Here is a 54340-nt window from a genome sequence, read left to right as displayed (position 1 = left end):
TTAATTTTATCAAACCCTTTCTACATAAGCTTTACGTCAAGTGTTTCTTGAAAGTCTAGATGAATTGCCCCTACAGTATGTAGTTTTGCGTAAGTCCTATTTATATAAAAAGCAGTGGTTTTATATAAAACCACTGCTTTTTAATAGTGACTATCCGAAGTTGATAGTCATTTCACCTTATGAGCTTGGTTGCTGATCGGGAAACATACATTTATCAGAGTCACAACCACTAGGGCCAGCCTCTGACATTTCGCCGGAATCGTAGCGGCTTAAGACTGCACAGAAATCATCTGTTTTGCGCCGTGTTTTCACTTCTTGAGTCAAGCGATCGTAGGTTGATTTATCTATTGGTTCAAATGGTAAACGTGGGAATGATTGCAAGTCATCAAAACGGGCTAAAAGAGCGGCTGAAATATATCCTTGATCATTTTGGATAGTTTCATAGATACGCTCTGCCAAAGGTTCGATTTCATCAGAGCGAAGTTCTAAAGTAGCTGATGTGTTGTGAGTCACATACCAACGTTGAACCTGGAGGACAAAATCAAATTGGGCTAAAACTGGAAACTTAGAAACATCGATTTCATCGGCACCTGGTAAATCAGCCCAAGTTACAGAAACAGGGATTTCTACTAACCACTCACTCACCCGTGAATCAAAGGGGTCGTTAAGCAAATTCCCCTGTTCATCTTTGTCTGATTGAGAGGGAATGACATTGTAACCATAGTCAATACAAGCTAAGGCTACTGGGTCATTTTTGCCGAAGGTGATGCGGCGAATAAATCTTTGGGCTTTCGGGGGATGCCATCCTGAACTAGCATTAGTTAATAAAGCCTTGGTGCCACTGGGTTGGACTGTGGTACAGCGATTTGGACGTTTGAGATTGTGGCGATCGCAATAATCCCAAACCACCCGATGTACAATATCTCTCCAGGAACTTAGATATTTTTCTTCCTCACGTTTGAAAGCTAATCCTTGTGCAGTCGCAGGTCTTCCTTTTTCCCACCAGCGCAGCCAATCAACACCAAAAGCATGAACGAAGAAATCAAATAAACCTGTAAAAGAAACTCCGACAATCGGGTCTAATTCACGGCTATATTGATAGCGTGGTTCTAAGAATTTGTGATTTAAAAGTGCTGCTACAGATAGCGCCCCAGCAGTGAAAGCCTCTTCCTGTTCTTTGTAGTTATGTGGGTCAATTTGATTGAGGTGAACCTCAGACAAATTGCAGTGGAAGTTACTCCCGATGATTTCCATATTTGTTACCCTAGAAGCTTTTTATCCCCTAGTTCTACTGCTTGATTATTCGCAGTAGCTCCGCGTACCTTTTGCAGATGTGACTTCAGATAATAAAAGTTTTTTTCACATCTACCCCCGCACTCTTGGAGAGATTATATTCTAGACACAAATTTCTGATGTCATCTAGTTCCACTCTCTACGCTGTACGGTGTCAAAGACTTTTTAATTCCTTTGATTACCACGGGATTAGCATCTCAGCTTTCCCCGTTTTTGCGAGGTTTTTAACGTGAGGCAAAATCACTTACCACACGGATTTAGCCCATAGCGAGCTAAACGATGTTCTAGCTCATTAGCATCAAGATTTGAATAGCGTTCCTGTAACCACTGTTTTGCTGTTCCTTGTTCATAAGCTTGTAAAAACTCAACTTTCAAAGCTTGTGTTGGTAGCAAATCAATGTTCGATCGCGCCACAGCTTCACCAGCCCATTGAATCGCTCCCTCGCCACTATAATATTGTTTGCGGACAGCATCAATACATTCTTCTAATGTTGGCTTGCGGTGAAAAACTCTCGTATGATTTGCCATCCTAAGTGCATCACGCTCTGGATCGATTCGCCAGTTGCCATTTTCATCCTGCTGCCATAAGTTATCTTTGGCATCGGCGAACAAACTATCTTCGCTAGAACCTTGCCTCATGCCAGCGCTATTATGTGTCAGATAGCCATCACAATAGAAACAATGAGCTTCTTCGACTTCAATATCGTAAGTGTGGACATGATCATAACTGCCCAATCCTTTAACACTAACTGGAATATCTAGCGAGATATCAGCTTCAACGATATAGCGTTCATAATTGGCATCAACAGTGCGAGAACCTTGGAATCCCATATCTCGCATTTCGCTATAGGTATAAGCCTCCCGCATGATTGCACCGGGGAGGGTGAAACCATACATTTTCAATCCTTTTTTCACACACCCTTTAACTGAATGTGGTGCAATAAGTGCGTTGTAACGCTCTTTGAGGGCTGGTATTGTGAGGCTGTACTTAACTTGCCATGTTTCCTGTTGTGGATGGGTAATGCTAATTCTGCCAGCGATCGCCAAACTGGATAAAACTGCACTAACTTGTCTAATAAATGACCGATAGACTGAGGTAACTAAGTGAGGAGGTCGGTTATTCACAGCACCATCACTGTCCATTAATCCAGCTAGATAAGCCGCCCTGATATCTACTGAACCCTGCAAAATAAAACTAGGAATTGCTAGGGAAATATTAGGCTGCTTGATATAGCGGTAGAAGTACTCAGCTAGTCGAATAGATGAGCAGATTGATTTGGCAGTGTTTTCACCCTTGATGATGCCATGAGTAGCAGTCAATCCAAATAAAGCTAAAGCAGCATCTATTTTGGCTTTAACTCTAGCTGTGAGTTCCGTATCTAAACTATTCATTGCCCATTCAACACGACTATAGGGCTTATCATACTTATTGCGACCGAGAGCAATATAGCCGTCACCGTGGGTTAACCCAATTAGCCAAGCAATCTCAGCTGTCAATTCGGGAATTACAAACGACTTAGCTGTACGACTGTTTGAGGGTCGAGATTCAGTAAAATCAGCAGGTAGATGGGTAACTGTACCAGGTAGAACTTGTGTGTTGTGCAGTAGGCGATCGCCCTCAACTAGACTTGCAATGGACTTCCAGGTAATTTCCCCCTGAGCATTTGCAAGAACTGCTTGTCTGTGGTTTAAAGTTGCTCTAGGGTAAGTCGCATTAGTTTCAATTTCATAGACATCCTGAAATCCTTGGTCAAATTTATCAACAACTCGCCGAAATCCTAAAGGAGTTTGTACTAAGTCACCCACTTGGACATCGCAAATGGGAATAAGACCTTTAGAAGTATGAACTAAGGCATCTTCAGGTAGACAGCGGCGAATATTACCAGCAACAATTGTGACAGCAGCTTGATCGATTAACAAACAGCATTCAATTGAATTTAATTGTCGTCCTACAGCTTTATTGAGAATAGATGCACAACGCTGATAAAGTCCGGGTAATTTAACCGGATTAGCAACTCCTCCAAAGCCGTTAAGAGTTTCTCCTGCTTTGCGTACATCGCTGATATCAACTAATACTTCAACTGCTGTTGAAAAGTGTTCATTAGTGGAGAGTTCCAACAGGGCTTGATATGATTCAACCCAACCTTCACGGCTATCTCCAACGTGAATAGTGACGCTGTTGCCTTCTATATGAGTTTCAGTATATTCACGCCGATCTTGTTGAGGAGCGCTACCAATTTCACCTTGTACAGTGACATTCAAATGATTACGGATGGGGGGCAACTTGTTAATAAATTGTGGTTCTAGGACGGCTCCAGTACCACAGCCCATCATTGCCAAATCCATCATTAATCCGAAGGCACTCCAGTCTTCTAAATTGGTAGAGGTGCAATTATAAGCGCCGGAAAAGTTCTTTGGTTTGCTTATCCAGTCTGTACCACCAACCCATAGCCAGCGTCCACTTGGCATAGCTTTCAAGTTGCGCTGCATCCGATCGAGTATGGCAGCTTCTTGTTGAGTTAGCTTCCCCAGCTTGATTAAGCCGAGTAGAGTGCGATCGCACACCTCATCCCATGTTTCCCTTAGTCCCGCCTTTGTACGGCGGCTATAGGTTCTAAAAAATACGGGATTAGCAGCCGGTGCAGTTTCGGGAAACTTTGCACTCTGGCGTTTTCTTTCGAGTTCTCGAACCATATATTAGGTGTCTTGCGTTCTTGTTGCGTGCGGACAGATTATGACTATACGCCAAGTAGTTTTAGTATTAAAGATTGTCAAATTGTCCACTTTACGCTAGGGATAGACCGTACTATTTGCAACAAAAATTTATGATGTATAATGTCCGTCACCCTTGGATAGAATCTCAATATTAAGTCTTAATTAGCACCAAGAATTACCCAAAAACCTCACCCTGTCCCAATACGGTTCGGTTAAGGCAAGAGACGCGATAAATCGCCGTCAAGACAAAGGACTGATTATTGTAAAGACGGCGATTTATCGCGTCTTTGTGATTAGCGGCGTGTCATCAAAAAACCTTATCCGAACCGTATTGCACCCTGTCCTAACGAACATCCTTCTCCTTACCAAGGAGAGGGACAGGTTTTGCGTAGCAGAACCAGGGTGAGGTTTCTTTGGCCTTATGTGTACACGGTAGTCTAAAAGGGGAGAGGTCAGAAAAAGTTGAAGATCGCATTATGATCGAATTATTCAGAGAATCGGTAAATTCATCATGTTAGAGTACGATCCATTAGCTTGCTTGCCCTCTTCTGAGGAACTGCCAGACTCTGACGATACTCCTCTGGATAATGAATTACAAGATTTGATTCCCGGTTTACTCAAGGCTATATTGGCTATGGCTTGGGCAGATCGGATGGATTGGTTTTTTGGCGTTGATATGGGTATTTATTATCACCCAGATTTACCGCCGATAGTACCAGATGGGTTTTTGAGTCTGGGCGTTGAGCGATTTTATGATGAAAACCTCCGCCCCAGTTATGTGCTTTGGGAAGAGAGGAAAGTCCCAATATTAACGCTGGAAGTGGTATCTAGAAAATATCGCGGTGAATACTCAACTAAGAAGCAAGAGTATGCAAAACTAGGGATTTTATATTATGTCGTCTATAACCCGACTCGTCGCCGCAAAGCCCGATTAGAAGTTTACAAATTGGTTAATAATCTCTATCAATTACAAGATGAAAATCCCGTTTGGCTACCAGAGATTGGTTTAGGAATTGGTATGGAACGGGGAACTTATTTAGGCATTCCGCGCGAGTGGTTATATTGGTATAATCAGCAAGGGGAAAGGCTTTTAACACCAGAAGAACAGGCAAAACTTGCCCAACAAGAAGCCCAGCAAGCCCAACAACGCGCCCAATTATTAGCAGAAAGGTTGCGATCGCTCGGTGTAGATCCTGATTCTCTATAGATGCTTGAGTATTTATAACCACAGCTTAAGTTGTATTAACCACAGCTTCACTATCTATAACCACAGCTTAAGTTATATTAACCACAACTTCAAGTTTACTTATAACAACATCAGCGTTTGTAACCACAGCTTAAGTTGTATGAACCACAACTTCAAGTTTACTTCTAAAAAGTTGAGGGTTCTTAATGTATTATGTTAAAATTTGTCAGCCGATACAGCAAAGTAGTGGATATATGCTCGTGCGATCGCTCTCAAGTAAAATAGCGATTTTCAAAGGATTAGTTTTAGTTGATAGCCTTGAAAATCACTGGTGCTAAAACTACACCTTTTGCCTCTAACGCAGCCGCAACCCGTAAAATTAACGCTTCATTATATGGTGCTGCGATCAATTGCACACCTAAAGGTAAGGCATTTGGGCGCTGAATTGGTACTGATAAAACAGGTAAACCGATAAAAGATAATGGTTGAGTAAATAGTCCTAAATGAGGACGGACAAGAATTTCTTCGCCATCCAAAATCATCGTTTGTTGACCAATTAGCGGCGCGGAAATTGGTGTTGTTGGGGCAAGAATTACATCCACATTTTGAAAAACTTCCCGAATGCGATCGCGGTACCATCTTCTAAACCGTTGTGCTTGGAGATACCAGCTACTAGGAATTAACGCCCCAGCCAAAAAGCGATCGCGTGTCGCTGGATCAAAATCTTGAGGACGACTTTGCAATTTATCCAAATGCAGATTTGCACCCTCGCTAGCTGTAATCACAAAAGCTGCTGCACGGGCGCGGTGTGCTTCTGGTATGGTTACGTATTCAGTGACTTCTATTGCATCAGCTACTTTTTGGACTGCTGCTAAAGCTTCCAGTTCTGCGCCTTTGGTGAAATAATCAGCTGCGATCGCAATTCTAATATCAGAAATATCTTGTTTAAGTTGTGATAAAACCAATTCAGGCGGACGCTTTGTACAAATTGGATCGCGATCGTCTTCTCCTTGAAGGACATCAAACACCGTGGCGATATCCTGCACTGAACGCGCAAAAGATCCAATATGGTCAAAACTGCTAGAAAATAAAGCTACCCCAGCACGAGATAAGCGTCCATAAGTTGGCTTGAAACCAAAAACACCACACAACGCCGCCGGAACGCGAATAGAACCATTAGTATCAGAACCCAGCGTCAGGGGTACTAACCCAGCAGCAACAGCCGCCGCCGAACCACCCGATGAACCACCAGCAACTCGCTGTAAATCATGGGGGTTGTGAGTAGCACCGTAATGGGAGTTTTCCGTCACAAACCCGTATGCGTACTCATCCATATTCAAAGCGCCAACTAGCACAGCACCCGCTTGTTTCAGCTTCGCCACTGCTGTTGCATCTTGTTTAACAGCTGGATTTTCTGCATTAATTTTTGATCCCGCCAGAGTCGTTAAACCAGCGATATCGAAGAGATTTTTCACCGCAAAAGGCACACCAGCCAGCGTTCCCGGATTATTACCTTGGGCAATTTCGGTGTCAATGCGGGCTGCATCTGTTAAAGCTGTTTCAGCAGTCACAGCCGTAAAACAGTTGAGTTGATTATCCCACGCGGCGATTCGGGCGATCGCAGCCTGAGTAACTTCCACCGCGCTAACTTTACCTTCACGCACAGCAGCAGCTATTGATACAGCATCATTCATGGTTGAAAAACTGGTGCAACTTCAATATCCTCTGGTAGGGGAAACTCATTTACAAGATTAGTGATCGCCCTAATTCTCTCAAAATTTGCCACCACACCATCACGATACTCATCTCTTAACTCCAAATCCAACAACAACCCCATTTGGTCAACATACTCACCCACATCAAACTCTTCTCTTCTCATCTCTCTTCCTTTGATCTCCGCGAACGCGGTTCGTTATTCTAAATTTATAGCGGTTTTCGGCCTTTATGAGGCACATAGTTACCCGCAATGTTGATGATTTTAAACTGACACCAGTTACAATTATGAATCCTTACAGTCTTGAGTGAATTATAACCACCCAACCCGAAGCTTAAAGATTGACGAGATAAAACGGATAACTCAATCTCAACTTGGTTGAGCCAAAATACTATAAAATGGCGATCGCACTGTGCCAGTTGCGTAAGTCCTGTAGGGGAAGGGATTTGAGGGGGCAAAAGAGAGTGGAAAATCCAATAAGAATTCATGCTCAACTGTAGGCAAGCGAGCAGGGGGACAGGTTTTGCGTAGTATAAAAACAAAAACCTCACCCTGTCCTAACAGACATCCCTCTCCGAACTCACGGAGAGGGACAGGTTTTGCGTAGCAGAACCAGGGTGAGGTTTATTTGAGCTATTGGATAAACCGTAAATTGTGGAGAGACTTGTGTGTACAGCGTAGGCACGCATTGGCATGGATTGAGTAAAGTTATGTCTTTTCTAATCCCTCTCGGATTTTGGCCTTTTCCTGCCAAACAAACTAGTCATACTTAATCCAGTAACCAACAACCCCAATAGTCCTAGTCCGTTCAAAATCGGGTAGATTCCCCCTAAACCGAAGATTTCACCACGATGAATTGAAAGCAGTAGACTACGCGGAACTCCAAGATTAGCTGACCACTCACCTACCAGCGTAACCGCAATCCCAGTTAACAATGTTAAAGCAAGCGGTAAAGCTAAAATAATTGCTAGAGTCCGGTGGTACTTGCGAAATGAACGCATTATTCAAATTCTCCAGTGGAAACTATCGCATGCAACTTGATGAGGTACAGAACTATTTATTTCAAAGTCAGATTTAAAGCTTGTTTTTTTACTGTCTTTTGACTCCTGGTGATATGTTAATTAACCTTTAGAAACAGTGGCGATATTTGTGTCAAGTGTTTGTAACCCCTTAAGAGCTTTCGCTTTATCTTTTGCTTTCAGCGCACCCTTCACCTGGGTTGCAGCATCTTCGATCGCATTATAGGTTTTTGAAGATTTAGTTTTGACACCATCCTCAACCTTAGACCAAGAATTTTCAAACTTATCAAATTCCTGTTGAGCTTTGTCAAACTTTCCGGCTGACACCGCAGTTTTTGTATTTGAAACTACACTGACCAAAGTACCAAAACCTCCCTGCGTAGCACCAGGAGTTTTGGATACTGTTGTTGCCGCAGTAGTTTCAGTTGCAGCAGGAGTCTGGGTAGCAGATTCTTGAGCGCTGTTGCATCCTACCAATGTCAGTAAGCCAATTGCAGTAACGGGGATGATGTAGATTAAGCGTTTCATCACAAATACCTCTGGAATAATTATAAAATCACCAAGTACTGACGGTATCAGCTACTATATCAGCAAACCTGTCCTTTAAAATTGCTGGAGAGGTTTTCCTTCGTGCAAATGCTGCAATCGGCTTATAAGTAATACCAATTCTATGTGAGGCTGCGCTTTATTCACGTAGGGGCAATTCATGAATCATTGGTGTCAACTTCAGAAAAAATCTGCTTTGAGAAGACGTTTTGCCCTCATCCCCTAACCCCGAATCCCAACTTGGGATTCGGGGAACTAGATAATTTGCTCCCCTCTCCCAAAATTGGGAGAGGGGCTGGGAGTGAGGGTCAAACCTTAGTTGGGGGTTTATGCCGCATCATTTTTAATTGCTAATAAAGTGTTATTTATTGCTTTCCTTCTGTTTAAAAAGTCTTGAATTCGGTTGAGAAATTCTTCTAATTCTGAAACTAAGTTGATAGTACCTCTACGCTCTTGACAGTAAGCCAATTGTTCTAATTTGTCAGCTACTAGGTACATAGTTGTGGCTCCAATGTTGGCACTAGCACCTTTAAAGTGATGAGTTTCTCGCACAATTTGCCCAAAGTCATGAGATGCGATCGCTGTTTTAATTATCTCTAAACGGGGTTTCATATCTTCAACGCATATTTGCAATAGATTTAATTCAAATTCTTGATCATTTCCCGATATTCGATGCAAGTGTTCCCAATCAATTGCGAGGTCAGGGGAAACTGTCTGTTCAAACACAACTGCCTCTTGCTTTGAGAGAATCACGCCTGTCCAATGCTCTAGAGTTGTAGCCAATTTTTCTTTAAACACTGGCTTACTCAAATAGTCGTCCATTCCGGCATTGAGACACAATTGTTCGTCTTCTTTCATCGCATTAGCCGTCATCGCAATCACCACAGGACGACGACGCAAGACAAAAGCATCCTCTTGCCAACGATGAATTTCTTTTGTGGTTTCCAAACCGTCGAGAATTGGCATTTGGCAATCCATTAAAATCAAATCGTAAGGAATTTTTTCTAATAGCTGTAAAACTTCCTTTCCATTCGCAACGACATCGGCTTTGTAGCCCAAACTCTGGAGTTGCTTCAAGGCTACTTTCTGATTCACTAAATTATCTTCTGCTAGCAGAATTCTTAACTTGAATTGAGTAGAAGGGTTAGGGTAAACGGAAGTAAGAATGCTTGAATCTCTACTCTGGATTTCTTCAGTAGACTCTAGCCTCCAGTCTCTAGCCTCTTGTTCTGATTCCGGCTGAGTTTGTAAAGTAGTTATGAGCGTATTCAGGAGTCGTGATGCCTTAATGGGTTTGACCAAATAAGCAGCAATTCCGATTTTCAGCGCCTGCTGCACTTCATCCCGGTGATTACTAGAGGTGAGCATAATCAAAGGTATCTCAGCAATTGCCGAATTGGCTTTAATTTGTTGGCCTATTGTCATCCCATTTATTTTGGGTATTTGCATATTAACTAAGACGACATGATATGATTTACCCTGCTCACCAGTTTCTTGAATAACTTTCAGGGCAGCAGCAACACTCTTAGCGTAATCTACCTGCATTCCCCAATGAGTCGCTTGATGGGAGATAATTTTGTAATTAGTAGTGTTATGATCCACCACTAACAAGCGGCGATTGTGCAAAAGTCCGCGATCGCCCTTGGCGTTGGTATTTGCGTAGCGTGTCGCAGACAAGCCATCGGATTTTGGCAAAACAGGCTCAACTTGCTTCGGAAAAAGCACCTCAAACCAAAAATTAGATCCTTTCCCCATCTGACTTTCTATCCCAATCACTCCTCCCATCAAGGTTATAAGTTGTTTACAGATGGCTAATCCCAAACCGGTACCACCATATTTGCGAGTCGTAGAAGCATCCACTTGGGTAAATGGCATAAAGAGTTTGCGTTGGTCTTCAGGACTAATGCCAAGACCCGTATCTGCGATCGCAAAATGGATGGTGGCTGTAGTAGAGGAAAGCGTACGCAATTCGGCTTGCACTAATACTTGGCCAGCGCTGGTGAACTTGATCGCGTTGCTGATTAAGTTCATCAGAATTTGCCGCAGCCTACCAGAATCTCCTTTGAGGTAAATGGGAACGTTGTGTTCAATCAGTGCGGCAATTTCTAATCCCTTGTTATAGGCTGAAGGAGCCAATAATTCCACCACTTCTTCTACACAAGTGGATAGGTCAAAATCTAGAGTTTCGAGAGCCATCTCTCCAGCCTCAAGTTTGGAAAGATCCAAAATCTCGTTGATTAAACTTAAAAGGGCATCTCCACTACTACGAATTGTTTCAATAAAATCTCGCTGTTCTGCATCTAAGGGAGTATCTAACATTAAACCGGTCATTCCCAATACAGCATTCATCGGAGTGCGAATTTCATGACTCATATTCGCCAAAAAGGCACTTTTCATCTGAGAAGCCATTTCGGCTTGGCGATAGGCAATTTCAAGTTCTTGTCGCTGACGAGTTTGTACTGCTAATAGTTCGGCTTGGGCTAAGGCAATACCCACTTGGTCGGCTATTTCGCGCAAAAGATGAGTTTCAAAGCTAGACCATTGGTGGAAATTATAAGACTGATGAACTACGAGTAAACCGCGAAGTTCTTCTTTCACCAGAATGGGCACAACCAAATTGAATTTGACCCCAAACTGTTGCATTAATTCCAGATGGCTTTGTTCAAGTTCCGGCAAGTCCAAATTAGCTAGCCCCAAAATCCGTCCTTGACGGTACTGCTGTAGATAGTACTGTTGGAGATATTCGGCTTGAAAGTAGGGGAGGGTGATATTTTCCTCTTTAATTGCTGGTAAGCCAGAAACTACAGCTTCAACAACGGTGGTTACAGATTCATCGGGTAAAAACTGATAGATCAAAACTCGGTCGGCTTGGAGAATCTTTTGCATCTCCTGGACAGTGATTTGGAGAATTTCTTCGATTTGCAAAGACTGGCGAATCTTCAGGGTGATTTCGGTAAATAGTTGCGATCGCAAGTTTTGGCGTTGTATTTCTTCTTCACCCTGTTTACGCTGGATAAACTGCCCCACTTGCTCACCGATAGAATTCATCGTTTTGATCAAATCTTGGTCAGGTGGCTGGATTTCCTGGTTGAAGCAGGTAATCACACCGAGGATTTTGTTACCGATGCGGATCGGAAAACCGAAGGCTGCGTGTAGTTGTACTTGATCGCTGATTTGGAAGCGGGAGAAACTGAGTTCTTTAACGACATCAGCAATCCAAACAGGTTCACAACTCGCCCAAACACCACCAGGTAGTCCAATTCCTGGGGGAAACGTGGTTTGCCGATTCAGTGTTTCAAACTCTTGCACCTCAAAGGATGCTTTATGCCATGTATCGAGGAAACGCAGCACATTTGCTTCCTGATCTACCATCCAAATTTCACCCAAATCCCATCCCAAACTCTCGCAGATTCCTTGCAGGATTTGGTGAGTGGCTTCGCCCGTCGTAGCGGAATCTGCTAAAACTTGGGTTACAGCATATTGTACACTCAGAAGCCGTTCAGATCGTTTGCGTAAGCGCAGCTCGTCGGAAATATCCGTGATGTCAATGCCGGTCCTAACAATGTATTCCACCGCTCCTTCATAGTCTGTTAAGGTGGTATCTGACCAGGCAATCAGTCGGCGACTGCCATCCTTCATTAGCCAATAGTTTTCGTACTTCAGCAAGCCTCTACCAACTTTCAATTGCTCAAAAACTGCTTTGACAGGCTCCACCTCTTCAGGAATTATAAATAAGTTCCAGAAATACCTACCCCTCACCTCATCGAAGGAGTAACCTGTTGTTTGCTCACAAGCTTGATTGAAGCGAACGATTTGCCCTTGAGAATCGAGAACTATTACCAACGCGCTGGCTGTATTCAGGACTGCTGAGATAAAGTTGCGTTCTTGGTTTAAGGTTTCTTCTGTTCTTTTGCGCTCACTCACCTCACGATAGATCAAGTAGTAGACTACAGCAAGAACGATAAAACTTAGACAGATAGCGATCGCAAGTGTCAGAATTGTGTTGCGAGTCCGAACCCTTCCTGCTTGTAACAGTTGCTGAAGCCGCTCCATTTCTTCGTTTTTGATCTCATTGATGATCTTGTCGATATCATCCATGAGATTTTGTTTATCATTTCTCAGTAATACTTGCAACGCCGATTCTAATCCCTTGTTCTGGCGCAACTTGATAGTCTGTTTTAGTTCAGTAACTTTAGCCGTTACCAGAGATTCAAGCGTTGCGATCTGCTGTCGTTGGTTCGGTTGATCTGCTGTTAAACTCTTCAGCTTGGCAATTTCTTGATCGACGTTATTAAGTGCTGTTTGATAAGGTTTTAAATAAATTTTTTCTCCACTAACAATGTAACTATTTTGTCCAGTTTGGGCATTCTTGATCTGGAACACTAGTTGGTCTAGACTTCTGATTTTTTGGTATGTTTTTTTGGCTATACTACGATTATTAGTAGATTTTATTATATTTTGATAAGAAACCCCGCCAATCAGAACTAAAATTACCGCCGCCAAACCAAAACCTGCCGCAATCTTTTGGAAAAACTGCTTGCGTACCTTCTGCGCCTGTTTGCCTTTCTTGGTAACAAGTACCAAACTTGTTAAATTTCGGCGCAATTCCAGTTGCTTCATGACTTGACGACCCAAAGCTCGTAATCCCTCCACTTGTTCTGGACTAAGTTCTCGTGGTACGTAGTCAATTACACATAGGGTTCCGAGGGCGTATCCCTCAGGGTTATTCAGAGGTACACCAGCATAAAACCGAATATTTGGATCAGATGTTACCAGTAGGTTTGTAGCGAACCGTTCGTCATCTGTTGTATCAGGCACAATCAAAACATCAGGCTGTAAAATAGCATGGGCACAGAATGCCAAATCTCGATGTGTTTCTCGGGCTTCCATTCCGACTTTTGACTTGAACCACTGACGATTTGTATCAACTAAGCTAATTAAGGCAATAGGAGTTTGACAAATATAGGAGGCTAAATGGGTGAGGTCGTCAAAAGCGGCTTCAGATGGCGTATCAAGAATCTTATACTCCAAAAGCGTCTCGATTCTCTGTGCTTCGTTATCAGGTAATGGTGCTTTCATCCTTAAGCCTTATCTATATGGGAACTGGGGAAGAAGCAGGGGGGAAGGAAATAAGCAATGCCCAATGCCCAGTTCAACAAACTTACTTTAATTAATGACAAGAGTTTAGTTAAAAGTGTTAGCGTAATTTCACTGAGTTCGGCTTATTCAAAAATCGGTCAAATGATTAAGTCCCTGCTGTATTTTTTGTGGGCTGGTTTATTTGAAATCGGCGGCGGCTACTTGATCTGGTTGTGGTTGCGTGAAGGGAAGCCCTTCTGGTGGGGCATATTGGGGGGAATTGCTTTAGCTTTCTATGGGATTATTGCAACTCTCCAATCGGCAAATTTTGGCAGAGTGTATGCGGCTTACGGTGGCGTGTTTATCGCAATGGCAATGCTTTGGGGTTGGAAGGTAGACGGGGTAACTCCAGACCGCTACGACCTCATCGGAGCTTGTTTAGCTTTCGTGAGTGTTTTAATTATCATGTTTGCACCCAGAACTTAATTGAGATACTCCCACGGCTCTACTTCGTTAAAGCCGTTCGGTCAGCTAAAGCTACATGAATTGCCCCTACCGCGTGTAGTTTTGCGTAAGTAATAATGCAAATTAGATGTTTTTCAGCTTAGTTGTAACAATAAGTAACTGAAAATTTTATTTAAATCTCGGCAACTACAATCAGGATTATATTTTTGTTAACATTTCCAGAAAATTATGGTTAAGTATCTTTCAAGACAAAAATGTGTCAATAAAAGTAATCAAATGTAGTTAACAATACAATTCGTTGGTACTTAGGAAGAAAAACAAGTGTTGAAGAAAGTTGTAATGATTGGGGCTATCACCCTACTGTTTTTGGGAGTCCCGCTAATGGGCAATGCTTTTGCCCAAACGCCAGCCCCTGCTGTGCCGACTGCTGATACTGGAGATACAGCATTTATGCTGATTTCAGCAGCACTGGTGCTACTAATGACACCAGGATTAGCATTCTTCTATGGTGGATTTGTGCGATCGCGTAACGTCCTAAACACATTGATGATGAGCTTTGTGTTGATGGCGATCGTGGGTGTCACCTGGATTCTGTGGGGCTATAGTCTTGCCTTTGCGCCCGGTTTACCGTTCATCGGTGGATTGCAATGGTTCGGGTTGAATGGTGTTGGCTTAGAGATCAGCGATTATCTCAAAGGCTCAAACCCGGCGGAAGTCGTCTCCTATGCCGGAACGATTCCCCACCAGGCATTCATGATCTACCAAGCCATGTTTGCGATTATCACCCCAGCCTTAATTTCTGGGGCGATCGTAGAGCGGATGAGTTTCCGCGCCTATTCGCTGTTTGTTCTACTGTGGTCAACCTTTGTTTACGCTCCCCTCGCCCACATGGTCTGGGCGAAAGGTGGATTTTTAGGTTTGTATGGTGGTTTGGGTGCCCTCGACTTTGCAGGTGGCACAGTAGTTCATATTAGTTCTGGGGTTTCCGCCCTAGTAGCTGCGATCGTCCTTGGTCCTCGGAAAACCCATCCCGATCGCCTTAGCCCGCCGCACAATGTCCCCTTTATTTTGCTGGGTGCTAGCTTGCTGTGGTTTGGTTGGTTCGGTTTCAACTCTGGGAGTGCCTTATCTGCTGCTAGTGGAACTTCTGGGAACTTAGTCACAAATGTGGCAACAACAGCCTTTGTTGCCACCAATGCAGGGGCGGCGGCGGCGGCTTTAATGTGGGTAATTTTGGAAGCAGTTTTACGGGGTAAACCGACCGCCGTGGGAGCAGCTACCGGAGCCGTTGCTGGTTTAGTGGGCATCACTCCTGCCGCCGGATTTGTCACACCGCTATCAGCGATTTTAATTGGTTTCATCACCGCCTTTGTTTGCTTCTATGCGATCAGTTTCAAGCACAAGCTAGAAATTGACGATGCTTTAGATACCTATCCCGTGCATGGCGTTGGTGGTACAGTGGGGGCAATTTTAACGGCGATCTTTGCCACGACTCAAGTCAACGGAGCAGGTAAAGACGGAGTGCTACGTGGTAATTTGGGTGAATTAGGAGTTGAACTAGCAGCAATTGTCGTTGCTTATGCGATCGCAGGTGTTGGTACGTGGATTATTCTCAAGATTATCGATGCTACAGTCGGGCTGCGAGTCAAAGAGGAAGCCGAATTGCAAGGTTTGGATATCAACGAACACGGTGAAGAAGGTTACAACTCCGAGTTTGGCGATCGTCCGACTCAGTAAAGAGTGGGGAGTAGAGACGCGATTAATGGCGTCTGTACAGGAGTTTGGAGAGACGCGATTAATGGCGTCTGTACAGGAGTTTGGAGGGAAGAACTTTCTGTTTGCTTCCCCCACTCCCTAGTTTAAAATTAGGTAATTTGCGATCGCTAGCGTTAAAATTTGATTCAAATAATTGGTAAATTTGGCTAGTCGTGTCTACTTCTGCAAAAACCTTTCCGATCTGGGCATTTTTATCGCTGTTAACCAACGGCGTCCTCATGTTGGCGGTCATCCTGCTAATTTGGCAACAGCAAAGATTGACCGCTTTTTTTGGGGGGATAATCACATCCCCGGAGTCAATTAACCTGAACAACTCACCCGAAATTTCTACACCTGATTTGGGTCGCCATCACCAACTCACTTACCAAGAGTGGGTAGACATCCTCAAGCAAGAAGCCAACGTCGCTGCTGACCAACGGACTCCGCATTTAACCATACTGGCGGGAGATTCTCTGAGTTTGTGGTTTCCCCCTGAGTTATTACCCGAAGGTAAAAATTGGCTCAATCAAGGAATTTCTGGCGAAACCAGCAATGGACTCTTGAAAAGATTAAAGATATTTGACCGCACCCGGCCAGAGGTGATTTTTGTGATGATTGGGATTAATGACCTAATTGGGGGGATAAGCGATCGGGTAATTTTAGATAATCAGCGGCAAATTATCAATTACCTGCGAAAGGTGCATCCGACAGCGCAAATTGTTGTCCAATCGATTTTGCCACATGGGGCAGAGTCAGCAACTTGGAAAGGACGCGATAAACTGTTGGTTGTTGCCAATAGTCGGATTCACGAGTTGAATCAACAACTGCAAAGCATATCTACCAAAAAAGGTGTCAAATATCTCGATTTATATCCCCTGTTTACCAACAAGCAAGGTAATCTCCGCCGCGAATTTACTACTGATGGCTTACACTTAAGTCCTGAAGGCTATATAGTTTGGCGTTCTGCATTGCAGATTTATAGCAATATCGAATTAAAACCCTAGCGTTAACGTTTTTCGGGGGAAAAAGGGTTTTCAGCATTTTTCTTATAAATCGCCTCTAGGTGCGAGAAAATAAAAAATAGTGGTTTAAGTAGACAAATATAATGGATACAAAAGCTTTTAAGCGCAGCCTCCAACATTCAGAAAATTACAATCGCAAAGGCTTTGGTCATCAAGCAGAAGTTGCTACCCAGTTGCAATCTGAGTATCAGAGTAACTTGATTCAGGAAATCCGCGATCGCAATTACACCCTACAACGAGGTGATGTGACGATCCGATTAGCACAAGCTTTTGGCTTTTGCTGGGGTGTAGAACGGGCTGTGGCAATGGCCTACGAAACCCGTCAGCACTTCCCCACAGAACACATTTGGATTACTAACGAGATTATCCACAATCCTTCTGTAAATCAGCGAATGCAGGAGATGGAAGTAGAATTCATCCCCATTGAAGCAAATCAAAAAGACTTTTCGGTTGTGGGAACTGGTGATGTCGTCATATTACCCGCTTTTGGGGCTAGCGTTCAAGAAATGCAGATACTTCACGACAAAGGCTGCAAAATTGTTGATACAACTTGTCCTTGGGTATCTAAAGTTTGGAACACAGTAGAAAAGCACAAAAAAGTTGATTATACTTCGATTATTCACGGTAAATATAAGCACGAAGAAACAGTTGCTACTAGTTCTTTTGCGGGCAAATATTTAATTGTCTTGAACTTGCAAGAAGCAGAATATGTTGCTGATTATATTATCAATGGTGGGAACCGGGAAGAATTTCTGACAAAATTTGCTAAAGCTTGTTCAGCAGGATTTGACCCTGATCAAGATTTAGAAAGAGTTGGCATTGCAAACCAAACTACAATGCTTAAAGGCGAAACTGAGCAAATTGGTAAGCTTTTTGAGCGGACTATGTTGCAGAAGTATAACCCCATTGAGTTAAATCAGCATTTCCAAAGCTTCAACACTATCTGTGATGCCACCCAAGAACGCCAAGATGCCATGTTGGAGTTGGTGCAACATAATTTAGATTTGATGGTAGTAATTGGTGGGTTTAATTCCTCGAATACTACTCAATTGCAACAAATTGCTTTTGAGCGCGGAATTCCTTCTTATCATATTGATACTGTTGAGCGCCTTAAATCAGGATATTCTATTGAACATCGACAATTAAATGGGCAGTTAATAACTACAGAAAATTGGTTGCCAGATGGAGAAATTGTTGTGGGAATTACTTCTGGTGCTTCCACGCCAGATAAGGTAGTAGAAGATGTGATTGAGAAAATTTTTGTTGTGAAAGCAACACCAGCAGTAGTTTAAATTGTAGGGGCAATTCATGAATTGCCCCTACAGCGTATATTTTTGCGTAAATCCTAAATAAATTACTTCTGAGATATCGTTGCGCGTAAATTGTAACTACCAGATTCTCCTGCTTCAAAAGTGTTAGCCAACAGATAGTAGATACCATTTTCTGGTAAAGTAACAGTCAATCGAGCATTAAAATCTTTTGGGGAAATGTCGTCATTTTCTCCTATTAATTGTTCTTTAGCAGGAAGCAGCAAGTACAAGTGAGAGTCTATTTGCTGACTATTCATCTCAATAGTTATCTGTTGACCTGCTTTGCCTTCAAAGACATAAGTATGAAAATAGCTATTATTTGGTAAAGTGCGATCGCCATTTTTCAGACTTGCTTGTAAAATTTGACCATTCAACGATAAATCCGTGTCTTCATTATTACTAGGTTGTTTACGCCCACTTGCTAACTGAGCATTACCTTGTTCTACAGCTACCAAAAAAGGCTTAATTAATTCTGTAGGAATTGCAAAACTAATACCAATAAATCTTTTTATTTCAGTATCATTGAAAATTGCACTATTGACACCAATTACTTGCCCATTAGAGTTGAGGAGTGGTCCTCCAGAATTACCAGGATTCACAGCAGCATCGTGTTGGATTAAGCCTAATTTTTTATCAATACGACTGATAACACCATAGGTTAAAGTATTCTGTAATTCCAGACTTAGGGGAGTACCAATAGCATAGACAGATTGACCTACTTGTGCTGAACCGGGTGTAGCTAAACGCAGATAAGGCAGATTTTTTTGATTGCGAATCTTGAGTGCGGCTAAATCTAAACCTCCAGATCCAAAACCAACGACATCAGCTAAAACTCGTATACCATCAGCCAGTACTACTGCAACAGTTTTAGAACTATCTTCGACAACATGAGCATTAGTTAAAACTAGACCATCTGGACTCACAATAAAACCACTACCATGTCCAAATAGTGCATTAGACCTAGACGTAGGTTGGGTGGAGCGGAGCGCAACCCAACATATATCTATCAGGATCTTGGGTATCAGGATGTTGGGTTACGCAAAGCCTCCACCCAACCTACAATTTTTTTGCAATTTATTCAAATTGTTATTCAACGCTCACAACTAAAGCTAATCGTTTACGATCCTGTGAATGAGGTGATTTTTGGGAGAATATCAAACAATCACTCCTTTGTCTGCTTTACTGAATATCCTCGTTAATATTCATGAATCTAATGAATTTGATAGTGAACAAATAACACTCAATAATCTAACTTTCAGTCCTGATGGGAAAATTATTGCTTCTGGTAGTGATGACGGTACTATTAAATTATGGCATCAGAATGGAACTGCGATCGCTACTCTTTCTGGGCATAAAAATCAGCTAAAAAGTATTAGTATTAGTCCTAATGGCAAAATTATTGCTTCGGGTAGCCAAGACGGAACTATTGAACTTTGGCAGCGAAATGGTACTTTCATTAAAACCCTGTTTGAACATCCAAGTTTGGTAGTTAGTGCTACTTTTATCTCTGATAAAACTATCCTCTCTATCAGCAAAGATGGCACTGTAAAATTCTGGCAGATAGATGGTAGTTTTATTAGAACTATCTCACTTAAAAGTAATGAAATCACCAGCGCTACTATCAGTCCTAATGGTGAAATTATTGCTGTTGGGAATGAAAAAGGAAAGATTGAACTATGGAAAAGCGATGGTACTTTCATCGCAACTAGTGATGGGCATAATGGGCATAATGGGCATAATGGTTGGTGACAAGCATTATTTTTAGTACTGATGGAGAAAAATTTGCTTCTGGTAGTGATGATACAACTATCAAACTTTGGAACCTTGATGGTACTTTAATTAGAACTTTCGAGGGACATACACGTAGGATAAATACTCTCAGTTTCAGCCGGCCGTAATGGTAAAATAATTGCTTATGGTAGTAGTGACCAAACTGTAAAAATCTGGCAACTAGATGGTACTCTAATTAATAACCTAGTTGGACATGGCGATTCAGTAGCTAGCGTGAGTTGGAACCAAGATGACAAAATTATAGCTTCTGGTAGTAACGACGGAATTATCAAACTCTGAAAGCTGAACGCAGATATGATGACTACATTAACTGGGCATAAACGTGGGATAACCAGCTTCAGTTTCAGCCCTGATGGCAAAATAATTGCTTCTGGTGGTAAGGATGGTATTGTAAAACTATGGCAGCGAAATGGAACTTTAATTGCTAACCTCACAGGACATCAAGGTTGGGTAAATAGTATCAGTTTCAGCCCCGATAATAAAACTATTGCCGTTGGTACTGAGCAAGGAACTGCTAAACTTTGGAAAGCGAATGGAACTCCAATTCATACTTTAACTGGACACACAGGCAGGTGGTGTTACAAGTGTTAGTTTCAGTCCCAACCAATAAATAATTGCTTTTGGTACTGACCAAGAATCTATTAAACTCTGGAAGTGGGACGGAACTTTAATTAAAACCTTCGCTGGGCATAAAAATTGCTCCTATCACTACTCTGACTGGACATCGTGATTCAGTAAATAGCATCAGTTTTAGCCTCGATGGAGAAATCATTGCTTCTGGAAGCACAGATAAAACTATTAAACTTTGGAAAAAAGATGGAACTCCCATTACTACCTTGACTGGACATAACGATTTAGTGACAAGCGTCAGTTTCAGCCCTGATGGAAAAATCATTGCTTCTGCTAGTAAAGATGACAAGGTAATTTTGTGGAGTTTGCAGTTAAATGATTTACTAGCACGGGGATGTCAATGGCTCCAAGACTATTTTGTAACTCATCCTGAAGCTCGAAATAGTTTGTGCCCATAATTAACGGAATCGTCAAGTTTTAATTATGAAATAATAATTAATCATAAATTAGCATGACAGAGAAATGGCTTTCTATTGTCGGCATTGGGGAAGATGGATTACAGGGGTTAAGCGCGATCGCTCGTTCTCTAGTCGATCAAGCTAAAGTAATTGTAGGAGGCGATCGCCATTTAGCAATGCTCCCTACAGATGACCAACGTGAGAAACTAGTCTGGGCATCCCCAATTAGTGTTTCAGTTGAGGAAATCATCCAGCGTCGGAATCAGTCGATTTGCGTACTCGCAAGCGGCGATCCGATGTGTTACGGCATTGGTGCTACCTTGATGCAGCGAATTCCAGTCTGTGAAATGACGATTATCCCTGCACCTTCAGCCTTCAGCCTCGCCTGTGCCAGGGTGGGATGGCCTTTAACTGAGGTGGAAACCTTGAGTTTAAATGGTCGTCCATCCTCCCTACTCCACTCTTACATCTATCCAGAAGCGCGGCTGTTGATTTTGAGTCAAGGGAAGGACACACCCGCGATTGTTGCTCAAATTTTGACAAATCGCGGCTATGGTGGCAGTAAAATCACCGTGTTGGAGCGTATGGGCGGCGCTCAGGAAAGAATTGTGTCAGGTACGGCTGCATCCTGGAGTGAAACTGAAGTTGCTGCTTTGAATGCGATCGCAGTTTATTGTATTGCTGATGCTGGGGTTATCCCTTTACCAAAGTTACCAGGATTACCAGATAAGGCCTACCACCATGATGGACAGTTAACGAAGCGTGAAGTTAGGGCAATCACCTTGGCAGCTTTGGCACCCACACCGGGAGAATTATTATGGGATGTGGGCGCGGGTTGCGGCTCAATTTCTATCGAATGGATGCGGAGTCATACTCGCTGTCGGGCGATCGCGATCGAACAAAATTCTTCTAGACTACTATATATTGCTGATAATGCCGCCACTCTCGGTACTCCAAATCTGCAAATCATTGAAGGTAAAGCGCCCCATGCTCTGAAAGACTTACCAGCACCAGATGCGATTTTTATTGGTGGTGGAGTGACAGCAACGGGACTTTTTGATGTCTGCTGGGAAGCATTGCGATCGGGTGGACGTTTGGTGGCAAATGTGGTGACGGTAGAGGGTGAGCAAACTTTATTTCAATGGCATGAACGAGTCGGTGGTGATTTAACTCGTATTGCCATCCAACGGGCGGAACCTATTGGTAAATTTTTGGGCTGGCGAGCAATGGCGTTTGTGACGCAATGGGTAGTTGTGAAGTCTGAAAAATTTAAACAGTAATAGGACTTACGTAAAATTCTCTCAAAAACCTGATTTGTCGTAGCGGTAATTCATGAATTACCGCTACTTCGGAACTTTTTTGGGTAAGTCCTGAGTAGTCAGGGCTATTTCATTCTCATCTAGCCCGCCTCAGAATGAATTCTGAGTCTAATAGCGAAAGTCGTCTTTAGACGACTAAGAAAAGGGTATAGTCCGTTTTAACGGACTTTAGCTATTAGCCCTGAACTTCAGTTCTGGGCGGTTTCTGTCTAGAACGAAATAGCCCTGCCTGAGTAGTACAGATTATAGCGCTTCTGGGTTGAGTGCAATAGACCTCTTACAAAAGTCCCTAACACCCCTCCCCGCAAGCGGGGAGGGGAGACAAAGCGTAGCTTTGGCGGGGTGGGGTTCTTATTTTTGATTTATGCAAGAGGTCTAATGAGCAAATTATTGCCGCGTATAAATATGTTCAAACTTGGTTTTGAGTTTCTCAGTCATCACTGCCAAAGCTACTGCTAATAGAGAAGCAAAAACTGTAGCGATCTGACTTGACCCATCTGTAACTATAGCTAAAAGTGCCATTGCGATCGCCACACCAATTAACCCCTGTTTCAGATTATTTATAACTTGATAGGCTCGATTACAAGAACTACAGATCAGTGTGTGTCCGGTAAGTCGGTCTAGCATCATTGGCTTTTGGTTATACTCCCCATGATTTTCAGCCTGCTTTGATGTAGAATAGCCACGATAAAACGGCAAAGATGCCCCAAATTTATCCAGCCACTTACGGTACTCCAAGACAAATGTGTCACTAGTCTTGAGCGGCAAATATACTTCTTTGAGATTTTCTGCTAATCGCTCAACTTCTGTCTGTAGTCCAATAAGAAATACCGAATCTTCATCTAATATTTTATTTTGATGTAAATGTTTTAACCAGCGAGGCTTAAGTTTTTCAGACCATGTTAAAGATCGCCAATATTTTCTGATCAGAACGCGGCACTTTCCCCTGCCTAGAGGAATTGCATATACAGCATTTCCAGAATAAAAACTATTTGCTTGGCTGCCAAATGCATATATCACTAAATTAGGGGCGACGAAATCCATATTAGACCAGTTTGCATTCGCTGTCCGCGTTCTGCGATATCTGCCGCGAATTCCTTTTGCAGAACTCTCGATTATTTCCATTTCTAGCGGTTGGGCGTTTTCTCGTTTAGCATTAATTTCAGTGCGATCGTGGCTGATCGAAACGTGAGCTGGATCTACGGCATTTTCAATAAAATAGCTTTGGTCATAAGGAATATCTGCTACATAATCTAGGCAGATACATTCCGGCTTGTCCAATTCCGTTATGGTTGGGATCAATTCTTCATCAGCAGCTTTCAGTTCGCCAAACCAGACCCAGACTATACCTTGGCGTTCTACAACTTTAAAAGATGGCAAGCAAGCATTGCTAGGAATTTTGGCATCTGTTGGTAACTGGGGAATGTGCAGACATTTGCCATCAGTAGCAAACTGCCAGCCGTGGTATAAGCACTCAATTCTCCCATCAATAATTTGCCCATCCGAGAGTTTAGCAGCGCGGTGGGGACAACGATCTGTTAAACACCCCGATTTCCCATCTTGATTTATGAATAATACAAAAGGTTCATTATAGAGGGAAAAGCTGTGAGGACGGTCTTTCGCTAAATCTTCCAGGAAGGTTATAGGATACCAGCAGTTTTTCCAGTTAAACTCTTGGCTAATTTCTGGTATCGGTAAAGTGACAACAGGTTGTTCTATCTCTGGTTTATCAGGAGTAATGGTCATATATTTTCGTTCTTTTTATGGTTTTTAAAATACTATAACAACTGCTTTTTTAGCTGGGTGGCTTATCTCTAACTCAATACGCTTCAGATTCAGTTAAGGAAAATTATCTATTGCATTAAGATATAAAACTTAATATAAGTTAATAATAAAATATATTATAGTACCATTGCTTGACATCTAAAAATACTTATACATCTAATAGGATGTTTGAAAAGGCGACTGGAAGTCACACGCCAGATGCTTCAAGTCGGCGGAGCCGCCCAACGCACTGGCTTGGCTACACAGACAAAACCCACCGACCTGGGTTAAAAACCTTGATTTATTAGTCCACGGAGGTGGACTTTGCTTGTGTAGTAGCAAATTCTATTCGCCCAATACTTTTCAAACATCCTCTAAGATTACAATATCTTCCAACCGGAAATATTAATTTATAACCCACCTGCCGCATCTGGTAATATCAAAAACGCTCAAAGCTATACTTAAAAAAATAATTTATTTTAGTAGTCAGGGAAACCTAAGATTTGGAAATGAACGCAACAACCTACAGAAAGCTAATAGCAAAGCAACTGAACCCAGATTTTAAATTTGCTGTTGAAGTTGTCGAGATTCCTATTTCACAACCTGCTGGTAGTCAACTTTTAATTCAAAACAAATTTGCTGGCGTTAACGGTGGCTTTGACACCTTACTTTGTCGTGGTGATGTTCCCTATGTTAACTCAATTCCTCCCTTTGATTTAGGTGTGGAAGCTGTGGGAAAAGTTGTCGCTATCGGTGAAAATGTTAAAGATTTTCAAATAGATGATGCTGTGATAACTACATTGCGTGGTGGTGGTTATCGAGAATATCAGGTTATCGATGCAAACTTAGCGGTGAAGGTGCAGGAAGCGACGCCAGAGTTGCTAACACTAATACCTACAGCTATATCAGCTTTGGTGGCATTGGAACAAGTGGGACAGATGCAAAGTAATGAAGTGGTTTTAGTGACAGCAGCAGCAGGGGGAACTGGTCATATTGCGGTGCAATTGGCAAAGTTAGCTGGTAATCATGTCATTGGTACTTGTAGTTCTGAGGCGAAGGCAAAGTTATTGAGAGAATTAGGGTGCGATCGCATTATCAACTATCGCACAGAAAATCTCAATCAAATCCTCAAGCAAGAATACCCCAATGGGATTAATCTCGTTTTTGAGTGTGTAGGTAAAGCCGTATTTGATACTTGCGTTGAAAACTTAGCAGTGCGGGGACGCTTAGTAGTCGTTGGTTTTATCTCCGAATACGCAAATAATGTCGAGCAAATTACCCAACCACGCATCTATCAGCAGCTATTTTGGAAATCTGCTTCTGTGAGAGGCTTTCTCATGCCTAATTATAAAGAATATATACCAGAGGCACGCGATCGCCTTTTAAACCTGTTCTACACAGACAAACTTAAAGTTGCCGTTGACTCAACACAGTTTCCAGGCATAGAATCAATACCTGATGCTGTAGAATATCTCCTCAGTGGTCAGAATTGTGGAAAAGTGGTGGTGAGGTTTTAAGTAACACGATATTAGTTTATATCCAGTCGGGGGTGAGAATGACACAAGATTCAGAAAATACTTTAAAAGTTGCTCAACAAGCATTTGATCATTTTACGCATGGTCTAGCAACAGGAAATTGGGAAGCATTTCTAGATATGCTCACAGAAGATTTTACCCTTTGGTTTCCAATGGGAAAATTCCACGGTTTAAATGTGGGAAAAGAGCGAACTAGAGAATTTTTCGAGTACGTTTTTGAATCTTTTAATCCGGGTTTGAACCTGACTAGTTTAGACCGTGTTACCAGTAATGAAACAACGGCTGTTTTTGAGTTTCGAGATGAGGGAGTTTTGTTAGGACAGCTTTACAAAAATCGGGTAGCAGTTTCTTTTGATGTGCGTGGAGACAAAATTTGTGCCTATAGGGAATATTTTGGCAGCGACGGTAAATCGTATTAAATAATTCGTAATTACGAATTATTTAATACTGTTTTGTTAGTTTCTCTCAGGGTTGAGTTCGTTGATTTCTCTGCACTTAGCCTCTGCGGCTTGATATGCTGCTAAATAATCTTGACCACCTAACATGACATCACCGTAATATTCATAAGGTGGATCATCATAAATTGGTAATGGGTCATCTTCTGGATAATCTTCTTTCGATTCTTCAATGATGGCTTTCAGTTTTTTAACGGTCAGCCTTTGTGCTGCAAAATACCAGAGTTCTTGGGGATTTTTGTTCAGGTGCGGTAATGTGGGATCGATAATGCGTACAAGAGAGCCATTGTCTGAGGTATCGTCTAGCTCGATCCAACTGTGTTCAACTGGTCTGTATGGCTTTCCAGGAAAAGCTAAAAATCCCTGAATATATTTTGCTCCCTCAGTTGACAATGCTGCTTTGTAAGCATTATCAAACGGAGTGCTAGCTCTGCTGTTTATGGTTTCAGCAATTTTGATTGACAGCGTTTCATCCAATAGTTTGTTCATCAATAGCAAGGATTAGAGCAGCCATGAAAACATATTACCATTGCTACTCACCGTCTTGGTTATAAGATTGTGGCGATCGCACTTTTATTCCCGCTTACCTACTAATGTTTATTTATAAAATCACGGGTTTGTAGGGGGATCAAGTTTTATCCGAACTGTCTTGGGACGACAGGGGCTTCCCCAACAAACTTTCCCAGAGGGCATATTAGTAAAAACACTACTACGAGCGCCAATCACAGTATTAGTCCCGATTTGCACTCCCGGCCCAATAAAACAATCTGCCGCTACCCATGCACCATTGTCAATGGTGATACTCGCTGTTTTCAACCCAAAGGCCGGGTCTTGGAGATCATGACTACCAGTACATAAGTAACTTTTTTGGGAAATTACGCAGTGTTCACCGATGCTGATCTGATCGAGGCTGTATAAAACTACGTTATCTCCAATCCAACTGTAGTTACCAATGGTGACTTTCCAAGGGTAGGTGAAGCGGGCGGTGGGTCGAATTAATACACCTTTGCCGATACGAGCGCCAAATAATCGTAGCAAAGTACAACGCAGAATATTTAACGGTTGAGGAGTGAGAGGAAAGGCGATCGCTTGTACAAACCACCATAATAAAATATACCAACTTGCACGACCCCGGTCAAACCAAGATTGGTCATATTTACGTAAATCTACTAAAGGTTGGTCATTAGTCATTAGTCATTAGTCATTAGTTAGGAGTCATTAGTTAGGAGTCAATGGTCAATAGCTTTTCTTCTGCTCCCTTGCTCCCCTGCTCCTCATCTCCTTCTTTCGGGGTAGTTGCAGTATTTAAATGACCACCACAGTTGCGTAATTCGTAAAGTTTAACGCCAATTTGATATTCATATTGACTCAGCAAGCGTGCATAAATATATCCTGCTTTGCCATCCAAAAAACCGCGTTGAATAATATAAAACAAAACAAACCGTAAAATGGGTTTAAATGGGAGGTGTACCCACACTTTTTTCAAAAAGCGCTTGCGTTGCACGGCATCACCAAATAGATTAGCGCCGATGGTATCGCTATCATCTTTACCTGCGAGAATATTAAAATAAACACTAGCTTCCCAGTTTGAATAGCGGTTGTGTCGTTCTAACCAGTGGTAAAGGTCGCGGAAGTCTTCGTGGAGCATATCATTTTTGAGATACCCAACTTTCCCCTGCAAAATCACATGTTCGTGAACTTCGTTATCACCAGTATTGGGAATGTCTTCTGTGTGTAGATTTTCGTAGCGACCATTTTTATGTTGAAATAAACGTAGATTCCAATCAGGATATTTCCCCCCATAACGAATCCATTTTCCTAAGAAAAATACCCGACGGTTAAGATAATAACCTGTATATTCCTTGTTTTGAATTACTTGGTCAATTTCTGACCAAAGTTCGGGAGGGATGCGTTCATCGCAATCTACAATTAGCACCCATTCGTTGCGAAAAGGTAGATTATCTAAAGACCAATTTTTCTTTTTAGGCCAGCGTCCATTGAAGTCGAATTGCACGACATTTACACCGTGACTTTTAGCAATTTCAATGCTGTTATCGCTACTTTGAGAATCTACTACAAATATTTCATCTGCTCTGCTGAGGCTAGCTAGGCACGCAGGCAAGTTTATTTGTTCATTTTTTGCCGGAATTAGTACTGAAACTGGTATTTTAGATGACATATCACTATAAATTATGTTATTGGTTATTTCTTATTTGATGTGGATAAAAGACCTTGAATAGCAGCATTTAAGTAACCAATCTGACCGTAAGCATAAACAAGTTTGTCAAACCGTTCTGCTGGATCAGAAAAATATTGCAATGCCTTATACAAGCCGCGCACAAACCGTTCACTACCTCGCTGCAATTGAGTGATACCGGCTTTACCAGTGAGTTGTTCTCGATAGCACTCACTAATACCCTGCCACCAGCCTCGATTTAAAAACCAGGAGGGTTGAAGGCGCTCTGGAGCAACATTGTGAGCAACTAGTGCTTCGGGAAGATAAGCGACTTGCCAACCACGCTGTAGGGCAAATTCGGTCATTTGCAGTTCTTCATTTGATAATAGATTTTTCCCCACTCGACCGAGATGAGGATCAAAACCGCCAATTTCTTCTAGGAAACTGCGGCGGATGGAGTAATTTAAGCCTCTGGGGGTTGAGCCAGGTTGCTCAATGTAGATGGTAGTATCACCCAAGTCGTATGCACCCAGATTTGCAGCTAGCCCCGGAGATAGCCACCGTGGTTGTTGGATTCCTGGGGGCCAGATGAGGGTGACTTTGCCACCTGCGATCGCTAGCTTAGAATTATTGTAGGCAAAATATAAAACTTCTAGCCAGCGATCGCAGGCTACGGCATCGTCATCCAAATAAGCAAGGATATCACTACTAGCTACTTTTGCACCCGTGTTACGGGCGACAGATAAACCAATAGTGGGTTCAAAGACATATTTCAGGCGGGGATTGTGGGTTCTTAGTTCTACAACCTCACGAGTGCGATCGCTAGACCCATTATCAACTACCACAACTTCAAAGTCAGCAGCAAAATTCTGCGCTAAAAGACTATCAATTGCAGCCCCTAAATAGGTATCTCGATTGTGGGTACAGATAATGGCAGAGATTTGGGTGTCTGGCATAGATTTAATTTTGGATTTGAGATTTGGGACTTTCCTGCAGAACGCTACACGTAGCTTGCTTCTTTGCAGGAGTACGACTACGGTTCCATCGAGCGACTTGTGCTGAGCGCAATCGAAGTAAGTCGAGATGCTCAGTCGAACGATTTGAGATTAAAATCTTAAATCCAACGCACAACTGCTGAGAGTTAATCTAAACTAAAACTTACTGACCCACCAACCGAGTTTCTTCGGATATGTCTTTTAAAACTTCACCTTTGTTGAATATGTCCGTGTAAAACGACGAGAGTTTGGGCTAGTTGACTCAGACGGGTTTCCAAGGATTGCTTGCGCCCTAACAGTTGACGTAACTTTTGGTAACGAGCGATCGCCATACTAACATTGGGAACCTGATCTGATGGACATAGACGCGACCAGACTTTACCAGCATCGTCTACACCACAGAGGCGATAGCCACTAACAGATGATTCATAAGATACTTTTCCACCAGTCGCGCAAATTTCTTCTACGTAGTTCATCAGGCGATCAACTTCTGCATGGCGTAGTGTTGCGGTTCCTCCCGCTTCTGATTCCTGGGAATTGGATTCTAACCAGCCATTAACAATTGGGCCTTCTAAGTAAATATCCTGAATTTGCTTCAAAATATTTTGTAATTCTGTTTGCCATCCGGCGACAGTTTCCTGAATTTCTTGCAATAGATTCATCGCCAATGCTGGATTAGCACCGTGGCGATGGCTACTAAAACTCGGAGTTTTCAACTTGGGTAGGCTGGGTATTTTGCTACCATTGTCTTCAGCTTGAAAGGTCTGCACAGAGTCATGGTGAGGAAAGAAATTTTGTTCAGGAGGATACTCACTCTCAGTATTTACGCCTAAGTTAACTGTTTGTCCTTGTGTATTCAGTTCCCCATCCTGGAAAGATGCAGTTTGTGTACTTTCTCTGGGTTCGTTGGCTCCGACGCTGATTCTAAAAGAGAAAGGCCGTTTTGTGGTCGAATCACCTGTTTCGGCGGCAGAGGCAGTGCCGCGATTTCCTAAATCGTGTAGAGTTGCTTCTATGCGTTTTAAAGCTGCGTTCATAAAGACATCCTAAAGTTTGCTGTCCCCAGTAGTATTAAATAATTAAGAATGGGGTTGTTGGGGCATCGATGATGCTGGTGCTAATTTTATACCTTAAAAGTTATTTAAAACCAAAAATCTCACCGATGAAGTAAAAAAGTGCGGTAAGAAATTGCAACCGTAGGGATATTGTTAAAATAGTCAGAAAATAACTTTGGGTAAAATCATCTTAGTAACAGGGCCAGCACGATCTGGTAAAAGTGAATGGGCGGAAACTCTGGCTATGCAGTCAGGAAAAGCAGTTGTTTACGTAGCAACAGCCACCGATAACCCAGATGATCATGAATGGCATCAACGCATTTTAGAACACCAACAACGTCGTCCTCAAGACTGGGTAACTCTATCTGTACCTGTGGAACTGTCTGCTACCCTCGCCGATGCAAAACCCTATACCTGCCTTTTAGTTGATTCTTTAGGAACTTGGGTTGCTAATTTTCTGGAACACGATGAATCTAGCTGGGAAAACATCCTTGCAGAGTTGTTAGAGACGGTGGATCTGGTTGCGGCTGATATGCTGTTTGTAGCAGAAGAGGTGGGCTGGGGTGTAGTACCAGCTTATCCCCTTGGCAGGACGTTCCGCGATCGCCTGGGTTCTTTAGTGCGCCAGCTAAGTGCGCTCAGTGATACTGTTTATTTAGTTACTGGTGGTCATGTTCTCAATCTCAGCATCCTTGGTTCGCCATTGCCAAATAGAGGGGATGGTCAATCTAATTCATAATTCATAATTCATAATTAAAATTTTGCTTGCTAAATCTACCGAAATGAGTAAGGAATATGCCATTTAGTTAAGCTGCTACAAAAAAGTCCAAGCTCTGGCGATGCTTGGGAAAAAAATGCAAATCGCAACGCACTGGCTTTTCTGCGTCTCTGTGGTAGCCTGCGGCAAGCCTATGCGCGTCTACGTTTATTTATTTCTTGTAAATCTCTTATACCATTTCACTTTAATAATCATACAAATACGTTGCTAGGGGCACAGCAATGCTCATAGGTGTCAACTTAAGGTTAAAAGGGCGGTTAGAAACCGCGTCTACACAGACAAAACCCGCCTGCGCGGGTTAAAAAACCTTAATTTTCTCTTAGCCCACGGAGGTGGGCTTTGTTTGTATAGCCGCGAATTCCATTCGCCGGGTCTTAAGTTGACACGCTACCCTAAACCCAGAAAACTTGAAATCAACGGTAATAGATTGCTGCACTGTTCAACCAACTTTGTGGCACTGGGTAAACTAGCGATTGTCCCTTTTAAAATCTTTATAGCCGTTTTCGCCGTCTTTTGCACTGCCCCTTCTTGGGGACTTTTTGCGGCTTCTGCTAAGGCTTTCACTTGCTCTAATGCCTCAGCTTTATCTTCTTGCGGTAAGTTTGTATCAGATGCGATCGCTGCTTGCAATTGCGTCAACAATTCCTTAATTCCCGGCTTCTCAGGTTCGGGAGACGCTGGTGAAGTTAGTACCTACAGCTTGAGCTAGAGTGAGATTTGCCCGCTCTAAACAAGCGCCTTGAAAGGTGGCTTCTGTAATATCAGCATCTTTTAGATTCGCTTCTTTTAAATCTGCACTGATGAGGTTTGCGCCTTTTAAATTCGCACCAGCATAAGATTTTCCTCTACCATTGCCAGTTACTAATAAATTGAGAATAGCTTGGTTAATCAATGTCGGATGGTCTACTCTCGCTAAGTCTAATTTTTTAGCTTCATAAAAACGAGTGCGCGTTAGGTTGGCCTTTCTAAAATCTGTATTTCTGAGAATTACACTAGTAAAATTAGTATTAGTTAAATCAGCATTACGAAAACTTGTACCACCTGTAGCAGCGAAGGCAAGAGCAAATGAGCGAATCCAAGTATCTTTTTCATCTCCCGCTAGACTACGCCAGCCAATGTAAGCGCTAAATAATGTAAAGGCGAAGGCTACGGCTAAGGCTAAGGCTCCAGCGAAGGGGAAGGCTACGGCTACGGCGAAGTCTATGGCTAAGGCTACAGTAAAGGCTCCGACTACGGCTACAGTAAAGGCTAAGGCTACGGCTAAGGCTACGGTTATGACTACGCCTACGACTAAGGCTGCGGCTAAGGCTGCGCCTAAGGCTGCGCCTAAGGCTGCGGCTAAGGCTACGGTGAAAACTACAGTATAAGCTAAGGCTAAGGCTACTAAAGCTGCTGTTAAACTCTTACGAATGATAATAATACAAAAAACCAGTATCACAATTAGGCAAACTATCGCCGCAATAAAATCCACAGTCTTTTCAGTGCTTGTGTTAGAGAAAAAATATACTACTACTGCACTAACAAGGATTGAGAAATACCCTAATTGTCCCCACACCAGGAATGATACTGTGAGCAACCCCATAGTCCAACTCTTTTGTAGTCCAGCTTTAGCACCTGTGAAGTTTGCATCTTTGAGAATAGCGTTAGTAAAGTCTGCCCCTCTAATATCCTTATTGCTAAAGTTTGCTCTAGTCAGGTTTTGACCTTTAAAAGAGCGACCTTGTAAATTTTGACCGGAGTAGTCTGGCGGCATAATTGCGTCAGCAAGAAATTTTTAATGAGATTTTATACAACTGTACTCTGCAATATTTCGGATTTTGGCAAAATAAATAAAATACAAAAATTTTGGATGTAACACGCAGTATAAGAGCATAACTGTGCGCCCTCACCTTTGAATGCTTAAGGTGTCATTAGCAATATTGAAGTTGGTGTCACCATATTTAAGCTGTAGTTATCAATATTGCAACTGTAGCGGTCTACCTCGTGACGGGAGCGGTCTACCTCGTGACGGGAGTGGTTCCCGAACTTATGGGAGCGGTCTACATCGTGACGGGAGTGGTTCCCCAACTTATGGGAGCGGTTCCCCAACTTACAGGAGCCTAAATTTTTCTATAATTGCAGTATACCTGAACAAGCCATCACTATAAGCCCGATCAAAATTCCCTGTTACACCTTTATTTTTTAGGATTGCTAGATGAATAATCAACTGTATGAACAAGATTTTAATCTTTGGCGACAAAGCATTATTGAGCAAATTAAAGAACATCGTTTTAATGATATAGATTGGGAGCATTTGCTTTTAGAATTAGAAGATATGGGAAAGTCAGAGAAACGGTCATTTATTAGTAATTTAACAATCCTAATTACTCATTTACTCAAGTTAACCGTTCAATCTGATGCTCCAGAGATGATGAAAGGAAGCTGGTATAGTTCTGTCACAGAACATCGTTTCCGAGTAAACAAGGATTTGGAAGAAAACCCTTCTTTTAAAAACTATATTACTGAAATACTTTCTAAGTCCTATGCCGATGCTCGTAAACTGGCAATCAAAGAAAGTAAAAAAGCTAAATTAGGAGTGAGAAAACCAACTGACGCAGAATATCCTCTCGATTGTCCTTTTCTGATAGAACAGTTATTAGATGAAGATTTTTATGGAGACAGTGATTAAAAGTTATCAGTTGTGTTCCATAGTTAAGTTACACAAGAGAATTATTGTAAAAACGGAAACATTGTATACCGTAAAACATGGTGGGGCTGGGACACGGTGAGGGTCTTTGATAATTTCTTTGCCTTATGGGGTCTTGTTTCACCTTCTGCGTCTCATCCACTCACCCTACAGCCTCGAATCGACTTTTGGCAAATTGGCGTGAGATTATTGTATGTTTATTACTACAATTACTATTGATGCTAGATAATGGGAAGGCTTTTGACATTTCCTTGCCAATCTAGCCCAGACAAACAGAACTAACACTTATGCGAACTCACTATTGCGGCGAACTCCGAAAAGAACATATTGGAGAAACAGTTACCTTTTACGGATGGATAGACCGTCGCCGCGATCATGGTGGTGTAATATTTTTAGATTTACGCGATCGCTCTGGAATTGTCCAAATCGTCAGCGATCCGCAACGCACCCCAGATTCTTATCAGCAAGCAAACGCCCTGCGAAATGAATATGTTGTCGAAATCACTGGTAGAGTAACACAACGTCCCGAAGAATCGCTGAATACCCGCATCCCCACAGGCGAGGTAGAAATCTACGCCGATAAAATCAAACTCCTGAATGCTGTCCGCAAGCAGTTACCTTTCCAAGTTTCCGTAGCTGATACCGAGACAGTTCGGGAAGACTTGCGGCTAAAATATCGTTATTTGGATTTGCGACGCGATCGCATGGCGCAAAATTTGCAACTACGTCATCAAATTGTCAAAGCCATGCGTCGTTATCTAGAAGATTTGGAAGGTTTTATCGAAGTCGAAACTCCAATACTTACCCGTTCTACCCCAGAAGGGGCGCGGGATTATGTTCTACCCAGTCGCGTCAATCCTGGTGAGTGGTATGCTTTGCCGCAATCACCCCAACTATTTAAACAACTGCTGATGGTATCCGGCTTAGACAGATATTATCAGATTGCCCGTTGCTTTCGTGACGAAGACTTACGCGCCGACAGACAACCGGAATTTACGCAGTTGGACATGGAAATGAGCTTCATGTCCCAAGAGGAAATTATCGAACTAAACGAGAAGTTAGTTTGCCATATCTTCAAAACAGTTAAAGGAATTGAGTTACAGCGCCCTTTTCCCCGTCTTACTTACGCTGAAGGGATGGAACGCTACGGGAGTGATAAACCAGATACCCGCTATGGTTTAGAATTAGTTGATGTCTCAGATATTGTCAAAGACTCTGGTTTCAAAGTGTTTCGGGACACTGTTACCAATGGTGGTATCGTCAAAATCCTCCCCATTCCCAACGGTAACGATGTAATTTCTAATGTCCGCATTAAACCAGGCGGCGACTTATTTAAAGAAGCCAGTGAAGCCGGTGCTAAAGGTTTAGCTTATATCCGCGTCAGAGATGATGGGGAAATTGACACCATTGGCGCGATTAAAGATAACCTCAGCGTTGAACAAAAACAAGAGATTTTGCGCCGCACAGGTGCAAAAGCTGGACATTTGCTATTGTTTGGGGCTGGTGATACTGCTACAGTTAATAAAACATTAGATAGATTACGGCAAGCGATCGCTAAAGAATTTGGGTTAATCGAGCCAGAAAAAATCAACTTACTCTGGATTACAGATTTCCCGATGTTCGAGTGGAATGCAGACGAAAAGCGTCTAGAAGCACTACACCACCCATTTACAGCACCACATCCTGATGATTTAAGCGATTTAAAGACTGCACGCGCCCAAGCTTATGACTTAGTACTCAACGGCGTCGAAGTTGGCGGCGGAAGTCTGCGGATTTATCAGCGAGAAATTCAACAGCAAGTATTTGAAGCGATCGGTTTATCTCCTGAAGAAGCACAAAGTAAATTTGGTTTTCTCTTAGAAGCATTTGAATATGGTACACCGCCGCATGGTGGCATCGCCTACGGTTTAGATCGTTTGGTAATGTTGCTAGCTGGAGAAGAATCCATTCGAGATGTCATTGCTTTTCCGAAGACACAACAAGCACGTTGTTTGTTAACAGATGCACCTTCGAGTGTAGATGCTAAACAATTGAAAGAATTGCACGTTGCTTCGACATATAAACCAAAGTCTTAGTAAACTAGCGAATTGTCTAAGTAGGGTGGGCAATGCCCACCTTACTTGAATTGAGAAAGCAAAGATTCCGATAATTGGCCTAAGAGGTTGTTTGAAAAGTCCTATTGTTGGTATCAAAACATTTTATATCCTCCTAAATTCCCCGATAAATTGGGGAAATTTGATTCCGGTTTCCCCCTTTTTAAGGGGGGTTAAGGGGGATCAATAAGTGCCTAGAATCACAGCCAAATACTTTTCAAACATCCTCTAAAGAACAGTTATAACAGACAAAGCTAATTTGCAGATTTACTGTAGAGTTAGTAATGCCTATCCAATCCTGTTAATTGCTAAGTCTATAAATAAAAAGTTTATCTAAAATTTGAATCAAAACATTTGGATATAAATACTATGACAGTCAAAATAGATTGAATTATTCCAACGTAAATTATGAATATTTTGATAAAATAAAACAGATGTGGAGGTAAGATTATGATCCAAGCCTTGCCCAAATTACTCACCTTCGATGAGTTTAGCGAATGGTATCCCAACGATGGTAAACGCTATGAATTGCACAAAGGAGTAATTGTTGAAATGCCACCCCCAACCGGAGCGCATGAAAAAGTTATAGGATTTATAGCCCGTAAGCTAACTGTCGAGTTCGATCGCCTGAACCTTCCCTACACTATACCCAAAACTCCATTAGTCAAAACTCCTTCTGCCGAATCCGCTTATTCGCCTGATGTGTTGCTGCTAAATCTTGATAATCTCGACAAGGAACCGCTTTTTCAAAAACAGTCAACAGTAAGCCAAGCCGCATCGGTTCCAATAGTTATTGAAGTTGTTTCAACTAACTGGCGAGATGATTACTATAATAAATTTAGGGATTATGAAGAAATGGGCATTCCTGAATATTGGATTGCTGATTATGCTGCGTTGGGTGCAAGAAAGTTCATCGGCAATCCCAAACAATCCACTATTTTTGTATGTGAATTAGTTGATGGTGAATATCAAATGACACCGTTTCAAGGTAATACCACGATTTCATCACCTACCTTTCCCCAATTAAATTTAACCGCACAACAAATTTTTGATGTGGCTAACTAACCCACATCCTGCCATAATTCATTATTAATCTGCACTAAAATCTCTTCTAACCGCCCATTAAAAGCTTTATTTAATCGGGAGCATTCCTATTTGGCAAAAATAAAATAATCCAGATTATTCAAAGCCTCTCTCCTCGTAGGAGAGAGGCTTGGAGAGAGGTCTATTTACCTGAAAATCGCTGTAAGTTGACACGCATGTGCATTGCAACCTCCCTACAGAGGTGTTGTTTAGTTTACAGCAGCACTGACTAAACCATTGTGCCTGAGCAAAGCGATCGTACTTGGTTCACGACCCCGGAAAGTTTTAAACACCTCCATTGGATGCTGACCGCCACCAAGTGCCAGCACCGTATCCCGATAACGCCGACCTGTAGCTTTTACCGCTTCTTCATCTTCTAGCCCAGCTTCCTCAAAAGCGGCAAAAGCATCAGCGCTCAATACCTCAGCCCACTTGTAACTGTAGTAGCCTGCTGCATAACCACCTTCAAAAATATGTCCAAAAGCACACAAAATAGAATCTTCTGGAAGTGGTGGTAAAACGGTAGTAGTCTTGGCTATGCGATGACGCACCTCTGAGGGAGTTTCATTACTACCAGGGCGATAGCGATAGTGTAGTTCTAAATCAAGACTGCTCAGGTGGATCTGCCGCAACGTAGCAGTACCACTCATATAATTACGCGCCGCTAGCAGCTTTTGATAATAATGCTCCGGTAGGGCTTCCCCAGTTTCGTAATGTTTCGCCATTCCAAACAAAGTGGGTCGCTCATAGCACCAGTTTTCCATAAACTGACTAGGTAGTTCTACTGCATCCCACTCCACGTTATTGATACCTGCGGCTCCAGAATAGTCAACCTTGGTCAGCATGTGGTGCAATCCATGACCAAACTCGTGGAACAAAGTCTCTACCTCCGAGAAAGTCATCAAACTAGGTTTACCATCTACGGGAGGACTTTGATTACACACCAAATAAGCTACAGGTAAGCGGATGGCAGTGACACCATTTTCAGTGATTTTGCCCCGATTGATGCACACATCCATCCAAGCACCACCGCGTTTCTCGGCTGGACGGCTATAGGGGTCTAAGTAGAAGTAGGCTATGGGAGAACCAGTTTCGTCAGCAATTTGGAAATAACGCACATCCTCATGCCATACTGGTGCTTGACCATCGGCAGAGGTGACAGTGACGCTAAACAGCCGCTTGACTAGTCCAAATAAGCCGTCTAAGACTTGGGGAAGGGAGAAGTAGGGACGCAATTGTTCAGAGGTAAAGGCAAATTTTGCTTCTCGTTGGCGTTCCGCCCAAAAGCTGATATCCCAGTGTTTTAAATCCGTAGCTTCTGCTGCTCCCTGTGCTGCTGCAAAAGCTTTGAGTTCTGCCAAGTCTTTAACAGCAGCATTATAACTAGCGCGGCGTAGTTCTTCTAACAGGGCGTTGACTGCCTCAACGTTGGGAGCCATTTTACTCGCTAGGCTCAATTGGGCAAAACTTTTAAAGCCTAGTATCTCTGCAAGTTCTTGGCGCAACTTCAAAATGCGCTCAATTAAGGGGTTGTTATCCAAATCGCCAGCAGAAGCGCGGGTGATATGAGCTTTGTAGAGCTTTTCGCGCAAATCTCGACGGGTGCTGTGCTGCATGAAAGGGCCATAGCTGGGGAAGTCCAGAGTAATCCGCCAGGGGCCATTTTCTGGTGTGGCGTTGCTTTCGCCAGCAACACGAGCTACTTGGGCTGCTAAACTCACTAAGCTTGGTGGTAAACCGTCAATTTCCGCTTGCGTTGTCAGGGTTAAGCTGAAGGCTTTAGTGGCATCAAGTACATGGTTAGAGAATTTGGTAGAAAGTTCTGCTAACTCCATTTGTATGGCGTTGAAACGCTCTCTTGCTTCTCCTTCTAAGCCAACACCAGAAAGTTGTGCATCTCGAATGGCGGCTTCGACAATGCGCTGTTGGGCTAATTCTAAAGTTGTCCAACTATCACTGGCACGGAGTGCTTTAAAAGCATTGTAGATGGGTTGACTTTGACCGAGCTTGTTGATAAATTGCACAACTAGTGGCTGTACGATTTCATGAGCTTCGCGCAGTTCTGGGCTATTTTTAACACCCATTAAATGATTCACCACCCCCCAACTCCAAGTAAGCCGTTCTGTCAGCTTTTCTAAGGGTTCTACTAAACCACTCCAAGTAGGCTCTACACTAGCCTCTAACATGGCAAGCTGCTGGTCGAGTTCTGCCAGCAACTGATTGAAGGCTGGTACTACTCGTCCTGGTTTAATCTCTGCAAAGGGAGGTAAACCAATGCCTTGAAGTAGGGGATTGTCGGAAATAATGGTACTTGCACTCATGTTTTTGTCTGAACTGCGGATGAATAAAAACCAACAATGATTTTTGTTTATATATCTTCTAATGTAGCGATCGCTGTGCAAAATAATCTTGCCATTGTGGAAAAAAGGCAAAATAAGCGATAATTCCTCACAAAAGTATCCCGATACAGCTATTTTGTTTGGTTTGTAAACTATACACTTGCAAAAAGATCGGGGCATTGGGCATGGGGCATTGGCATTAGTTATTCTTCCTCCTGCGACCCTACCCCCTTCGTTTACTCAGCAGTTCTAGAAATATCAGCGAAAGTCTCTGAGATTGGCGAATCGAAAAGCAAGGTTCTATATTTAGGATTTTATTTGGCAACTCATCTTTTTACTCGTAAAATCGAAGGCAAGATCAAGGTCAGTAGAAAAGAGTCCCTAAATTAATGAGTACGTTAATCACTCAGGGTGGAAGAGCTATCACTAAATTTCATGTGGTAGACCGGATAAACGATATCGCTTGGCAAGCTCACCAAGGTAGCGTTGCTGCGATTATTCAGCTATTGAACGAAAAGCTAGCGAAGTCTGGTGTCAGAACTAGAGCCATTTTTTCTGATGGTGTCTTACAACTTCTGTGCGAAGCGGCTAGAGTAGAGCAACTTGACCAATCTCCCCTCGTCGAACAAATCCAGCAAATTCTTGAATCCATCGCCCCGCGCCAAATTCGCCGAGTCAATATCAATAGTCGGATTGTTCGGGAACAACAATTACTTTGGTTAAAGGAAATAAATAGCGATCGCGAAAACCAATTGCTTTGGTCACAGGAAATTACATTAATTCAGCCTAATATTCTAAAGCAACTAATTAAAGATTTCACAGAAGCTCAAGCTGAACTAGGAAAACCAAATTTTCCTAAAACTTCAGTCTCTCGTCCTTTAGTACTCATTAACAAAGAAAAACACAAAAATAAACCTAAAAAAAGGATATTAGCAGCAGCTGGTTTATGTTCACTGTTGTTGCTTGGTTGGGTTGTTTATGCCCAGTTAGGTAATAAACTCAAAAACCTAATGCAACTAGAAACTTCCAAATCTTTAACTACAGAAAATACTAGCGATCAGAAAGTCCAAACAGCATCCCATGCTGCTAACAATAGTCTTTCTGAGCCATCTGATGACCCATTTCCAATATCTGTGCGAATTGCCAATCAAGCTTCTGCATCTGGTAAAACAGCCACAACCTCAACTCAGTGGTTAGATATCGCTGCTAAGTGGCAACGGGCTTCAGATTTAATGGGGACGGTGCCACAAAATCACACCCGTTATCAGGAAGCTAAGATTCGGACTCAACTATATAAGAAATACAGTGAGGCGGCGCAGAAAGAAGCCGATAAGAGTAAATCTTAGTTTTTTCTTATTGGATAGACTTCGATTACTGATTAGTATTCTAGTAGTGAAAAATGGATTATTTACGGCTCTACCGCTCCCTTTATGGAGTCTAAACAATAAATAAAAGGGTGTTAACGTTTAAATGTTAAGGATTGTGAATTTTCACAGTAAATTTGCCTAGTACGTAGTAAGCATTTCAGTACTTAAAATATAGACTAAAGTCCTTATTACTAACTTATTTATCTAGCAAAGTTACCTTGATTTAAACTATGCTAATTCACCACCTATATCTAATAAAAAAATTATTGGATAGAGGTGGTTGTGAATTTAGCTAAATTCATTACTAACGTTCATAGTGACCGCGAATCCATACCTTATGGTGATGTATTCTGTCCCAATGCCCAGGAATCCACCTTTGATGATGATGATGCCCACCAAGATCGATTACTAATGCTGATGCCTGTTTTGGCATGGCAGCAATGAACAGTGGTAAAGCAACTAATACACCTGCAAGCATCCGTTTCATAACTAATTTTCCTTTGTTCAACTATCTGGGATTAAGTCAGTTAAATCTTTTGAGAGTTGATTTTCAGCAATTTAACTGGACTGATTTATAAATTTAGACTGCTGCTTTTTTCAAAAGGTTTAATTTAGTTTATGTCAATTTTGTGTTATTAATATGTCAAATTTTTTTATTGATTAAAATAAGTCTTATTTAAAACCAGATTCTACGGAGAGTATAATTGGCGTAGGCGTAGCTCCCCGTACCCCATACTGTTGGGGACAATTGAAAATAAGGTCTATTTAATGAAGCAGATTCATTCGTGCAGTCAATCTAAAATTTAAAATCGTTCGACTGAGCTTCTCGACTTACTTCGACTGCGCTCAGCACAAGTCGCTCGATGGAACCGTAGCCGTACTCCTGCGGAGAAGCAAGCTATGCGTAGCGTTCCGCAGGAAAGTCCAAAATCTAAAATGTTTATGTCGCCTAACTCAGGAGTTCTCCTGTTTCTTGCAGGGAATGCAAGCGGCGGTAAATACCCTCGTGACGCAAGAGTTCATCGTGGCTACCCACTTCTACAATCTTTCCTTGCTCCAGCACCACAATTTTATCAGCTTCTCGCACTGTACTAAGACGATGGGCAATGACGATGGTGGTGCAAGTGCCCTGAATTGATCGCATCGCTAGCTGAATTGAACGCTCAGACTCATAATCTAAGCTAGAGGTGGCTTCGTCAAAAATTAGTACGTCTGGTTCTACTAGCAACGCCCTGGCAATTCCCAACCGTTGTCTTTGTCCTCCAGATAATCTGACACCTCGTTCCCCGACGACGGTGTAATAACCTTGGGGTAATTGCTGCACTACTTCATCGACTCTGGCAATCTTACAGGCTTGCCGAACCTCCTCCAAACTGGCATTCCTCCTCCCATAGGTGAGGTTATCCAATATGGTACCGTTAAAAACGTCTACTTCTTGGTGAACGATCGCTAACCTTCGTCTATACTTACTCACATCCAAAGTGCGAATATCTTGACCATCAATCAGAATTTGACCTTCTTGAGGTTCAAAATATCGCAACAGCAACTTTACTAAAGTAGACTTACCAGAACCGGAACGCCCCACTAATGCCACTGTTTGGTATGGCTCAATCAACAAGTTGATATCTTGCAAAACTTGACGGCTGGCATCATATCCAAAACTGAGGTGCGACAACTCAACTTTCCCAGTGAAACTATAGGCTGATGTACTTTCTTCTAAACTGACTGCATCTACCCCGGTTGGTTGCTGCATAAATTCGTGATACCCCAACATTGAGGCATAACGACGAGCAAAAATCTCAGCGAGGTTGCTGATGGGTTCCAACTCGGCATAAGCCATGCTGGAAACTGTTAAAGTGGTGATAAAGTGTCCCAAAGAAATCTGACCTTTTAGCGTAGCTGCAAGGGTCAAACCTAAGACTGTAAACACACAAAATTGAATGATTGTCGTTCTAAAACTACCCAGCTTCACATAACCAAGATGGATGCGGTAATCTACTACGTTAAACTCTCGGTTAAGCCTTTGTTTTTGCCGTTTCAGTTCTAGCGCTTCTGTTGCAAATGCTTTAACTGTTTTGATGTTGGTGATAATTTCTGAATTGCGGCTTTGGGTATTTTCCATGTATTTATCTAGCCGTCGTTCTTGTTCCATCAGCTGCTTTAAATCTCTGAGGGTGAAGCTGAGAATGACTACGAACGAAATCAGAAATAATATGGCAATGCGCCACTCAATCAACAAGATAACTATAAAAATTCCTAAGATTCGGAATAGCTTGGGAATCAATTGTCCAGCAATTTCTGGATAAGCCCAGGTATGATTTTCTAAACCTCTAGAAATTTTCCCGGCAATACGTCCTGGGTTATTTTCATCGTAAAATTCTATAGGTAGAGTGAGTATTTTTATTATCGCCTTTGTGAAGTTGTCTCGTCGGGTACGTAAAGCAATATCCCAATGAAACCACCAAGTTGACCAGATTTGAATTGGCGCTCTGGCAACGGTTACTAAGAAGATTATACTCATTAGCACCCCTAGCGATAGTATTCGATTTGGTGGTAGTTGCGTGAGGTTGCTAATTGCAGCGATCGCATTCTCTATAGGACGATCTAGGGGTTGTCCCGAAAGTACGTTTAAAATTTGCCCTGTGGCATAAGGCACCACCAAATCAATTATTTCAAAAAGGCTCGCTGCGCCAATACTGAAAATCATCAGCGCTCGATAGCGATCGTAGTATTTGAGAATATCTCTAAATTTTGCCATAATGCACACTGCCCAAGGGCGCGATCGGAAACTTGGAATTTATATATTACAAACGTAATACAAGATAGTCAAGGGTTATACGTTTAAATCACTACTTTGAAGTAGTAGGTATTTGTACAAAGACAAATTCTAAGCGATAGCGATAGAGAGCAACTGGTTGAGAACCAGCTTTAAAATAATCTGGATCTTGGGGTGAAAGATAGACAGCAGTAACTTGATCTGCCTCAATCGCCGGATTAGCTGGTGAAAGTTTATGATAAGCGGTGGTAGATTCTACAGAGTTTAAGTAGGGGCGTGAACCGCCTTTAAATAGTTGTTGAAATACTTCTGTGGTGATGAACTTGCCATCAGAGGTAGTTTCTGTGGCGCGTGCAGTCACAATAGAAACTAGTTGGCGACTGCTACGCAAGAACGTAATTTGACGATTAGGTGAATCTGGATCTACTTTGACTAATAATACTGCTTCATTCCCTAAATAAGCCCGTGCCAAATTCAAGCTATTAAACGCTCTATCTGTAACTAAAATTGGGGATTTGTAATCTATCTGAGGAAATATTTTGAACCCAGGAATATGTGGTTGTTGTTTCACAAATCTTACTACAAAACTCACAGGCTGATTTAATTGTCGGCGATTACCTTCAAACCCTGGAGTTATGATATCTGGTGCTAAAGGTGCAGCTAAATCTACCAAAGTACTTGTAACTTGCCAATAACCAGCCATCCATTCAGGGTAAACCAAATCTCCCGAAGCTGGTTTTACTGAAGTTAATTTTTCCCATTGAGGAAAATTTGCTAACCGTTCAGATAACTCGCCTGCAAGAGCTTCACCACTCCACAGGAGGAATAAAAGCAGCAAGCAAAAGCTCCAAATTACCTTCATTACAAGCATCAGTAGTTTTTGTTTATTTTTTTCTTATATTTCTTGTAAAAGTCCTTGTTTTCGCATTTTTCTTTGCGTCTTGGCGCGAGATAGAAAAATAGTTATACAACAGGTCTACTTGTACCTTATCAAATCTCACTTAATATTTTTTATTTAATGGCAATTTTTTTTATTAACGTTACGGACAACAAAGTTAATGAGACGTTTTGATGAAAGATAATTCTACTATATATTGAATGGCAGAATACTCTTTCATATCCAACCTTATAAACAAAAATCGAATATATAACCATGCTTTTTAGACCAACTCACAAAGTAAACTGCTGAAAATAGAATTTCTTTCGAGCTTACCTCGTCTTTAATAAAGCGGTTAATTTTTTCCCTCACATATTCTTCATCTGGCGCTCCTACACCTATATCTTGAAACATAATCAAAAGTGATGTGCTGCTATCATATCCCTTTTCATTTTTTTTGCTTAAAGCCTCACTAATCAATTTGTTTTGCTCGTTGAAATTTTCCGGGTGTCTTGTGCTTAAGTTGCTCTCAAATTTTATACTTGTATTTTTAGTACCTTGTTTCTTAATACACCCAGATATAGGAGCATAACCCTTTTCATCAAGCATTTCGCGCTTCAAGTAGTCATCATTACTTTGAGCTTGCGTAATTTCAAGCATACTTAAAGAAGAAGATTCGTTTTCAAATATTAATGCGTCATAATTTTGATTGCCAATTACAGGCTGGAGCATAATATCATTCCTATCTTCAAATTCAATAGATGCAAGAATGCTGAGTGGATAAACTTCCTCAATGAACTCTTTACACAGACCTTTTCTCATTCGTAGAGATTTTTTACCACCCTCTTGTTGAATAATTTCTTCAATTTTGCACTCAAAGCATTCTCTAAGTTCTTTAGGTGTACGCTTTTTTGTTAATTCTTCTTTTGTTACGAAGTCTTTACTCATTATCTGTATTAAATCTCTGCTGGTAAAGGTTGCCAAACTTCCCCATATTGCTCCCGTAAAACTTGCCAAGCTTCCACTTGTCCTGGTTCATATTCTCCCGGTTTACCCCATTGCAAAAATAGGCTTAAAGCAGATTCTTGTTTATCATCTAAAAACCGGATGGCATAGGTTGTAAAATTGCCTCTCTTCGCTTCACCCGTTTCAAATTTAACCTGAATAATTTTGTCCATATTTAAGTGAAACTCAAAGCCTTCGGTGTGCATATTCGCGTATTTACCTTTGGGCAATTCTGCATAAAATAACTTTTCTACTTTGCCTCGTGCTTCTAATACAGCAGCGCTGCTAGTAACAATTAAACGCAAAGTTCCTAAATTTTCACACGCGGCTAAAAATTCTTTTAATGTTGTGGTCATTTGTCATTTGTCCTTTGTCATTTGTTAAACGATGAGTCCTAACTAATGCCCAATACTTCTCTACGAGAGGCTACGCCAACGGCTTCGCTCAGTACAAGTGCCCAATGCTTATTTTTCGTATTGTTCATAAGCCGCGACAATGCGCTGAACTAGAGGATGGCGCACGACATCTTTTTGGGAAAATTCGCAAAAGGCAATGCCTTCAACGTGTTTTAGAATTTGTAAAGCCACTCCTAAACCCGATTGTTGGTGAAGTGGTAAATCAGTTTGCGTCATGTCGCCTGTAATCACCATCCGCGAACGGAAACCCAAACGAGTTAAAACCATTTTCATCTGAGCGGGTGTAGTATTTTGAGCTTCATCCACAATTACAAAGGCGTTATTGAGGGTGCGTCCCCGCATATAGGCGAGTGGTGCGACTTCAATCACACCGCGTTCCATCAAACTGGGTACTTTTTCTGGGTCGATGAATTCATAAATAGCATCATAAAGTGGGCGGAGATAAGGATTAACTTTCTGCTGCAAGTCTCCAGGCAAAAAACCGAGTTTTTCACCAGCTTCGACGGCAGGGCGAGTTAAAATTAACTTTTCAAACTGGTTAGCAAGGAGTGCTTGCACGGCGACAACCACAGCGAGATAAGTCTTACCGGTACCAGCAGGCCCAACACCAAAGGTGAGATCACGTTTACGGAGTGCGTCGATATATTGACGCTGGCGGAAGGTTTTAGCCCGAACTTCTTCACCTCGGCGACTTTTGGCGAGGACATCTCGCTGTAAATCTTGCAGTTCCCCTTGCCGATCGCTATCAATGGCTTGACGGGCTGTTAAAATATCGGCACTGGAAATAGTATTGCCTTTAATCCAGAGGTCTTCAAGCGATCGCACTAATCGAGAAGCCAGATCAATTTGCCCAACGGTACCAGAAATCAGTAATTCCTGTCCGCGTAGCACTAAAATGGCTCCTGTTTGCCGAGATAAGATTTTGAGATTTTCTTCTCCATCCCCGGCTAGAGCGATCGCGCTAGCAATATTCGGCAGCTGAATTGTTAAGGCACCTGCCATAGTATTTCTTAATTCGTGAGGATCTGTTTTTGACAAAGGTAAATATTTTATCGTTAAGGGCGAAATTACGCTTTTATTACTTACATTTTGGAAAAATCTTTGCAACAAATTAATCGGCTGTAGGGGCGTACTGGTGTACGCCCCTACTAGTGAAGAGTCCAAAAAAAGATCCAAAAATCTTTTTGCTACTTTCCATTTTTATAAAAATTCTGAGCGGAGGTAACTACAACCGCTCAGACTTGCTCTCTAGTTTGAACCTAGCGGAGGCGGGGTTTAACAATGGGTCTAGGTCCATCATTTCCACGCGGTTCTCTCCTAGTTGGCGGTGGCGATCGCTCCTCTGTGTCTTCATCAAAAGACATACCCTCGCGGCCCGGAGTGGTGCTGCCGTAGATATCCAGGTATGTTGATTGCCCAGCTGCGGCTGCGGCTGCGGCAATTACTGTACGAATCGCCTCAATATTTCGTCCCCCTCGACCAAACACTTTCCCTTTATCTGTGCTTTCAAAGGCGATGCGAATCCAAACCCGGTTGAGGGCTTGAGAAATTTCACAATCGACGCTTAAAGTCTCTGGAGATTCCAAAAACGGCTGCACCAAAAACTGAACCAGCCCAAGATAGTTGGGACTAGCTGTTGGGGATATTATTCCAGAATTATGATGCGGCTGTGGCACTGACCTGTTCAAAAACATTGGCTTTTACTAAAATGCGACGGACGGTATCGGTGGGTTGAGCGCCTTGTTGTAGTCGCTTGACGATGCCGGGAACGTCTAGTCGCACTTCATCGGTTCTGGGGTTGTAGAATCCCAACTCTTCTAGGGGACGGCCATCACGGCGAGCGAGGTTGTTAATGGCGACAATGCGGTAACTTGCTTCCCGCTTTTTACCGAATCGCTTCAAGCGCAGTTTGATCATGGTTGAAGAATCATTCTCCTATTGTTAGATATTAGTTAGCAACTAGTTAGCGAGGAAGTAACCCAAATACTGGCTGCTGCCGAGAAATTGCGGGTCACTTTCCTTTGCTAATAAATTCTGAGGTGGAAATGCTAATTTTAGCACTGCCTAGCATTTGCTGCTATTAGTCCTTTGTCATTAGGAACGTGGATTAAATAAAATGCAAAACTTCATCTTGTCTCTAGCCTCCCTCTCCTTTACAAGGAGAGGGATTGAGGGTGAGGTAAGCCAGGGCATAAATTGGATGTTATTTAATTCTTATTCCTTAGTCAATGACCAATGACCAATGACTAAAGATTGCCGAAGCCTTTTTTCTTTTTATCTTTGGTTTTTTTCTTTTTCGTACCTGGGGCGTCACCACCATAACCTCGCCATCCTGGGGCTGCGGGACGATTACCTGCACCTGCGAAGGCATTACCCATACCGCCACCACCGCCGAACATTCCCGGCATTCCAGGGAAGCCACCTTGACCCATTTGCTGCATGAGCGATCGCATTTTTTGGAAATCACCCACCAGTTTTGTAACATCGGACTCTCTATAGCCGGAGCCAGAAGCAATCCGCCGCCGCCGACTGGGAGAACTCGCTAATAAATCGGGGTCGTGGCGTTCTTGGCGAGTCATGGAGTTAATCATCGCCTCACAGCGCTTTAACTGGGTTTCTCCATGTTTGAGCTGATCATCTGAGAGCTTGTTCATCCCTGGAATCATCTTGATTAAGCCTCCCAGAGATCCCATATTCTTCAGCATCCGCAGCTGCTTGAGAAAATCAGTAAAGTCAAACTTCGCTGACAAGATTTTCTCCTGCATTTTCTCCGCATCTGCTAAGTCAAACTCTTCTTGGGCTTTTTCTACCAGGGTGAGAACATCACCCATTCCCAGAATCCGCGATGCCATGCGATCAGGATAAAACGGTTGCAGTGCCTCGACTTTCTCACCCACGCCCACAAACTTAATCGGTGCTCCCGAAATCTTTCGCACCGAAAGCGCTGCACCACCACGGCTATCACCATCCAACTTGGTGAGAATCGCCCCAGTAATTCCGATCTTGTCATGGAAGGTGCGGGTAAGATTAGCTGCCTCTTGACCAGTCATCGCGTCCACCACCAACAGAGTTTCATGGGGTTGGACTGTTGCTTTGATCCGGGCTAATTCCGCCATCATTTCTTCGTCAATTTGCAGGCGTCCAGCAGTATCAATAATTACTGTGTTTACACCTTCTGCCCTAGCGCGTTCTACACCTTGCCGAGCAATTTCTACGGGATCGGCGTCGCTTCCTAGTTCAAATACTGGTACGTCAATTTGCTTACCCAACGTCACCAACTGGTCGATCGCGGCTGGGCGATATACGTCTGTCGCCACCAATAAACAGCTACGATCTAATTTTCGTAGATGTAAGGCTAACTTCGCGGTAGCTGTGGTTTTACCAGTACCTTGCAACCCAGCCATTAGCACAATAGTAGGCTTTTCCTGGGCTTCTGCTATGGGAACATTTTCTTCTCCCATCACCTGCACCAGTTCATCGTGAACAATTTTGATAAACTGTTGGTCAGGTCGCACGCCGGTAATCACCTCGGCTCCCTGTGCTTTGGCTTCGACTTCGCTAATAAAATCTTTGACTACCTGGAGGTTGACATCTGCCTCCAACAAGGCGCGGCGCACTTCGCGCAAAGCATCTTGAATGTTGGATTGAGAAATTTTGTCCTGTCCCCGCAGTTTTTTCCAGGCGGATTCCAAACGGTCAGATAATGCATCAAACATAATGTAATTACAAGTAGTTCGCCAATGGAGAATTTTAAACCGCCGATGAATGCGATTCCGAATTTCCGCTAAAGTTTTAACGTGCTATTTACCAGCTTAATATTTTTCACCGCGACTGTAGCAACCAGATACTGAGCATGGGGACTCCGATGCTTGAATACTCGCTAATTCGTAATATTATTAGTTAGTTGTCTATGCGAGCCAAGATGTGGCAGCGAATCAAAGTTTACTCCTACTCGATATACCACTCGTCAAATTCATATATTGGTATTGCTCTTGCCGAAAAAGCATTGCGGGGTTTACCTGTTGATATTGAACGATGACCAATATACATACCGAAGGAGCGAGGTATAAAGGTAGCTGACCTGCAAGGACGAAGTGAAAGCGCCCTGTTATCGTCGTATCACAAAGAAGATTGTCTGCGGTGGGCGAAAAAGTACGGCATTGAAATTCGGCTCAAGGAGTATGAAGAATTTGGTAGATGGATGAAGCGTTGGGAGAAAATGCAGCTTGGTCGTGAAGAACTTCCGGCCAGAGCGTATTACGCTGCTTGTGGAACTGGGAAGGAGCATCTGCTTGATGCTGCTTTCTTTCGAGCGTCGTATATTGACCTGCTTGATGTCAACGATGAGTCTGTGATTAAGAAAGTTGCAAATGATGTTGGGCTGAATGGCGATCGCATTCTGGAATTAGTATACGGCGAAGCAGCTCAACAAGCAGCAGTGGCAGCTTTGGCAGAATACGAGCAATTTGGCTGTCCTGGGGTGCCAACCTGGGTAGTGGAAGGCGAAAGATTCTGGGGAAAGGATCGTGTCGATTGGGTAACAGAAAAGGTCAAACAATTAGTAATCCGTAATTCGTAGCTAATTATTTTTGGAAAAACTCTGCCTCCGGCTTCCCTCTCCGAACTCACGGAGAGTGATTGAGGGTGAGGTTTTATCTTATGTTTAATTACGCCTACCTACTTAAATTATCATTCTTAACATAACGATTACTATCCCTTAAATTAACCAAGATAATTTTTATATATTCTTAGTCTTAGCAAATTAGTGCATTTAAAATTATGTATCTCTAGAATAAAAAATTAGTGAGTAATTTCCAGAAATATATAGTGCCTATTTGAGGATAATCTTTGATAACGTAGCATTCTAAATTTAGAACAGACCCATCACAACTTTTAAGGTGGAGATTTTTCAGGACAATACTTTAGATTTAAAGGTTTTTTTGGGTAATGCTTTCACTTCAATGGGATAAATGTAAGTGCAAAGATACTTCGACAAAAGTGCTTAGAAGTCGGCAAAAAGCCAAAATGTTGTGGATAACATTAGGTTTACTTGCTTGTTTTTTTGTTGCTGAGTGGAGTGTGGGTTTGTGGAGTCAAAGTTTATCTCTACAAGCAGATGCAGGACATATATTATCTGATATTACAGCCTTGCTAATCTCACTATTTGCAAGTTTCTTAGCACAGCAACCAGCTAAGAGTCAGGCAACATTCGGACATCAGCGTATCGAAGTTTTAGCAGCTTTGTTGAATGGATTAGGTTTGGTGGCGATCGCAACTTTTATCTCATGGGAAGCTATTGGGCGCTGGCAACATCCAGCAACTATTTTGGGCTTACCAATGTTAGGAATCGCAGTGTTAGGTTTAATCGTAAATTTACTTAACATTACCTTGCTTCATCCCCACACTCACGACGACTTAAACTTACGGGGGGCTTTGCTTCATGTCATCGCCGATACTGCTAGTTCTGTTGGCGTAATTATAGCTGCTTTAGCAGTTCATCTTTGGGATTGGTGGTGGGCAGATGTCGCTATTAGTTTAGTAGTTGCAACTTTTACTGGTTTAAGTGCTTTACCCCTAGTCCAAGAAAGCCTGAAGATTTTTTTGGAGTATGCACCACAATCAATTGATCCCATTGAAGTGGAAATATCTCTCAAATCTTTTGCTGGTGTTGTCGAAGTAGAAAAACTTCATATCTGGGCAATTAGCTCAAATAAGGTAATGCTTTGTGCCAATTTGACTGTTGAATGTACAACTATCCAAGAACGCGATCGCTTACTTACTCAGTTGCAAGATCACCTCCAAACAAACTTTAATATTGCTGAAATAACTTTGCAGCTAACTAGCTATAGAAAACCTTCATTAATGCCAATTCATCCTTTATTTAACCAAGATATAGTTTTAATGTTGTCTGCGAGTAAAACAAATTAAAACCAAAAGAATAGCTCATATATATTGTAATAGTAGTCTGTCAAGCGAAGTTTGAAGGGTAAAGGAACGAACCGCATTCGCGTTAGGGACTTCCAAAAAATAAATTATCCCAATTTCTGGAATCAACACGACTATTCCTCCCCCATGCTAGAAAGCTCCCTGCTCCCCTGCCTTAATGCGATGGAATATTTTTTTAGTTGGAAGTCCCTTAGCGTCTCTCCTTGGGAGAAGGACGCAAAGAGCGCGAAGGAAGAAAGAAGAGAAATTGAAGAATTTATTTACTGGTCAAAGTTTCCTTGGCAGACCACTAGCAAGAATTATTTTTTTGTTTAATGTCACTATCAAACACCAAAATTTTTTCCTAAAATTAATATTTAAATATAATGCTTATTGGCATTATTACGATTGTTAATCGGTTATTTACTAAGAGGTTTACTCAATCATGAATTTAATTCCCAAATCCCAAATGATTTCATTACTAAAACAGTACAAACGCACATTAGTTTGGTTCATATCCGGTCTGTTTCTGGCAGTCCTGTTATTCTTCGGAACATCGAATCAACAACCAGCAACTGCCTCTAACCAGAGTCATACAATACCCTCTACTCAGCTAGATGTAACTCCTACGTACTCAGACTTCAGTGCTACTCATCTAGAACCCAATTTTTATCAGTATTAACGGCTAACAAATTAACTTTAAGGCGCACTGAAATGATTTCATTTTTGCGAAAGTACAAGCGATCGCTAACCTTGACTATGGTTGGCTTTCTCTCTACCATTCTGCTGATATTTGGTAATTCTGTTTTTCAGCCGACTATGGCCGCTGGTAATGGAATTAATGTAATTATCATGATTGGCGATGGTATGGGTTGGAATCTGGCACGAGCCGCAGCAGTTGCCAAAGGTGCCCCTTTTTACACTAGTGGTAAAGGCTCAGGTCTGAGCTTCCAAAAGCTAACTGGATATGGACTAGTGACCACCTATGGCACAACGATTCAGGGAAATACACCAGAGAAGCCAAAAGATCAGCCCCACCTAACAACTAACTCTGCTCTGGATGGGTCTGATACATTCACAGGTGCAAGTCCGGTTCGTCCTAACTTCTCATTTCAGCCGACTCCTTTTAATCCAGGCGATCGACTTGATGGCAACAGTTTAGCAGATGGTAATTTGACAGGTTACGACCCTACTAAGGGCGGCCCTGTTCCCTGGATTCCTCTGACCCCTGCTAATCCTGGTACTTATGACAAAGAGTACATCAAACACAGTTATCCCGACTCTGCTAACACCGCCACTACTCTTTATACGGGCGTAAAGAGCTTTAACAACGCAATGGGTGTAGACATTTACGAGAAAAAGTTGAAAACTATCCTGGAAATTGCCAAAGAAAAAGGTAAGTCTACAGGACTAGTTACTTCCGTACCCATTAGCCACGCAACGCCTGGTGCTGCCGCTTCTTTTGTAAATCGTCGCAGCAAATACGACAGTAAATACGACCCCACCAAAACTAACCAAGACAGTATTCTGCAACAGACATTGCTAAACTTTCAGCCTAATGTTTTGTTGGGTGGCGGTCATCCTAAAGACTTTGACAATAGAAGTAGTACAACTACAGCAGAGGGTGTCTTTAACTACACTTATATTACAGAAGACACTTACAAACATCTCAGTGATAACCCTAAGTCCAATCGTTATGGCTATACCTTTTTGGAACGTGGCCCAAATGCAACTCAGACACTGCTAAAGACGGCTGCTAACATCGACCCAAATAAGGGAGGCAAATTATTTGGTCTATACGGTGCCCGTGGACAAGAAGGCAACCTTCCTACTAGCTCTTCTAAGGGAGACTACAGTCTGACAGGTCTGAACAACGCCTCGCTCTATAGCTCCGTTGTTAAGAGTGTAAGTCCCTGTCCATCAGGTAAGATCATTCCTGGCACAGTTGGGGATTGTGTTCCTGTTGTTGATGCAGCAGGGAACCCAATCACTGGCCCCACACCTGATACTGTCCGTCCTCTGGCTCCCGGTGAAACCGATGCTAGTTTTATCGCCAGAGAGATTAACGAAAATCCGACTTTGGCTGATTTGAGCAAAGCAGCTCTAAAAGTTCTAGGTAAAGACAAAGACGGTTTCTGGCTGATGATTGAGGGAGGTGATGTAGACTGGTCTGCTCATGACAACAACATGGATAACCTAATCGGTACCATGAATGATTTTGATAAAGCAGTCCAGGAGGTGATTAGTTGGGTAAACAAGCATGGTGGTTGGAGTAAGAACCTGCTGCTTGTTACTGCTGACCATGACCACTACCTGACTCTGAATCAGGACTTTGTTTCAAAGCTAACTCCCAATCCTGATCCTAATCAGGCTAGAGGTTTGCAGTATAACGCTAAGGACATCACTTTCAACAAGCACAACCCTAAAGACGCTGGTCACTTCTGGGGAGCTGATCCAAATTACAAGTACCTCTGGGGTAGCCATAGCCGACGGATTGTACCTGTTTACTACCAGGGTGCTTATTCATCAACTCTGACTCGATCCTTTGGACAAAAGCTCCAGTTCACAGATAGCTCTGGTACTTACAGTGCGCCCGGTGTTAGAGGAGTAGTTGATCAGAGTCATATTTTCCAGGCGATGAAAACTGCGATCGTCAGTCCGTGAACTTACAGCTATTTTCAGGTAAATAGACTACGCGGGTAGGGGCACAGCATTGCTCATTGGTGTCAACTTAAGAGGATAAAGCCCATATTTGCTGGGTGCGAGCGTCAAT

At 42.4% G+C, this 54340-nt stretch carries 46 protein-coding genes and 2 pseudogenes; 22 read left to right on the top strand and 26 right to left on the bottom strand.

Going from position 1 to position 54340, the window contains the following annotated elements:
* Positions 1-177: 177 nt before the first annotated feature.
* Positions 178-1251: pseudogene (gene nrdJ / locus HWQ38_RS20030) on the bottom strand (ribonucleoside-triphosphate reductase, adenosylcobalamin-dependent); the annotation flags it as partial.
* Positions 1252-1536: 285 nt separating this feature from the next.
* Positions 1537-3987 (bottom strand): annotated as a pseudogene (locus HWQ38_RS20025) (LAGLIDADG family homing endonuclease); the annotation flags it as partial.
* A gap of 532 nt (positions 3988-4519) precedes the next feature.
* On the opposite strand from HWQ38_RS20025, the gene HWQ38_RS20020 reads away from it, so the two are divergent.
* Positions 4520-5215 (top strand): Uma2 family endonuclease, encoded by a 696-nt coding sequence (locus HWQ38_RS20020; protein ID WP_292796858.1) that lies wholly within the window; start codon positions 4520-4522, stop codon positions 5213-5215.
* A 284-nt stretch (positions 5216-5499) separates the two neighbouring features.
* On the opposite strand, the gene HWQ38_RS20015 is transcribed toward HWQ38_RS20020, so the two are convergent.
* The 5 genes from HWQ38_RS20015 to HWQ38_RS19995 all read right to left on the bottom strand — a co-directional run bounded on the left by HWQ38_RS20015 (position 5500) and on the right by HWQ38_RS19995 (position 13552).
* Positions 5500-6888: an AtzE family amidohydrolase gene (locus tag HWQ38_RS20015; RefSeq protein ID WP_292796856.1), complete on the bottom strand. Its 1389-nt coding sequence runs from the start codon at positions 6886-6888 to the stop codon at positions 5500-5502.
* Positions 6885-7073 (bottom strand): DUF4089 domain-containing protein, encoded by a 189-nt coding sequence (locus HWQ38_RS20010; RefSeq protein ID WP_292796854.1) that lies wholly within the window; start codon positions 7071-7073, stop codon positions 6885-6887. Before HWQ38_RS20010 ends, HWQ38_RS20015 begins: the two co-directional genes overlap by 4 nt.
* Before the next feature lie 554 nt (positions 7074-7627).
* The gene (locus tag HWQ38_RS20005) at positions 7628-7909 is read right to left on the bottom strand and encodes a peptidase (RefSeq protein ID WP_292796852.1); all 282 of its coding nucleotides are present in this window, start codon (positions 7907-7909) and stop codon (positions 7628-7630) included.
* Between the two features lie 120 nt (positions 7910-8029).
* Positions 8030-8455 (bottom strand): DUF4363 family protein, encoded by a 426-nt coding sequence (locus tag HWQ38_RS20000; protein ID WP_292796850.1) that lies wholly within the window; start codon positions 8453-8455, stop codon positions 8030-8032.
* Between the two features lie 345 nt (positions 8456-8800).
* Positions 8801-13552, bottom strand: a complete 4752-nt coding sequence (locus HWQ38_RS19995) for a GAF domain-containing protein (RefSeq protein ID WP_292796848.1) — start codon at positions 13550-13552, stop codon at positions 8801-8803.
* A gap of 162 nt (positions 13553-13714) precedes the next feature.
* Between HWQ38_RS19995 and HWQ38_RS19990 the strand changes: the two genes are divergently transcribed.
* The 4 genes from HWQ38_RS19990 (at position 13715) to HWQ38_RS19975 (ending at position 18086) form a co-directional block, all read left to right on the top strand.
* On the top strand, positions 13715-14038 hold the full coding sequence (locus HWQ38_RS19990; protein WP_292796871.1) for a YnfA family protein: 324 nt from the start codon (positions 13715-13717) through the stop codon (positions 14036-14038).
* A gap of 300 nt (positions 14039-14338) precedes the next feature.
* The gene (locus tag HWQ38_RS19985) at positions 14339-15754 is read left to right on the top strand and encodes an ammonium transporter (RefSeq protein ID WP_292796846.1); all 1416 of its coding nucleotides are present in this window, start codon (positions 14339-14341) and stop codon (positions 15752-15754) included.
* 191 nt (positions 15755-15945) lie between these two features.
* Entirely contained in the window at positions 15946-16776 is an 831-nt protein-coding gene (locus tag HWQ38_RS19980; protein WP_292796844.1) for an SGNH/GDSL hydrolase family protein, read from the top strand.
* Positions 16777-16877: 101 nt separating this feature from the next.
* Positions 16878-18086, top strand: coding sequence for a 4-hydroxy-3-methylbut-2-enyl diphosphate reductase (locus HWQ38_RS19975; RefSeq protein WP_292796842.1), 1209 nt, complete (start codon positions 16878-16880; stop codon positions 18084-18086).
* A 62-nt stretch (positions 18087-18148) separates the two neighbouring features.
* On the opposite strand, the gene HWQ38_RS19970 is transcribed toward HWQ38_RS19975, so the two are convergent.
* Positions 18149-19030 (bottom strand): trypsin-like peptidase domain-containing protein, encoded by an 882-nt coding sequence (locus HWQ38_RS19970; protein ID WP_292796869.1) that lies wholly within the window; start codon positions 19028-19030, stop codon positions 18149-18151.
* Between the two features lie 217 nt (positions 19031-19247).
* Between HWQ38_RS19970 and HWQ38_RS19965 the strand changes: the two genes are divergently transcribed.
* From HWQ38_RS19965 to cbiE, 6 genes are all read left to right on the top strand, one after another.
* Positions 19248-19853 (top strand): hypothetical protein, encoded by a 606-nt coding sequence (locus HWQ38_RS19965; protein WP_292796840.1) that lies wholly within the window; start codon positions 19248-19250, stop codon positions 19851-19853.
* The gene (locus tag HWQ38_RS40540; RefSeq protein WP_366933326.1) at positions 19850-20002 is read left to right on the top strand and encodes a hypothetical protein; all 153 of its coding nucleotides are present in this window, start codon (positions 19850-19852) and stop codon (positions 20000-20002) included. Before HWQ38_RS19965 ends, HWQ38_RS40540 begins: the two co-directional genes overlap by 4 nt.
* Positions 19977-20174 carry a hypothetical protein gene (locus tag HWQ38_RS40535; RefSeq protein ID WP_366933329.1) on the top strand — a complete coding sequence of 66 codons (198 nt, stop codon included), beginning with the start codon at positions 19977-19979 and terminating at the stop codon, positions 20172-20174. The genes HWQ38_RS40540 and HWQ38_RS40535 overlap by 26 nt, the downstream gene beginning before the upstream one ends.
* Positions 20175-20189: 15 nt before the next feature.
* On the top strand, positions 20190-20486 hold the full coding sequence (locus tag HWQ38_RS19960) for a hypothetical protein (protein ID WP_292796838.1): 297 nt from the start codon (positions 20190-20192) through the stop codon (positions 20484-20486).
* 92 nt (positions 20487-20578) lie between these two features.
* Positions 20579-20923 (top strand): hypothetical protein, encoded by a 345-nt coding sequence (locus HWQ38_RS19955; RefSeq protein ID WP_366933328.1) that lies wholly within the window; start codon positions 20579-20581, stop codon positions 20921-20923.
* 53 nt (positions 20924-20976) lie between these two features.
* Positions 20977-22203, top strand: coding sequence for a precorrin-6y C5,15-methyltransferase (decarboxylating) subunit CbiE (cbiE, locus tag HWQ38_RS19950; RefSeq protein ID WP_292796835.1), 1227 nt, complete (start codon positions 20977-20979; stop codon positions 22201-22203).
* Between the two features lie 426 nt (positions 22204-22629).
* On the opposite strand, the gene HWQ38_RS19945 is transcribed toward cbiE, so the two are convergent.
* The gene (locus tag HWQ38_RS19945; RefSeq protein ID WP_292796833.1) at positions 22630-23988 is read right to left on the bottom strand and encodes a Rieske 2Fe-2S domain-containing protein; all 1359 of its coding nucleotides are present in this window, start codon (positions 23986-23988) and stop codon (positions 22630-22632) included.
* 527 nt (positions 23989-24515) lie between these two features.
* Between HWQ38_RS19945 and HWQ38_RS19940 the strand changes: the two genes are divergently transcribed.
* Complete coding sequence (locus tag HWQ38_RS19940) at positions 24516-25523, top strand: zinc-binding dehydrogenase (protein WP_292796831.1); 1008 nt, start codon at positions 24516-24518, stop codon at positions 25521-25523.
* A gap of 38 nt (positions 25524-25561) precedes the next feature.
* Positions 25562-25960 carry a nuclear transport factor 2 family protein gene (locus tag HWQ38_RS19935; protein ID WP_292796828.1) on the top strand — a complete coding sequence of 133 codons (399 nt, stop codon included), beginning with the start codon at positions 25562-25564 and terminating at the stop codon, positions 25958-25960.
* Positions 25961-25996: 36 nt separating this feature from the next.
* Here the strand turns inward: HWQ38_RS19935 and HWQ38_RS19930 are convergent, their stop codons facing one another.
* The 5 genes from HWQ38_RS19930 to HWQ38_RS19910 all read right to left on the bottom strand — a co-directional run bounded on the left by HWQ38_RS19930 (position 25997) and on the right by HWQ38_RS19910 (position 30204).
* Entirely contained in the window at positions 25997-26485 is a 489-nt protein-coding gene (locus HWQ38_RS19930; protein WP_292796825.1) for a hypothetical protein, read from the bottom strand.
* A 120-nt stretch (positions 26486-26605) separates the two neighbouring features.
* Positions 26606-27187: a hormogonium polysaccharide biosynthesis acetyltransferase HpsU gene (gene hpsU, locus HWQ38_RS19925; RefSeq protein ID WP_292796823.1), complete on the bottom strand. Its 582-nt coding sequence runs from the start codon at positions 27185-27187 to the stop codon at positions 26606-26608.
* 31 nt (positions 27188-27218) lie between these two features.
* Positions 27219-28175 (bottom strand): glycosyltransferase family 2 protein, encoded by a 957-nt coding sequence (locus HWQ38_RS19920; protein WP_292796820.1) that lies wholly within the window; start codon positions 28173-28175, stop codon positions 27219-27221.
* A 23-nt stretch (positions 28176-28198) separates the two neighbouring features.
* Positions 28199-29128, bottom strand: coding sequence for a glycosyltransferase family 2 protein (locus HWQ38_RS19915; RefSeq protein ID WP_292796817.1), 930 nt, complete (start codon positions 29126-29128; stop codon positions 28199-28201).
* A gap of 248 nt (positions 29129-29376) precedes the next feature.
* Entirely contained in the window at positions 29377-30204 is an 828-nt protein-coding gene (locus tag HWQ38_RS19910; protein WP_292796815.1) for a hypothetical protein, read from the bottom strand.
* A 193-nt stretch (positions 30205-30397) separates the two neighbouring features.
* Here HWQ38_RS19910 and cobU point away from each other — a divergent pair, with 193 nt between their 5' ends.
* On the top strand, positions 30398-30961 hold the full coding sequence (gene cobU / locus HWQ38_RS19905) for a bifunctional adenosylcobinamide kinase/adenosylcobinamide-phosphate guanylyltransferase (protein WP_292796813.1): 564 nt from the start codon (positions 30398-30400) through the stop codon (positions 30959-30961).
* Between the two features lie 426 nt (positions 30962-31387).
* Here the strand turns inward: cobU and HWQ38_RS40530 are convergent, their stop codons facing one another.
* On the bottom strand, positions 31388-31642 hold the full coding sequence (locus tag HWQ38_RS40530; protein WP_366933325.1) for a hypothetical protein: 255 nt from the start codon (positions 31640-31642) through the stop codon (positions 31388-31390).
* A gap of 19 nt (positions 31643-31661) precedes the next feature.
* The gene (locus tag HWQ38_RS19900) at positions 31662-32753 is read right to left on the bottom strand and encodes a pentapeptide repeat-containing protein (protein WP_366933324.1); all 1092 of its coding nucleotides are present in this window, start codon (positions 32751-32753) and stop codon (positions 31662-31664) included.
* A gap of 441 nt (positions 32754-33194) precedes the next feature.
* On the opposite strand from HWQ38_RS19900, the gene HWQ38_RS19895 reads away from it, so the two are divergent.
* The 3 genes from HWQ38_RS19895 to HWQ38_RS19885 all read left to right on the top strand — a co-directional run bounded on the left by HWQ38_RS19895 (position 33195) and on the right by HWQ38_RS19885 (position 36844).
* On the top strand, positions 33195-33668 hold the full coding sequence (locus HWQ38_RS19895) for a DUF29 domain-containing protein (protein WP_292796811.1): 474 nt from the start codon (positions 33195-33197) through the stop codon (positions 33666-33668).
* A gap of 305 nt (positions 33669-33973) precedes the next feature.
* Positions 33974-35761: an aspartate--tRNA ligase gene (gene aspS / locus HWQ38_RS19890; protein ID WP_292796809.1), complete on the top strand. Its 1788-nt coding sequence runs from the start codon at positions 33974-33976 to the stop codon at positions 35759-35761.
* A 468-nt stretch (positions 35762-36229) separates the two neighbouring features.
* Positions 36230-36844: a Uma2 family endonuclease gene (locus HWQ38_RS19885; protein ID WP_292796807.1), complete on the top strand. Its 615-nt coding sequence runs from the start codon at positions 36230-36232 to the stop codon at positions 36842-36844.
* Between the two features lie 227 nt (positions 36845-37071).
* Here HWQ38_RS19885 and HWQ38_RS19880 read toward each other — a convergent pair whose 3' ends face one another.
* On the bottom strand, positions 37072-39183 hold the full coding sequence (locus HWQ38_RS19880; RefSeq protein ID WP_292796864.1) for a M3 family metallopeptidase: 2112 nt from the start codon (positions 39181-39183) through the stop codon (positions 37072-37074).
* A 407-nt stretch (positions 39184-39590) separates the two neighbouring features.
* Here HWQ38_RS19880 and HWQ38_RS19875 point away from each other — a divergent pair, with 407 nt between their 5' ends.
* On the top strand, positions 39591-40547 hold the full coding sequence (locus HWQ38_RS19875) for a hypothetical protein (RefSeq protein WP_292796805.1): 957 nt from the start codon (positions 39591-39593) through the stop codon (positions 40545-40547).
* 325 nt (positions 40548-40872) lie between these two features.
* Here the strand turns inward: HWQ38_RS19875 and HWQ38_RS19870 are convergent, their stop codons facing one another.
* The 9 genes from HWQ38_RS19870 to ffh all read right to left on the bottom strand — a co-directional run bounded on the left by HWQ38_RS19870 (position 40873) and on the right by ffh (position 49358).
* Positions 40873-41055 carry a hypothetical protein gene (locus HWQ38_RS19870; protein ID WP_292796802.1) on the bottom strand — a complete coding sequence of 61 codons (183 nt, stop codon included), beginning with the start codon at positions 41053-41055 and terminating at the stop codon, positions 40873-40875.
* A 462-nt stretch (positions 41056-41517) separates the two neighbouring features.
* Positions 41518-43326 carry an ABC transporter ATP-binding protein gene (locus tag HWQ38_RS19865; RefSeq protein ID WP_292796799.1) on the bottom strand — a complete coding sequence of 603 codons (1809 nt, stop codon included), beginning with the start codon at positions 43324-43326 and terminating at the stop codon, positions 41518-41520.
* Between the two features lie 91 nt (positions 43327-43417).
* Positions 43418-44215: a DUF6816 family protein gene (locus HWQ38_RS19860; protein WP_292796796.1), complete on the bottom strand. Its 798-nt coding sequence runs from the start codon at positions 44213-44215 to the stop codon at positions 43418-43420.
* 255 nt (positions 44216-44470) lie between these two features.
* Entirely contained in the window at positions 44471-45169 is a 699-nt protein-coding gene (locus HWQ38_RS19855) for a hypothetical protein (RefSeq protein ID WP_292796793.1), read from the bottom strand.
* Between the two features lie 8 nt (positions 45170-45177).
* Positions 45178-45582 (bottom strand): ChuX/HutX family heme-like substrate-binding protein, encoded by a 405-nt coding sequence (locus HWQ38_RS19850; RefSeq protein ID WP_292796790.1) that lies wholly within the window; start codon positions 45580-45582, stop codon positions 45178-45180.
* Between the two features lie 108 nt (positions 45583-45690).
* A complete protein-coding gene (locus HWQ38_RS19845) occupies positions 45691-46644 on the bottom strand; it encodes a PhoH family protein (protein WP_292796788.1) in 954 nt (317 codons plus the stop codon).
* A gap of 257 nt (positions 46645-46901) precedes the next feature.
* Positions 46902-47336, bottom strand: coding sequence for a KH domain-containing protein (locus HWQ38_RS19840; protein ID WP_292796785.1), 435 nt, complete (start codon positions 47334-47336; stop codon positions 46902-46904).
* On the bottom strand, positions 47299-47559 hold the full coding sequence (rpsP, locus tag HWQ38_RS19835; RefSeq protein WP_012409382.1) for a 30S ribosomal protein S16: 261 nt from the start codon (positions 47557-47559) through the stop codon (positions 47299-47301). Before rpsP ends, HWQ38_RS19840 begins: the two co-directional genes overlap by 38 nt.
* A 329-nt stretch (positions 47560-47888) precedes the next feature.
* On the bottom strand, positions 47889-49358 hold the full coding sequence (ffh, locus tag HWQ38_RS19830; protein WP_292796782.1) for a signal recognition particle protein: 1470 nt from the start codon (positions 49356-49358) through the stop codon (positions 47889-47891).
* 326 nt (positions 49359-49684) lie between these two features.
* Here ffh and HWQ38_RS19825 point away from each other — a divergent pair, with 326 nt between their 5' ends.
* The 4 genes from HWQ38_RS19825 (at position 49685) to HWQ38_RS19810 (ending at position 54231) form a co-directional block, all read left to right on the top strand.
* Positions 49685-50221 (top strand): DsbA family protein, encoded by a 537-nt coding sequence (locus tag HWQ38_RS19825; protein WP_366933327.1) that lies wholly within the window; start codon positions 49685-49687, stop codon positions 50219-50221.
* A gap of 446 nt (positions 50222-50667) precedes the next feature.
* Positions 50668-51570 carry a cation diffusion facilitator family transporter gene (locus tag HWQ38_RS19820; RefSeq protein ID WP_292796779.1) on the top strand — a complete coding sequence of 301 codons (903 nt, stop codon included), beginning with the start codon at positions 50668-50670 and terminating at the stop codon, positions 51568-51570.
* A 442-nt stretch (positions 51571-52012) separates the two neighbouring features.
* Positions 52013-52249 (top strand): hypothetical protein, encoded by a 237-nt coding sequence (locus HWQ38_RS19815; protein ID WP_292796776.1) that lies wholly within the window; start codon positions 52013-52015, stop codon positions 52247-52249.
* Between the two features lie 32 nt (positions 52250-52281).
* Entirely contained in the window at positions 52282-54231 is a 1950-nt protein-coding gene (locus HWQ38_RS19810; RefSeq protein WP_292796773.1) for an alkaline phosphatase, read from the top strand.
* Positions 54232-54340: the final 109 nt, after the last annotated feature.

It is taken from the genome of Nostoc sp. NMS7 (assembly GCF_017115085.1).
Lineage (GTDB): Bacteria > Cyanobacteriota > Cyanobacteriia > Cyanobacteriales > Nostocaceae > Nostoc.
Note: the sequence above shows the minus strand (reverse complement) of the source record. Positions and strands in the feature narration are given on the sequence as shown.

Coding starts and splice junctions, on each gene's coding strand:
- HWQ38_RS20015 (WP_292796856.1), bottom strand. CDS start 6,888: ATGAATGATGCTGTATCAATAGCTGCTGCTGTGCGTGAAGGTAAAGTT.
- HWQ38_RS19850 (WP_292796790.1), bottom strand. CDS start 45,582: ATGACCACAACATTAAAAGAATTTTTAGCCGCGTGTGAAAATTTAGGA.
- HWQ38_RS19860 (WP_292796796.1), bottom strand. CDS start 44,215: ATGCTTGTAATGAAGGTAATTTGGAGCTTTTGCTTGCTGCTTTTATTC.
- HWQ38_RS19915 (WP_292796817.1), bottom strand. CDS start 29,128: ATGCCAGACACCCAAATCTCTGCCATTATCTGTACCCACAATCGAGAT.
- HWQ38_RS19960 (WP_292796838.1), top strand. CDS start 20,190: ATGATGACTACATTAACTGGGCATAAACGTGGGATAACCAGCTTCAGT.
- HWQ38_RS20000 (WP_292796850.1), bottom strand. CDS start 8,455: ATGAAACGCTTAATCTACATCATCCCCGTTACTGCAATTGGCTTACTG.
- HWQ38_RS19865 (WP_292796799.1), bottom strand. CDS start 43,326: ATGGCAAAATTTAGAGATATTCTCAAATACTACGATCGCTATCGAGCG.
- HWQ38_RS19840 (WP_292796785.1), bottom strand. CDS start 47,336: ATGTTTTTGAACAGGTCAGTGCCACAGCCGCATCATAATTCTGGAATA.
- HWQ38_RS19885 (WP_292796807.1), top strand. CDS start 36,230: ATGATCCAAGCCTTGCCCAAATTACTCACCTTCGATGAGTTTAGCGAA.
- HWQ38_RS19920 (WP_292796820.1), bottom strand. CDS start 28,175: ATGTCATCTAAAATACCAGTTTCAGTACTAATTCCGGCAAAAAATGAA.
- HWQ38_RS19940 (WP_292796831.1), top strand. CDS start 24,516: ATGAACGCAACAACCTACAGAAAGCTAATAGCAAAGCAACTGAACCCA.
- ffh (WP_292796782.1), bottom strand. CDS start 49,358: ATGTTTGATGCATTATCTGACCGTTTGGAATCCGCCTGGAAAAAACTG.
- rpsP (WP_012409382.1), bottom strand. CDS start 47,559: ATGATCAAACTGCGCTTGAAGCGATTCGGTAAAAAGCGGGAAGCAAGT.
- HWQ38_RS19875 (WP_292796805.1), top strand. CDS start 39,591: ATGAGTACGTTAATCACTCAGGGTGGAAGAGCTATCACTAAATTTCAT.
- HWQ38_RS20020 (WP_292796858.1), top strand. CDS start 4,520: ATGTTAGAGTACGATCCATTAGCTTGCTTGCCCTCTTCTGAGGAACTG.
- HWQ38_RS19845 (WP_292796788.1), bottom strand. CDS start 46,644: ATGGCAGGTGCCTTAACAATTCAGCTGCCGAATATTGCTAGCGCGATC.
- HWQ38_RS19990 (WP_292796871.1), top strand. CDS start 13,715: ATGATTAAGTCCCTGCTGTATTTTTTGTGGGCTGGTTTATTTGAAATC.
- HWQ38_RS20005 (WP_292796852.1), bottom strand. CDS start 7,909: ATGCGTTCATTTCGCAAGTACCACCGGACTCTAGCAATTATTTTAGCT.
- hpsU (WP_292796823.1), bottom strand. CDS start 27,187: ATGACTAATGACCAACCTTTAGTAGATTTACGTAAATATGACCAATCT.
- HWQ38_RS19930 (WP_292796825.1), bottom strand. CDS start 26,485: ATGAACAAACTATTGGATGAAACGCTGTCAATCAAAATTGCTGAAACC.
- HWQ38_RS19815 (WP_292796776.1), top strand. CDS start 52,013: ATGAATTTAATTCCCAAATCCCAAATGATTTCATTACTAAAACAGTAC.
- cbiE (WP_292796835.1), top strand. CDS start 20,977: ATGACAGAGAAATGGCTTTCTATTGTCGGCATTGGGGAAGATGGATTA.
- HWQ38_RS19855 (WP_292796793.1), bottom strand. CDS start 45,169: ATGAGTAAAGACTTCGTAACAAAAGAAGAATTAACAAAAAAGCGTACA.
- HWQ38_RS19945 (WP_292796833.1), bottom strand. CDS start 23,988: ATGACCATTACTCCTGATAAACCAGAGATAGAACAACCTGTTGTCACT.
- HWQ38_RS19895 (WP_292796811.1), top strand. CDS start 33,195: ATGAATAATCAACTGTATGAACAAGATTTTAATCTTTGGCGACAAAGC.
- HWQ38_RS19910 (WP_292796815.1), bottom strand. CDS start 30,204: ATGAACGCAGCTTTAAAACGCATAGAAGCAACTCTACACGATTTAGGA.
- HWQ38_RS19935 (WP_292796828.1), top strand. CDS start 25,562: ATGACACAAGATTCAGAAAATACTTTAAAAGTTGCTCAACAAGCATTT.
- HWQ38_RS19870 (WP_292796802.1), bottom strand. CDS start 41,055: ATGAAACGGATGCTTGCAGGTGTATTAGTTGCTTTACCACTGTTCATT.
- aspS (WP_292796809.1), top strand. CDS start 33,974: ATGCGAACTCACTATTGCGGCGAACTCCGAAAAGAACATATTGGAGAA.
- HWQ38_RS19880 (WP_292796864.1), bottom strand. CDS start 39,183: ATGAGTGCAAGTACCATTATTTCCGACAATCCCCTACTTCAAGGCATT.
- HWQ38_RS19975 (WP_292796842.1), top strand. CDS start 16,878: ATGGATACAAAAGCTTTTAAGCGCAGCCTCCAACATTCAGAAAATTAC.
- HWQ38_RS19820 (WP_292796779.1), top strand. CDS start 50,668: ATGTTGTGGATAACATTAGGTTTACTTGCTTGTTTTTTTGTTGCTGAG.
- HWQ38_RS19810 (WP_292796773.1), top strand. CDS start 52,282: ATGATTTCATTTTTGCGAAAGTACAAGCGATCGCTAACCTTGACTATG.
- HWQ38_RS19900 (WP_366933324.1), bottom strand. CDS start 32,753: ATGCCGCCAGACTACTCCGGTCAAAATTTACAAGGTCGCTCTTTTAAA.
- HWQ38_RS20010 (WP_292796854.1), bottom strand. CDS start 7,073: ATGAGAAGAGAAGAGTTTGATGTGGGTGAGTATGTTGACCAAATGGGG.
- HWQ38_RS19995 (WP_292796848.1), bottom strand. CDS start 13,552: ATGAAAGCACCATTACCTGATAACGAAGCACAGAGAATCGAGACGCTT.